The 57,671-nt window shown below is 29.0% G+C and carries 54 protein-coding genes and 1 pseudogene (1 of these 55 running past the window's edge); 22 read left to right on the forward strand and 33 right to left on the reverse strand.

Features of this window, described 5'->3' with window-relative positions; translation table 11 throughout:
* The 3 genes from AVANS14531_RS02205 to AVANS14531_RS02215 all read right to left on the reverse strand — a co-directional run.
* On the reverse strand, positions 1-3,237 hold a 3,237-nt coding region (locus tag AVANS14531_RS02205; RefSeq protein ID WP_336611163.1), incomplete at its 3' end, for an Ig-like domain-containing protein.
* A gap of 119 nt (positions 3,238-3,356) precedes the next feature.
* On the reverse strand, positions 3,357-4,304 hold the full coding sequence (locus tag AVANS14531_RS02210; protein ID WP_336611164.1) for a tetratricopeptide repeat protein: 948 nt from the start codon (positions 4,302-4,304) through the stop codon (positions 3,357-3,359).
* A gap of 224 nt (positions 4,305-4,528) precedes the next feature.
* Positions 4,529-6,046 (reverse strand): phosphoethanolamine transferase, encoded by a 1,518-nt coding sequence (locus tag AVANS14531_RS02215; protein ID WP_336611165.1) that lies wholly within the window; start codon positions 6,044-6,046, stop codon positions 4,529-4,531.
* A 57-nt stretch (positions 6,047-6,103) separates the two neighbouring features.
* Between AVANS14531_RS02215 and AVANS14531_RS02220 the strand changes: the two genes are divergently transcribed.
* The 4 genes from AVANS14531_RS02220 to nhaA all read left to right on the forward strand — a co-directional run bounded on the left by AVANS14531_RS02220 (position 6,104) and on the right by nhaA (position 9,578).
* Entirely contained in the window at positions 6,104-6,862 is a 759-nt protein-coding gene (locus AVANS14531_RS02220; protein WP_239818162.1) for an exodeoxyribonuclease III, read from the forward strand.
* A complete protein-coding gene (locus AVANS14531_RS02225) occupies positions 6,852-7,232 on the forward strand; it encodes a hypothetical protein (protein ID WP_336611166.1) in 381 nt (126 codons plus the stop codon). The genes AVANS14531_RS02220 and AVANS14531_RS02225 overlap by 11 nt, the downstream gene beginning before the upstream one ends.
* Positions 7,233-7,307: 75 nt before the next feature.
* Complete coding sequence (locus tag AVANS14531_RS02230; protein WP_336611167.1) at positions 7,308-8,420, forward strand: glycerate kinase; 1,113 nt, start codon at positions 7,308-7,310, stop codon at positions 8,418-8,420.
* 24 nt (positions 8,421-8,444) lie between these two features.
* Positions 8,445-9,578 carry a Na+/H+ antiporter NhaA gene (gene nhaA, locus AVANS14531_RS02235; protein ID WP_336611168.1) on the forward strand — a complete coding sequence of 378 codons (1,134 nt, stop codon included), beginning with the start codon at positions 8,445-8,447 and terminating at the stop codon, positions 9,576-9,578.
* Positions 9,579-9,713: 135 nt separating this feature from the next.
* On the opposite strand, the gene recG is transcribed toward nhaA, so the two are convergent.
* The 7 genes from recG to rarD all read right to left on the reverse strand — a co-directional run bounded on the left by recG (position 9,714) and on the right by rarD (position 16,406).
* Complete coding sequence (recG, locus tag AVANS14531_RS02240) at positions 9,714-11,519, reverse strand: ATP-dependent DNA helicase RecG (protein ID WP_336611169.1); 1,806 nt, start codon at positions 11,517-11,519, stop codon at positions 9,714-9,716.
* Complete coding sequence (locus AVANS14531_RS02245) at positions 11,512-12,648, reverse strand: M16 family metallopeptidase (RefSeq protein WP_336611170.1); 1,137 nt, start codon at positions 12,646-12,648, stop codon at positions 11,512-11,514. The genes recG and AVANS14531_RS02245 overlap by 8 nt, the downstream gene beginning before the upstream one ends.
* Complete coding sequence (locus tag AVANS14531_RS02250) at positions 12,641-13,693, reverse strand: dehypoxanthine futalosine cyclase (RefSeq protein WP_239818527.1); 1,053 nt, start codon at positions 13,691-13,693, stop codon at positions 12,641-12,643. Before AVANS14531_RS02250 ends, AVANS14531_RS02245 begins: the two co-directional genes overlap by 8 nt.
* Before the next feature lie 109 nt (positions 13,694-13,802).
* Entirely contained in the window at positions 13,803-14,618 is an 816-nt protein-coding gene (locus tag AVANS14531_RS02255) for a fumarylacetoacetate hydrolase family protein (protein ID WP_336611171.1), read from the reverse strand.
* Between the two features lies 1 nt (position 14,619).
* Positions 14,620-15,102, reverse strand: a complete 483-nt coding sequence (locus AVANS14531_RS02260) for a hypothetical protein (protein WP_336611172.1) — start codon at positions 15,100-15,102, stop codon at positions 14,620-14,622.
* Between the two features lies 1 nt (position 15,103).
* Positions 15,104-15,547: a hypothetical protein gene (locus tag AVANS14531_RS02265; RefSeq protein WP_336611173.1), complete on the reverse strand. Its 444-nt coding sequence runs from the start codon at positions 15,545-15,547 to the stop codon at positions 15,104-15,106.
* Positions 15,540-16,406 carry an EamA family transporter RarD gene (gene rarD, locus AVANS14531_RS02270; protein ID WP_336611174.1) on the reverse strand — a complete coding sequence of 289 codons (867 nt, stop codon included), beginning with the start codon at positions 16,404-16,406 and terminating at the stop codon, positions 15,540-15,542. The genes AVANS14531_RS02265 and rarD overlap by 8 nt, the downstream gene beginning before the upstream one ends.
* 71 nt (positions 16,407-16,477) lie before the next feature.
* Between rarD and AVANS14531_RS02275 the strand changes: the two genes are divergently transcribed.
* Positions 16,478-17,812: a class II 3-deoxy-7-phosphoheptulonate synthase gene (locus AVANS14531_RS02275; RefSeq protein WP_239818152.1), complete on the forward strand. Its 1,335-nt coding sequence runs from the start codon at positions 16,478-16,480 to the stop codon at positions 17,810-17,812.
* Positions 17,809-18,405 carry a shikimate kinase gene (locus AVANS14531_RS02280; RefSeq protein WP_336611175.1) on the forward strand — a complete coding sequence of 199 codons (597 nt, stop codon included), beginning with the start codon at positions 17,809-17,811 and terminating at the stop codon, positions 18,403-18,405. Before AVANS14531_RS02275 ends, AVANS14531_RS02280 begins: the two co-directional genes overlap by 4 nt.
* Here AVANS14531_RS02280 and traF read toward each other — a convergent pair.
* The 7 genes from traF to AVANS14531_RS02315 all read right to left on the reverse strand — a co-directional run bounded on the left by traF (position 18,393) and on the right by AVANS14531_RS02315 (position 26,317).
* Complete coding sequence (traF, locus tag AVANS14531_RS02285; protein WP_336611238.1) at positions 18,393-19,817, reverse strand: conjugal transfer protein TraF; 1,425 nt, start codon at positions 19,815-19,817, stop codon at positions 18,393-18,395. The two genes, AVANS14531_RS02280 and traF, sit on opposite strands and share 13 nt — an antisense overlap.
* A gap of 9 nt (positions 19,818-19,826) precedes the next feature.
* The gene (locus AVANS14531_RS02290) at positions 19,827-20,087 is read right to left on the reverse strand and encodes a hypothetical protein (RefSeq protein ID WP_336611176.1); all 261 of its coding nucleotides are present in this window, start codon (positions 20,085-20,087) and stop codon (positions 19,827-19,829) included.
* 72 nt (positions 20,088-20,159) lie between these two features.
* Positions 20,160-21,602 (reverse strand): aldehyde dehydrogenase, encoded by a 1,443-nt coding sequence (gene aldA, locus AVANS14531_RS02295; RefSeq protein WP_336611177.1) that lies wholly within the window; start codon positions 21,600-21,602, stop codon positions 20,160-20,162.
* A 160-nt stretch (positions 21,603-21,762) separates the two neighbouring features.
* Complete coding sequence (gene pgi, locus AVANS14531_RS02300) at positions 21,763-23,403, reverse strand: glucose-6-phosphate isomerase (RefSeq protein WP_336611178.1); 1,641 nt, start codon at positions 23,401-23,403, stop codon at positions 21,763-21,765.
* A complete protein-coding gene (locus AVANS14531_RS02305; RefSeq protein WP_442862388.1) occupies positions 23,393-24,373 on the reverse strand; it encodes a glucokinase in 981 nt (326 codons plus the stop codon). Before AVANS14531_RS02305 ends, pgi begins: the two co-directional genes overlap by 11 nt.
* Positions 24,354-25,025 carry a 6-phosphogluconolactonase gene (gene pgl, locus AVANS14531_RS02310; protein WP_336611179.1) on the reverse strand — a complete coding sequence of 224 codons (672 nt, stop codon included), beginning with the start codon at positions 25,023-25,025 and terminating at the stop codon, positions 24,354-24,356. Before pgl ends, AVANS14531_RS02305 begins: the two co-directional genes overlap by 20 nt.
* Positions 25,022-26,317, reverse strand: coding sequence for a glucose-6-phosphate dehydrogenase (locus tag AVANS14531_RS02315; RefSeq protein WP_336611180.1), 1,296 nt, complete (start codon positions 26,315-26,317; stop codon positions 25,022-25,024). Before AVANS14531_RS02315 ends, pgl begins: the two co-directional genes overlap by 4 nt.
* 111 nt (positions 26,318-26,428) lie before the next feature.
* On the opposite strand from AVANS14531_RS02315, the gene edd reads away from it, so the two are divergent.
* Complete coding sequence (edd, locus tag AVANS14531_RS02320) at positions 26,429-28,225, forward strand: phosphogluconate dehydratase (protein WP_336611181.1); 1,797 nt, start codon at positions 26,429-26,431, stop codon at positions 28,223-28,225.
* Positions 28,226-28,235: 10 nt separating this feature from the next.
* The gene (locus AVANS14531_RS02325; protein ID WP_336611182.1) at positions 28,236-28,856 is read left to right on the forward strand and encodes a bifunctional 4-hydroxy-2-oxoglutarate aldolase/2-dehydro-3-deoxy-phosphogluconate aldolase; all 621 of its coding nucleotides are present in this window, start codon (positions 28,236-28,238) and stop codon (positions 28,854-28,856) included.
* A gap of 8 nt (positions 28,857-28,864) precedes the next feature.
* Here the strand turns inward: AVANS14531_RS02325 and AVANS14531_RS02330 are convergent, their stop codons facing one another.
* From AVANS14531_RS02330 to AVANS14531_RS02380, 11 genes are all read right to left on the reverse strand, one after another.
* Positions 28,865-29,551 carry a DUF3137 domain-containing protein gene (locus AVANS14531_RS02330; RefSeq protein ID WP_336611183.1) on the reverse strand — a complete coding sequence of 229 codons (687 nt, stop codon included), beginning with the start codon at positions 29,549-29,551 and terminating at the stop codon, positions 28,865-28,867.
* A gap of 2 nt (positions 29,552-29,553) precedes the next feature.
* A complete protein-coding gene (locus AVANS14531_RS02335; RefSeq protein ID WP_336611184.1) occupies positions 29,554-30,267 on the reverse strand; it encodes a DUF3137 domain-containing protein in 714 nt (237 codons plus the stop codon).
* Entirely contained in the window at positions 30,260-30,823 is a 564-nt protein-coding gene (locus AVANS14531_RS02340) for a LemA family protein (RefSeq protein ID WP_336611185.1), read from the reverse strand. The genes AVANS14531_RS02335 and AVANS14531_RS02340 overlap by 8 nt, the downstream gene beginning before the upstream one ends.
* 86 nt (positions 30,824-30,909) lie before the next feature.
* Positions 30,910-31,785, reverse strand: a complete 876-nt coding sequence (locus AVANS14531_RS02345) for a hypothetical protein (protein WP_336611186.1) — start codon at positions 31,783-31,785, stop codon at positions 30,910-30,912.
* Entirely contained in the window at positions 31,782-32,738 is a 957-nt protein-coding gene (locus AVANS14531_RS02350) for a hypothetical protein (protein WP_336611187.1), read from the reverse strand. The genes AVANS14531_RS02345 and AVANS14531_RS02350 overlap by 4 nt, the downstream gene beginning before the upstream one ends.
* Positions 32,735-33,322: a hypothetical protein gene (locus tag AVANS14531_RS02355; RefSeq protein ID WP_336611188.1), complete on the reverse strand. Its 588-nt coding sequence runs from the start codon at positions 33,320-33,322 to the stop codon at positions 32,735-32,737. The genes AVANS14531_RS02350 and AVANS14531_RS02355 overlap by 4 nt, the downstream gene beginning before the upstream one ends.
* A gap of 41 nt (positions 33,323-33,363) precedes the next feature.
* Positions 33,364-33,597 carry a hypothetical protein gene (locus AVANS14531_RS02360; protein WP_239818136.1) on the reverse strand — a complete coding sequence of 78 codons (234 nt, stop codon included), beginning with the start codon at positions 33,595-33,597 and terminating at the stop codon, positions 33,364-33,366.
* Positions 33,594-34,526, reverse strand: a complete 933-nt coding sequence (gene trxB / locus AVANS14531_RS02365) for a thioredoxin-disulfide reductase (protein ID WP_336611189.1) — start codon at positions 34,524-34,526, stop codon at positions 33,594-33,596. Before trxB ends, AVANS14531_RS02360 begins: the two co-directional genes overlap by 4 nt.
* Before the next feature lie 50 nt (positions 34,527-34,576).
* Positions 34,577-35,878: a phosphoethanolamine transferase gene (locus AVANS14531_RS02370; RefSeq protein ID WP_336611190.1), complete on the reverse strand. Its 1,302-nt coding sequence runs from the start codon at positions 35,876-35,878 to the stop codon at positions 34,577-34,579.
* 118 nt (positions 35,879-35,996) lie between these two features.
* On the reverse strand, positions 35,997-36,260 hold the full coding sequence (locus AVANS14531_RS02375) for a hypothetical protein (protein ID WP_336611191.1): 264 nt from the start codon (positions 36,258-36,260) through the stop codon (positions 35,997-35,999).
* Positions 36,250-36,969, reverse strand: a complete 720-nt coding sequence (locus tag AVANS14531_RS02380; RefSeq protein WP_239818133.1) for a TerC family protein — start codon at positions 36,967-36,969, stop codon at positions 36,250-36,252. The genes AVANS14531_RS02375 and AVANS14531_RS02380 overlap by 11 nt, the downstream gene beginning before the upstream one ends.
* A gap of 61 nt (positions 36,970-37,030) precedes the next feature.
* Between AVANS14531_RS02380 and aspA the strand changes: the two genes are divergently transcribed.
* The 14 genes and pseudogenes from aspA (at position 37,031) to AVANS14531_RS02450 (ending at position 53,393) form a co-directional block, all read left to right on the forward strand.
* On the forward strand, positions 37,031-38,431 hold the full coding sequence (gene aspA, locus AVANS14531_RS02385) for an aspartate ammonia-lyase (protein WP_239818132.1): 1,401 nt from the start codon (positions 37,031-37,033) through the stop codon (positions 38,429-38,431).
* Positions 38,432-39,529: 1,098 nt separating this feature from the next.
* Positions 39,530-41,578 (forward strand): annotated as a pseudogene (gene ccsA / locus AVANS14531_RS02390) (cytochrome c biogenesis protein CcsA); the annotation flags it as partial.
* Positions 41,575-42,006 (forward strand): hypothetical protein, encoded by a 432-nt coding sequence (locus AVANS14531_RS02395; RefSeq protein WP_336611193.1) that lies wholly within the window; start codon positions 41,575-41,577, stop codon positions 42,004-42,006. The pseudogene ccsA and the gene AVANS14531_RS02395, both read left to right, overlap by 4 nt.
* Position 42,007: 1 nt before the next feature.
* Positions 42,008-43,051, forward strand: a complete 1,044-nt coding sequence (locus tag AVANS14531_RS02400) for an LptF/LptG family permease (RefSeq protein WP_336611194.1) — start codon at positions 42,008-42,010, stop codon at positions 43,049-43,051.
* A gap of 16 nt (positions 43,052-43,067) precedes the next feature.
* Positions 43,068-44,279: a diaminopimelate decarboxylase gene (lysA, locus tag AVANS14531_RS02405; RefSeq protein WP_336611195.1), complete on the forward strand. Its 1,212-nt coding sequence runs from the start codon at positions 43,068-43,070 to the stop codon at positions 44,277-44,279.
* Complete coding sequence (pheA, locus tag AVANS14531_RS02410) at positions 44,260-45,348, forward strand: prephenate dehydratase (protein ID WP_239818127.1); 1,089 nt, start codon at positions 44,260-44,262, stop codon at positions 45,346-45,348. Before lysA ends, pheA begins: the two co-directional genes overlap by 20 nt.
* Positions 45,345-47,033, forward strand: coding sequence for a flagellar basal-body MS-ring/collar protein FliF (gene fliF / locus AVANS14531_RS02415; protein WP_239818126.1), 1,689 nt, complete (start codon positions 45,345-45,347; stop codon positions 47,031-47,033). Before pheA ends, fliF begins: the two co-directional genes overlap by 4 nt.
* Positions 47,033-48,061 carry a flagellar motor switch protein FliG gene (fliG, locus tag AVANS14531_RS02420; RefSeq protein WP_239818125.1) on the forward strand — a complete coding sequence of 343 codons (1,029 nt, stop codon included), beginning with the start codon at positions 47,033-47,035 and terminating at the stop codon, positions 48,059-48,061. Before fliF ends, fliG begins: the two co-directional genes overlap by 1 nt.
* Positions 48,061-48,834, forward strand: coding sequence for a FliH/SctL family protein (locus AVANS14531_RS02425; protein ID WP_336611196.1), 774 nt, complete (start codon positions 48,061-48,063; stop codon positions 48,832-48,834). The genes fliG and AVANS14531_RS02425 overlap by 1 nt, the downstream gene beginning before the upstream one ends.
* Positions 48,824-50,629, forward strand: coding sequence for a 1-deoxy-D-xylulose-5-phosphate synthase (gene dxs, locus AVANS14531_RS02430; RefSeq protein ID WP_336611197.1), 1,806 nt, complete (start codon positions 48,824-48,826; stop codon positions 50,627-50,629). Before AVANS14531_RS02425 ends, dxs begins: the two co-directional genes overlap by 11 nt.
* Entirely contained in the window at positions 50,626-51,135 is a 510-nt protein-coding gene (locus AVANS14531_RS02435; protein WP_336611198.1) for a phosphorylase family protein, read from the forward strand. The genes dxs and AVANS14531_RS02435 overlap by 4 nt, the downstream gene beginning before the upstream one ends.
* Entirely contained in the window at positions 51,132-52,196 is a 1,065-nt protein-coding gene (gene rlmN, locus AVANS14531_RS02440) for a 23S rRNA (adenine(2503)-C(2))-methyltransferase RlmN (protein ID WP_336611199.1), read from the forward strand. Before AVANS14531_RS02435 ends, rlmN begins: the two co-directional genes overlap by 4 nt.
* On the forward strand, positions 52,177-53,034 hold the full coding sequence (locus AVANS14531_RS02445; RefSeq protein ID WP_336611200.1) for a helix-turn-helix transcriptional regulator: 858 nt from the start codon (positions 52,177-52,179) through the stop codon (positions 53,032-53,034). The genes rlmN and AVANS14531_RS02445 overlap by 20 nt, the downstream gene beginning before the upstream one ends.
* Positions 53,031-53,393 (forward strand): hypothetical protein, encoded by a 363-nt coding sequence (locus AVANS14531_RS02450; protein WP_336611201.1) that lies wholly within the window; start codon positions 53,031-53,033, stop codon positions 53,391-53,393. The genes AVANS14531_RS02445 and AVANS14531_RS02450 overlap by 4 nt, the downstream gene beginning before the upstream one ends.
* 107 nt (positions 53,394-53,500) lie before the next feature.
* On the opposite strand, the gene AVANS14531_RS02455 is transcribed toward AVANS14531_RS02450, so the two are convergent.
* From AVANS14531_RS02455 to AVANS14531_RS02475, 5 genes are all read right to left on the reverse strand, one after another.
* Positions 53,501-53,974 (reverse strand): hypothetical protein, encoded by a 474-nt coding sequence (locus AVANS14531_RS02455; protein WP_336611202.1) that lies wholly within the window; start codon positions 53,972-53,974, stop codon positions 53,501-53,503.
* 17 nt (positions 53,975-53,991) lie between these two features.
* Entirely contained in the window at positions 53,992-54,243 is a 252-nt protein-coding gene (locus AVANS14531_RS02460) for a hypothetical protein (protein WP_336611203.1), read from the reverse strand.
* A gap of 376 nt (positions 54,244-54,619) precedes the next feature.
* Positions 54,620-55,246: a helix-turn-helix transcriptional regulator gene (locus AVANS14531_RS02465; protein ID WP_239818116.1), complete on the reverse strand. Its 627-nt coding sequence runs from the start codon at positions 55,244-55,246 to the stop codon at positions 54,620-54,622.
* 69 nt (positions 55,247-55,315) lie between these two features.
* Positions 55,316-56,587: a D-serine ammonia-lyase gene (locus tag AVANS14531_RS02470; RefSeq protein ID WP_336611204.1), complete on the reverse strand. Its 1,272-nt coding sequence runs from the start codon at positions 56,585-56,587 to the stop codon at positions 55,316-55,318.
* 9 nt (positions 56,588-56,596) lie between these two features.
* Positions 56,597-57,671, reverse strand: partial view of a GntT/GntP/DsdX family permease gene (locus tag AVANS14531_RS02475; RefSeq protein WP_336611205.1) — the 3' portion only. Its footprint extends 224 nt past the window's final position; 1,075 of the gene's 1,299 nt are visible here — the last part of the coding sequence; its start codon lies beyond the right edge, outside the window; its stop codon occupies positions 56,597-56,599.

Here is a 57,671-nt window from a genome sequence, read left to right on the forward strand (position 1 = left end):
AGTCTCAATAATACCAGCTATTAGTTCTGAACTTGATTTATTTCCTACCTTATCCACTGCTTCAATTGTGATTTTATCTTTATTAGCTACATTATCAAGGCTTAAATTAAACTCTCCATTTGCATCTGAAGTTATTTCTTTGCCATTAATAATAACAGTTGTATTTGGCTCTGTTTTACCACTTACAACATAGCTTCCATCCTCTTGTGGTGTTCCTGTGATTTCTTCTAAAACAGGTGCTTTTGTATCAATATTAAATTCTATAGTTGTGCTGCTGCCATAATCTTTGTTAAATGCAGAAATAACAAATTTACCCTCAATACCTTGCTCAGGTGTGAAAGGTAATTCAAACTTACCATTAACTACTTCTACAGTTCCTATACCTGCACCATCATAAGGACTATCGCTTATTGAAATAATAAGTTGTGTTCCATCTGGAATACCACTTACTTCACCCTTAACTATAATAGTATCTTTAATAGTATCATTTGCATTTACTAAACTACCATCTTTATAAGTAAGTTCTACATTTATCTCAGCTGGCTCTTCTGGTTTAGTCGCAACACTTTCAACTCTTACGGTATCAGTTTTGCCATCAAACTCAACTCTAATAGCACCTTGATCGTTTGTAGTTACATTTGTATCTAGTGTAAATGTGAAGTTTCCATTCTCATCAACTTTAGCTATAACTTTAGTGCTATTTGAATCACTTCCTATGATATTGCTTGCAATATTAAACTCATAATCACCTGCTTTACCTGTGAAGTTTTCAAGCTTACCATTAATTACTAATTTATCGCTATCAACTTTAGCTAAGTCATCGCTTACAGTTTCATCTCCGTTGATTTCTGTAATGATTAGATTGTCAAATGTAGGATTTACTGGCTCTTCTGGAGTTTCTGTATTTGGAATTGAAGCTACTACATCTACACTATTGCTTACATTACCTGCTTCATCTCTTGCAACTAAGTCAAACTTATCGCCATCTTTTACATTGTCAAGTTCGAATTTGAAATCACCATTAGCATCAGCTTTAACTTCTTCTTTACTTCCATCAGGTTTAGTGATTGTTACTACTGCATCTGGTTCTGTATTTCCTTCTATTACAAATTTACCATCTTCAGTTGGAGTTGCTGTTACACCACTAATTACAGGAGCTTCTGTATCAGCTGGAGTTTCTGGTTTAGTTTCTGTTGCTGAGTATTCTATTCTAACAACATCGTGATTGCCATTAAATTCAACCGCAATTAAGCCTTGTAAATTTTTTGTAACATTTGTGTCTAATGTAAATGTGAAATTTCCATTCTCATCAACTTGAGCTATAACTTTTGTTAAGAAATTATCAGTATTGATAATATTACTATTAATATCAAACTCGTATTCACCTGCTTTACCTATGAAGTTTTCAAGCTTACCATTAATTACTAATTTATCGCTATCAACTTTAGCTAAGTCATCGCTTACAGTTTCATCTCCATTTACTTCTGTAATTACTAATTTATCAAATAATGGAGTTTCTGGTTTTTCTTCTGGTTTAGTTTCAGTCGCAACACTTTCAACTCTTACTGTATCAGTTTTGCCATCAAACTCAACTCTAATAGCACCTTGATCGTTTGTAGTTACATTTGTATCTAGTGTAAATGTGAAGTTTCCATTCTCATCAACTTTAGCTATAACTTTAGTGCTATTTGAATCACTTCCTATAATATTGCTTGTAATATTAAACTCATAATCACCTGCTTTACCTGTGAAGTTTTCAAGCTTACCATTAATTACTAATTTATCACTATCAACTTTAGCTAAATCATCGCTTACAGTTTCATCTCCGTTGATTTCTGTAATGATTAAGTTATCAAATAATGGAGCTTCTGGTTTAACTTCAGGTTGAATTACATCTATTGTAGTTGTATTTTCATTAGTATTACCAACTTTATCAGTTACACTAATTTCTACTTTATTATCGCCGTTATTTGGAATAGTAATTTCAAAATTACCATCTTTATCCGCTACTACTTTATCTCCATTTGGAGCAGTAATTGTTGCTTCAGGCTCTGTTTTACCTGATATTACTATGTTATCATCTACAACTTCTGCTTTAGAATCTGTAATCTCAGGAGCGATATTATCTACCATAAATGAGCTATTAACACTATTTTCTCCATTTTCTACTTGGTATTGATATAATAAATCACTATTTGATAAATCAAAACTGCAACTAAAATTACCATTTTCATCTGCTATAACTTTTACAGGGAAGAAAATTTGACCTGGATTACCATCTGGTTTAATACCTGCTAGACTAATTATAACTTCAGAATTAGGTGTTGCACCGCTACCTTTAATAATGAATTCTGTTCCATTTGTTAATTTATTATCTACTATATTTGAATTACTATCATATACATTAGCGGTTAGATTGTTTGGTTTTTCTTCCGGAGTGTTATTTCCATTGCCTTCTTCAGGATTATTATTTCCATTGTCAGGATTTGTTATATCTTCGCCATTGCCTTCTTCAGGCTTTTCTTCTGGTTTAGTTTCTGGTTGATTATTATCACCATTACCTTCTTCAGGTTGATTGTTTCCATTTCCTTCTTCTGGCTTTTCTTCTGGTTTTTCTTCTGGAGTGTTATTTCCATTACCTTCTTCAGGATTATTATTGCCATTGTCAGGATTTGTTATATCTTCACCATTGCCTTCTTCTGGTTTTTCTTCAGGTTTAGTTTCTGGTATAACAACGTTAGCTACTTCTTCAGCAACCTGCTCTAAATTTACACCATTTATTGTATTGTTTGTAGTAATAATTGCTCCATCAACTTCTCTTGATAAAACATCTGCATAAACTTCACTCTCGCTACCTGATTGTGCAAATACTACATCATTTAAAGTTCCTGTTGCAGTAGTCGCACCTGCATCACCTGCAGCAGTTGCATCAAGCTCAATTTCGCCATTATTATTTACTATATTATTTATTAAGCTATTAATTTTATCATCAATTGCAGCTTCATTTTCAAAGCTATCATTTGATAAAATACTCTTATCTAATTTAGCAACATTATCGCCTGCTATGTGTAAAACTCTGCCACTGCTAAGTTCTATATCAACACTAGCATTTTCTCCGATTGTTTTAATAGTATCGTTTAATAATACTATATCTCCTAAATTTAGTGACTTTTCACTAAGTTCATTAACAGCTTTAACATCGCCTGTTAATTTAATAATTTTTCCAGCTTCTGCCATATTTTCTCCTTGTTAATTGTAAAACGAAGAAAATTTAACGAAGTTGTATTAATTTTATTGTTTCCCCAAGGTGCAATTTTGAATAAATTTTTTAAAAAAGGGCTTATTTGCCCTTTTTTTTATTCACAAACTCTAGTATTTCCTAACTCACAAGCTTGTTTAAAATATTTTTTAGATTTTGAAGCGTTTTCTTTTATGTATGTTTTATCATTATCTTTTAAGCCTTCTTTATACATAAATCCAAGTCTAGCACATGAATAAGAATCTTTTAAATCACAAGCTTTTTCATAATTCTTAATTCCTAATTCAAATTCTTTGCTTTGTTCTTGAATAACTGCTAAGCTAGAGCAAGAATTGCTATCATCTAATTTACAAGCTAAATCATAATATTCTTTAGCTTTTTCTATATTGTTTAAATTTCTATAAACATTAGCAATTGAATTGCAAGCTTTGTAGTTATTATTTTTGCATTCTTTATCGCTTAAATCCGAAAAATTAGCTATTTTATTATTTACTGCTTGAGAAGTAATATACCAATTAGCAGCCATTTGACAAGCTAAATCATCTCCTAAACCACAAGCTCTTAAATATAAATCTATTCCTTGAACAGGACTTATTTTATCAGCAATTTCAACACAAGAACTTGCTATTCCACCATTACAAGCTTTTAATAACTCGTCTTGTTTAAATACTTTATATTCTGTTTTTTGCAAATAAGCATAAGAATCACAAGCACTATAAACATCATTTTTACAAGCATTTTCTAATAATTCATTTGCTTTTTTGATATTTTTTTCAACCCCTAAGCCTAAATAATACATTTTTCCAAGCTCTCCACAAGCTTCTTTATTATTTAAGTCACAAGATTTTTTATAATATTTATAAGCATAAGAATAAGAAATCCCAGTTCCTAAGCCAAACTCATTCATTTTTCCTAATTTGTAGCAAGAATTAGCGTTGTCTTTATTACATTCTTTTTTTAATATAGGATAAGCTTTTGCATAATCTTTTGTATCATACAAATCAGCATAAGCTAAAACACATAAAAATAACAATAATTTCTTCATAAATCTCCTTTAAAAAGTTAATATTTGGAAATAATAAGAAAAAATCGTAAATGTTAAAAAGAATAAAAAAAGGGCTGCATTTAGGAGTATAGTTGAAAAATGATTAACGATTATTTTTAGCAACCCTTTTTAAAAACAAGGAATGCATAATTATATACAACAAATTATTAAAATAATATTAAAGTAAATAAAAATTTTATAAAATTTTATAATTTTTATATTTTCTATAAATTATTTTCTAAATTATCATTAAATAAATCATAATTATTTTTATAATCTTTTGTAGAAATATTAAAAAATCCTAACAAAGTGCTAAATAAATTATCTTGAGATAAATCAAAAGCTAACTTATTTTTATTTACATATTCATAATTCATCCACAAAATTGCTGGAATTTGAATTTGCTCTTTCGGTGCTAAATAATACGGCATTCCGTGTAAATAAAACCCATTTTCACCTAAACTCTCTCCATGATCACTTAAATAAAATAAAGCTTTTTTATCTGCATTATCTTTTTCTAAAAGCTTAATTAATTTAGAAATTAAATAATCAGTATAAAGCAAGGTATTATCATAAGTATTATATAAAGCTTCTTCACTACATTCTTGAAGTTTATTTGTATTACAAATAGGCTTAAATTTTTCAAATTCTTTTGGATATCTTAAATAATAGCTTGGCCCATGAGAACCTTGTAAATGCACTATTATTAAAGTATTTTTATCTTTTTTATTTGCTAATAATTCACTAGCACTATCAACTAACCAACCATCATAATCCTTTGCTTTTATAATTGACTTTATTTCGTTACAAACGCCTTTGCACCCGCCTGTATTATTATCAAGCCAATGAACATCTATGAAGCGATTTAAAACACTTAAAACATTTTCATAATTTTCAGTTTTAGAAAAATCTACTCTATTATGAATTGAAAACATACAAGGCAAAGACTGAGCCGTAGCAGTCCCGCAAGATGAAAAATTAGAAAAATAATGAACTCCTAAATCCTTAGTATAAAAATTAGTATCGTTTTTAGCATATCCGCCTAAAGAATAATTCTTAGCCCTTGCAGTCTCACCAACTACTAAAATAAAAGTTTTACTCATATTATCATCATTCATTTTCGCATCAAGGCTTATTTTTTGTAACTCTTTTTTAGGAGTAAAATACATTTTTGCTAATTTATAGCTTGAATAAAATTGATAAAAAGGAACATTGTAGTACCTAATAATATCGTTTGCTCTTAAAAAAGGTATAAAAGTTTTTGAACTAGCAAACAATATCCCTACTAAAGCAATGATATTTATTAAAATCATAAGCAATTGAGATTTTTTACAATTTGCTTTAATTCTTAAAAACTTTAATAATATCAATGGTAAAACTACGCTTAAAAATATAAATACAAAAAAATGCCAAGATAAAAAATCATTGGCTTCTTTAATATCAGTAGCAAATAAGCTATGAATCATAATAGTATCAATTACTACACCATAAGTGCTTACAAAATACATAGCAAATCCCGTGCTAATTACCAATAAAACATAAAAGAAATATGCAAAAAATCTAAAAAAACATAAAATATTAACAGCTAAAAATATAAGCAAAAAGAAAATTGCATAAGAAATTAACAAAAATACATAATCATTTATCTTGCTTGATAAAAAATTAAGCATAGAAAAATAATTCATAAAAAATATATATAAACTTAAAATAAAATTAAATAATATGGGATTTAGCCTTAGCATTTACTACCTTTTTGTATAGTTTTTAGCATTATAAATAAGTAAATTTAAGGAATAGTTTTGAGATTAATTTCGTGGAATGTTAATGGTTTAAGAGCAATTTATGATAAAGATGGTTTTTCGTTTTTAGAAAAATACCCAACGGATTTTTTAGGTATTCAAGAAATAAAAGCAAGTCCTGATAAATTTCCAAAAGATTTAGATAAATTAGGTTTTAAAGATATTAAATCAAACTCAGCTAAAAGAGCTGGATATTCTGGTGTTATGAGTTTTTTAAACTTTGATTGTGAGACTAATCTAGCTCAGTTTTTCCCTGATGATGAAGGAAGAGTTTTAGAACATAGGTTTAAAGATATTGTATTATTTAATATCTATTTTCCTAACGGACAAAGCGGTGATGAAAGACTTGAATACAAGATGAAATTTTATGATGATTTTTTAGAATATTTAAAAAAATTATTATTAGATGGCAAAAAAATCATAATCTGTGGAGATGTAAATACAGCACATCGCCCAATAGATTTAACTCATCCAAAAGCAAATGAAAAAACAAGTGGATTTTTACCAATTGAGCGTGAGTGGATTGATAGATTGCTTGATGCTGGATTTGTTGATACTTTTAGACATATAAATGGAGATATTCCTGAAAAGTATTCGTGGTGGAGCTATCGTGCAGCTGCTAGAAGTAGGAATGTTGGTTGGAGAATTGATTATTTTTTCATATCAAATAATTTAGTTCCTTATTTAAAAGATGCCTTTATTTTAAGCGATGTGATGGGATCTGATCATTGCCCTGTTGGAATTGATATTGAAATATAAAATTAATGAATTTTTAAAGAGCAATAATGTTTGCATAATATCAACAAATGAGCCTTATAGTGCTAGTGTTTTTTATGTTTATGATGAAAACAATGAAGCCTTGCTTTTCATCTCATCTCCTAAATCAAGGCATATAAAATTAAACGAGATTAGCTCGGTTGCGGTTTATTCGACTAATCCTATAAAAGGTGTTTCTATTCAAGGAGTTTTGTTAAAAGCAAGTGAAACTCAAAAATCGCTTTATCTAAGCGTATATAAACAAGCAAGATTTGCTATAAAACATGAAATCTATGCTTTAAAATTAAAATATCTAAAATATACCGATAATACACTTATGCTACCTAAAAAAACAGAGCTTTATTATGAATGAGTTTTTGCTAGATATTGCTGCTACATTGTTTTTTAGCTTTTTGCTTATATTTTTTATTTTAAAAAGGATTAAAAAATGAATGCTTTAATAATCTGCGATAGTTTTAAAGGCTCTCTTAGCTCAAACGAAGCTAACGAAGCTATATCTAATGCTTGTAAAAAGCTAAACATTGCTTATAAATCTTATGCTATTTCTGATGGTGGAGAAGGCTTTTTAGAAAGCATTAATTCTAATTTAAATGCTGATAAAATTTATTTAAAGCTAAAAAATGCCTATGGCAAAAGAGATTATAATGGTTATTATCTTTTAAAAGATAAAAGAGCATTTTTTGAAATGGCTGAGTTTGCAGGACTTGCACAACTTAGCGAAGATGAAAAAAATCCTTGCAAAACTAGCACGAAATCACTTGGCATTGCTATAAAAGATGCGATTAAAAAAGGTGCAAAAGAATTTGTAATAGGAATTGGCGGCTCAGCAACTACTGATGCTGGAATAGGAATGCTAAGTGCTTTAGGATATAAGTTTTTAGATGGGTTTAATAATGAGCTTTTACCTATCGGAGAAAATCTAATAAAAATAAAAAGCATAAATGATGAAAATGTCTTAAAAGAATTAAAAAATTGTAGCTTTAAAATAGCTTGTGATGTGGTAAATCCGCTTTATGGAAGCAATGGTGCAGCATTTGTCTATGCAAGACAAAAAGGCGCAAATGATGAAGAGATAAAATTACTAGATTTAGGCTTAAGAAATTTTGCCCTTATTTGTGAAAAATATTTTAAAAATGATTTTGCTTTTTTAGAAGGAATGGGTGCTGCTGGAGGGCTTGGCTTTGGCTTTAAAGCCTTTTTAAATGCGGAATTTGAAAGCGGATTTTCATATATTAAAAATCTTTTAAATTTAGAAGAAAATATCAAAAACTCAAGCCTTGTAATAACAGGCGAAGGAGCATTTGATGAGCAAAGCATTATGGGAAAGGTAATCGGCTCTATAAATAATTTATGCGAAATTTATAAAAAAGATTTAATAATTTTTTGTGGAATTAACAAAAGCGATTTTAAAAATTGTTTTTCCTTAACAAATGAATATCCAAATAAAACAAAAAATGAATTAATGGACAATAATACAGCATATAAATGCTTAAATGAGCTTTCGTTAAGAGTTTTGCAAACTTTTCTTGATAAAAAATAATTTTATCAAGAAAAAGGAGATTATATGTTGAAAAAAATTGTAACTCATGAGCTTTTTGCTCCTATGCTCTTAATTTTCATGACAATACTTGCACTAATTCTTAAAAACTCTAGCTTGAATGGATTTTACGAGCTTATAACAAATTATAAAGCTGGGGTAATTTTTGGTGATTTAAATCTCATAAAACCACTTACTTTATGGGTAAATGATGGACTTATGGCTATATTTTTCTTCTGGGTAGGACTTGAGGTTAAAAAAGAGATTTTAATAGGTGAATTAAGCAATTTTAAAGCAGCAAGCTTACCTTTAATAGCAGCTTTAGGCGGAGTAATTGTGCCTGCTTTAATTTATAGCTTTTTAAATATCAATGATAGCTTTGCACTGCAAGGATTTGCGATACCAACTGCTACTGATATTGCCTTTGCTTTAGGAGTGTTACTGCTTTTAGGAAATCGCATTCCAAAATCTTTAACTATATTTTTATTAAGCCTTGCGATATTTGATGATGTTGCAGCAATTATCATAATCGCCTTATTTTATACGAATGATTTAAGCGTTTTAAGCCTTAGCTTAGCAACTTGTGGTTTAGCAGTTTTATTAGTGCTAAATTACTTACATATTTGCATAAAAAGTCTTTATGTAATTGTTGGTATTTTTATTTGGGTTTGTGTTCTAAAAAGTGGCGTTCATGCAACACTAGCTGGAATGGCATGTGCATTTTTTATCCCACTAAAAACTAAAGATAATAAAGAATTTTTAGAGCATATAATGCATGATTTAACCCCTTATGTAAATTATCTTATCTTACCATTATTTGCATTATTTAATGCAGGAGTTTTAGTAAGTGGCTTAAGCTTAAATGATTTTAATGCTGTATTTTTTGGAGTATTTTTAGGACTTTTTATAGGTAAGCAATTAGGAGTTTTTAGCTTTGTATTAATTGCTTCTAAATTTGGCTTTAAATTACCATCAAATAAATTGCAATTATATGGCGTTTGTATACTTACAGGCATCGGCTTTACTATGAGCTTTTTTATAAATACACTTGTATTTGAAAACACACCTGAATTATTTAATAGTGCAAAACTAGCCATATTAAGCGCTTCTTTTATCTCAGCCGTGCTTGGCTATATCTGGCTAAGATTTATTAGCAAATAAACCTAATTCCTAATTCAAATTCTTGAATTAGGAACTTAATTTTATATTACTTATAATTTATTTAATCATTGCTAAAGCAAATTCCTATTTCAAATTCCAGAAATTTTAAAGAATTTGAAATAGGAATTTGAAGTTTTATTTATCTTGTAATTTATGAATATATTCTTTTGCTTTTTGTAAAATTATATTATCGCTTGTTTCATCAAAGTATTTAAAGCTAGCTCCGTGCTGATAATCTCCATCAATCAAATCGCCACTTTTACGATTTGCCAAATCAATTTCAGCTATTTTAAATCCATCAAGAGTTTTGCTAAACTCTATTAGTCTATCACTAAATTCATTCTTGCTAAGCAAATAACAATAACTCTTAACCCCATTTCTTCCAACCCTTCCACGAAGCTGATGAAGAGTTGATAAACCATATCGCTCAGGTGCAACAATTACGATAATGCTAAGGCGAGGCAAAGAAATTCCAACTTCAATAATCGTAGTGCTTAGCAATACATCGCCTTTTAAAGCAAATTCACTTAAAACATTATCCTTTTCTTTATCCTTGCCATGCGTATAATAAACATTTTTAAAATGTTTTTCATAATAAGGTATAACGCTTTCAAGTGGCTTGTAAGTATTGGTTTTACCCTCTTCTATTAAAGGATATACAATTATTGCTTGATGGTTTTTTTCGTTTTCAATTCTTATATGATTAAATAATTCCTTGCTTTGCTCTATCGTAATTAGCTTTGTTTCAATTTCTTTTTTAAAAGGTAGCTCTTTTATGAATGAATAACTATAAATATCACTATTAATTAACGCTGTAGTTCGTGGAATCGGCGTAGCACTAAACTCTATATAATGTGGATTTACATCATTCGTAGTTGCAAGTTCTTTTAATCTCATTCTTTGTTTTGCACCAAATCTTTGTTGCTCATCAATCATAACCAAACTTGCATCGCTAATATCAGCCCAAAGCAAAGCATGAGTTCCTATTACAAAATTTGCGTCTTGTAATTCATCTTGCATAAATTTTGTTTTAGCCCCACTAAAATGCAAGATTTTTACAAATCCTGGCATAAGTCTTTTGGCTTCTTCGTAAAGTTGTTGGGCTAAAACACTCGTTGGAGCCATTAAAATAGCTTTATTTGGATAAGTCATTAAAGCTGCTGCAAAAATCACTAAGCTTTTTCCACAGCCTACATCTCCCATTGTAATTCTAATTTTATGCTTTGCGTTTTCTAAATCACTTTTAATATCTAATATAGCTTTTAATTGATCGTTTGTAGGACTAAATGGCAAGCTTTTTAGCCATTTATTTATATCATGAGTTTTAAGTTTTTTATATAAAGTATCATTTTTATAAGTTTCATTTAGTCTTCTAATATGATGAAAAATCTCAACGAATTTTAAGCATTCATTTAATTCATCGCTATTTAGCAAAAGCATTGCATCTGATGAGTTTTCGCTCATTGTTAAAAGCAATTTTATATGCTCATCTAATAAATCATAAGCTTTTAGACTCTCGTAATTTAAATATTTCTTTTTAATTTCGCTAATACTCTTATCGCTTACGCCTTTTATCATATAATTTGCAGTGATTTCTCCGCTATTTTTGATTATTTTTGGATTAACAAATTGCAAAAGCCCTGCAAAATCATTTAATTTCCCATAAATAAGCAGCTCTTTATTAATAGCAAATAAAGCATTATGAAAAGGTCTTGCATTAAATATGGTAATAGTGCATTCGCATTCCCAATTATATGAATACGCAATGCAAGTAAGCCTTTTGCCAGCTAATTGTTTTTTAGATTTTATAACTACTTTTGTGCAATTTAATTCATTTAAAATAGGTGCATCATTTAGCCTTAAATCATCAAATTTTTTAGGCATTAAAAGCGCTAAATCTATTAAATCCTTACAAGCTAATTTCTCTAAATCTTTATTCATTGCCACTAATTACATAAAAACTTAAATTATTTATTAAAGTTTGTGATTTTAATAATTCATTACATTCACATAATTTTAAATCTTTTATAATTTGAGTAATTTGTTTTAACTCACCTTGCGCTAAATCATTAAAACACTCACTACAAGCTATTAAATGTCTATTTTGAGTGGTTGCGTATTTTAAAATCTCACTACCTACTAAAAATTCTTTAGCCTTTTTAAACTCATCTTCACTAATTCCATCACTAATTAATCTAGCAAACTCAGCTTTTACTATCTTAATCGCTTCATCTTTGCTTTTATTTTTAGTTTGTAAATAGCCTTGAATTAAGAAATTTTTCTTAAATGCAGTAAAAAATGCAAAAGCCGAATACGCTAAGCCCCTTTTAACCCTTATTTCTTCGGTAATTCTTGAGCCAAAGCCTCCACCTAAAACATAGCTAGCAAGCCCAATTATAGCTCTTTGTTTAAGCGAATTAATCTCAACGCTTGAGATAAATCTAACAAATGCTTGAGAAATGTTTTTGCTCTCTTCTTTATAAAAACTCTCATTTGTTTTTAAGCTTTCATAAGTTGAGTTACCTGCATTTAAAAGCTCTTTAATTTCTTTTAATTCTGCTTCATCTAAATTTGCACTTATTACGATTTTATTAGTTTGATTTTGAAAATTTTTTATGTATTCTTTAAAATCCTTTTTATTTAGATTTTCGTAATCTCCAAATTTATCATTTTTAAAATCTGCTTGAAAATAATTTTCGTATAATCTCATCTTTGCTAGATTATCGTATTCTTGAAGATGAATTAAAAAATAATTTTTTATCTTATCTTTAATCAAATCATAATTTTTAAAATCATCATAATTTAACATAGTTTTAAAAGCTTTTAAACAAGTTTTTAGCTCTTTTTTAAGGCATACTAAATCAAATGTAAAATCAAAAAAATTAGCACTAGCAGTAATTTCTATGGCTCTTTGCTCAAGTTTTATATAAAACTCATCATCTAAACTCTCGTTATAAAAAAACTCAGCAGCCATTGCGTTTGCATTGTTTTTAATTCTTCCGTAATTTGGATAGTTTATGCTTAAATAAACTAAATCATCATTAGTTTTTAAATGTATAAAATTATTCATTGTAATATTCCAAAATATTATATGCTGTATCTCTTTTCGCTGGAATTTCATCTATATCACGGATTAATTCTATCATTTGCTCTTCATTCATTCTATATTTTGCACCTGCAGCTGCAACAACATTTTCTTCCATCATAGTTGAGCCTAAATCATTTGCTCCAAATTTTAATGCGAGTTGCCCTATCATTGAGCCTTGAGTAACCCAAGAGCTTTGAATATTTGCAAAATTATCAAGATAAATTCTTGATATTGCCAATAATCTTAAATAGCGATTTGAACTTGCGTGCATTAGGTTTGGATTTTCAGCCTTTAATCTCGTATTTTTTCCTTGAAAGCTCCATAAAATAAAGGCTCTAAAACCACCGGTAATATCTTGAAGATTTCTTAAATAATCTAAATGTTCAATTATTTCTTCATCACTTTCAATATGCCCAAACATCATCGTAGCACTACTAAGCAAGCCTAATTCATGAGCTTCTTTGTGAATTCTAAGCCAAGTAGCGGTGTCGCACTTACTAGGTGCAACGATATCTCTTACTCTATCGCTTAAAATCTCAGCTCCGGCTCCAGGAATTGAAAATAACCCCGCATCACTCATTCTAGCTAAAACTTCTTTTGTGCTAATCTTGCTAATTTTTGCAATATATTCAATCTCAACTGCACTAAAACCATGAATTGTAATGCTAGGATAATTTGTGCTTATATATTTTAATAATTCTTCATACCAAGTAATATCAAGCTTTGGATGAACTCCACCTTGAAACAATATCTGAGTGCCACCGATTGCAAGTAATTCTTCAATTTTTTTGCCTATTTCTTCATAACTTAAAATATAACTATCGCTATCCTTTGCATGACGATAAAAAGCACAAAATTTACAATCAACCAAACAAATATTTGTGTAATTAATATTCCTATCAACTACAAAGGTTGTAAGTTTATTTGGATGAAGTTTTCTTTTTACACCAAAAGCAATTTGCCCTAAAGTAGCTAAATCACAATTTTGCAATAAATTAAGCGCTTCGGCTTTGCTAATTCTAGGCACTACGCCCTTTGGAGCATAAGGATTTTCCCAATCCTTATGGATTTCGTAAGCTGTTGTTTTATAGTTTGTATTTATTTTTTTACTTAGTAATGCTGCGTTCATATTATCCTTACTTTATATAATTTATTAATGAGCCAAGACGCTCAATTTTACATTCAATTTTATCCCCACTCTTTAAAAACTTAGGAGGATTAAAGCCCATTCCTACTCCACTAGGCGTTCCTGTGCTAATAATACTTCCTGCTTTTAGCTTTGTATAATTTGATAATTCTTTTAAAATATAAGGAATATCAAAAATCAAAAGATTTGTATTAGAACTTTGTCTTAATTCATCATTTACAAAGCATTCTATTTTTAAATTACTAGCTTCTTTTATACTTAAATCGGTATTTATAAAGCTACCAAATGGACAAGAATTAGCTAAACTTTTTCCCATATACCATTGCTTGTGTTTGTTTTGAATTGCTCTTTCACTAACATCGTTTAAAATAGTATAACCTAGAATATAATCATCAAAATTAGAATTATCATCTAATTTATAAGCATCTTTTTTAAGTATAAATGCAAGTTCACATTCATAATCTAATTTTTCGCCTTTTATATCAAGTGTGTCAAATGGATTTGAAAACTCATTTACTCTTTTTGCAAAATAAACTGCTTCTTCTCTTTTGCCATCAAACTCAACACCTTTAAAAGCATAGCTTTCTTTTGCATGTTCAAGATAATTAATTCCTAAGCAAATAATATCTTGATAAGGCGCTTTAATAGGTGCAAGTAATTTAACTTCACTTAACATAAAAGCATCTTCAATTAAGTCTAATTTATCAAAATAAGAAGTATAATTTTTAAAATATCCAACCTTACCATTATCTCCTAAATGCCCATGATAAACAACATTATCTTTAATAAATCTAATTAATTTCATCTTAACCCCTTTTTACTAGATTTTCTAAAATATATTGCTCTAATTTTGTTTTTGGAATGTTTTGTTCTTTTGCTTTTGTATAAATTTCTACTAAAACTAAATTATATTTATCGTATTCAAAGTGTGGTAAGTGAAGTTGCCAAGCTGCTTTTATTTGTTTTAGGCTTGCTATTTTTCTAGTATAAATTTTAAAAATATCAAAGCATATAAAAATAGCTGAAGTTACAAAAACAGCACTTAAAATACTAAAGTGAAAATCAATTTTTTCAAATAAAAAATGAGTTGCTAATGTAAGCGGAGCAAGAACAATAAAACAAAAAATAAAATATATAAAATAAGTATTAAAATGATTAAACTTAAAATGAAGCTTAGCAGGGTCAATTAGCATTCCCTCATTATAAAGTAAATTAGCTTCTACTAAATCTAAAAACTTAACAGGTTCATTTGAAAATTTAAAAAGCTTATTTATTAATAATTCTTTCATTTTAATCCTTAAAAATTTCATTATATTTTGCAGCTGAGAGTTCAAAAAATTCTTTAGCTTTTTCTTCGCCTAAAGATTTTTTAACACATTCTTCAAATTCTGGTAAAAGATTTAATAATTTATCTTTTAATTCATCGCTAGCTAAGGTTTTAATATTATTTAAGACTGAAATTAAAGCTAAGGCTTTTTGCTTATCACTTTCAGGCATTAAATTTGCGTATTTATTAAAGATTTCTTCTAAACTTTCGCAAAGCAAGGCACATTTTTCATTTTCGTTATTAATTAAACTAAGCACTTCTTCTTTTGTAAAATTAGGAGTTTTTACTTCTTCCTTTCTTACAAAATCTCCATGTTTATCAAGCTCGGCTAAAACTTTTTTTAAAATTGCTGCAAAAATAGCAACCACTATAATAGTGCCTATTATATAAAGTCCATATTCATCCATTTTTCAACCCTTTTTTAAAAACATTATCATAAATGCTTAAAGCAACTGCAATAAAAATTATAATAAATGATATTAATTTATCTTGATTTATTGGCTCATTGTATAAAAAAATAGCAACTAAAAAAGAAATTATCGGGCAAATATATTGCATATATGAAAGCAAGGTTAGGCTTAGTTTTTGCGTTGCATAATTAAATCCTAACATAGGTAGTAAAGTTACAAGCCCACTAAGAGCTAATAATAATCCTAAATAATCAATATCAAAATGAGCTAAAGTTCTTGGAATATAAAATAAATATATTAAAGCAAAAGGAGCTATTAATAAAGTTTCAAGAAAAAAGCCATAAATACTACTAACATATACTTTTTTACGAATTATGGTATAAAAATTAACAAGCAAAGCTAAAGTAATTGAAAGTATTGGCAAACTTCCTAAAGTAAATACTTCATGCAAACAAGAATACAAAACCAAAACAATACTAATTACTCCTAATTTACTCATTTTTTCTTTTAAAAATACTCTAGCAAATAATATCCCAAACAAAGGGCTAATAAAATAACCCAAAGAAGTTTCCAAAATCAAATTCTTTTGAATCATATAAATATAAAGACCCCAATCTCCACTAATTAAAGCACCGCAAAGAAATAGATTAAAAGCCATTTTTAAAGATTTTAATTCACTTAAAGCTTTTTTAAATTGCCCTATAATTATTAAAAATACAGCTAGAAAAATAACAGACCAAATAATCCTATGTGACATTACAACAAAAGCATCAAGAGTATCAAGTTGTTTATAAAAAATAGGAACTAATCCCCAAAAAGTAAAAACAATAAAAGCTACAAAAAATCCATAATTCATTAAAATTGTTCCTTAAAATGTAAAACTTATCTCATATAATCATAGTTTATCAAAATAAAAAAGGAGAAACAATGACTTGGTCGCTAGATTCATACAAAAATTATAAAGCACTTCAGCAACCTGTTTATGAAAATAAAGAAGAATTAGAAAATGTGGTAAATGAATTAAAATCATATCCACCTTTAATTTTTGCAATGGAAGCAAATGAGCTAAAAAACGAATTAGCAGCAGTTTGCAGGGGGGAAGCATTTTTACTTCAAGGTGGAGATTGTGCTGAGAGTTTTAGCGATTTTAGTGCAAACAATATTAGAGATTTGTTTAAACTTTTTTTACAAATGGCTTTGGTTTTACAATTTGGTGGGTCAAAAAAGGTAGTAAAAATCGCTCGTATGGCAGGACAATTTGCAAAGCCTAGAAGCTCTGATTTTGAGAATAAAGACGGAATAAGTTTGCCTAGCTATCGTGGAGATATTATAAACGATTGTGCATTTTGTGAAAGTGCAAGAAAACCAAAAGCAAAAAAAATGCTAAAAGCATATATGCAAAGTTCTGCAACACTTAACCTACTTCGTGCATTTAGCGTAGGTGGACTTGCTGATTTAGCTCAAGTTCATAAGTGGAATTTAGGCTTCGTAAGACGTGCTGATATTGATGATAAATACGCTGAACTTACGCAAAGACTAACTCAAGCGCTTGATTTTTTTAAAGCTTGTGGAATTACTAGCTTAAATGATTCAAGATTACATGAAACAAAGATTTATACAAGCCATGAAGCATTGCTTTTACCTTATGAAGAAGCACTTACAAGGATTGATAGCTTAAGCGGTGCTTATTATGATTGTTCGGCTCATATGCTTTGGATTGGCGAAAGAACTCGTGGGCTTGATGATGCTCATGTTCATTTTTTAAGTGGAGTAAAAAATCCAATAGGCGTAAAAATAGGACCAAATGCAAGTGCTAGCGATATACTTGCACTTGCTGATAAGCTAAATCCGCAAGATGAAGCAGGAAGACTAAATATAATTATTAGAATGGGTGCAAGTAAGATTAAAAACCTTGAAAATATCTTTAAAGAACTTAGTAAAGAGCAAAGAAATATAGTTTATAGTATAGACCCAATGCACGGAAATACTCAAAGTATAAATGGCTATAAGACTAGAAAATTTGATGATATTTTAGATGAAGTAAAGGCGTTTTGGCATATTGCAAGAGCAAATAATATAAATCCTGGTGGCGTTCATTTTGAAATGACAGGGCAAAATGTTACCGAATGCTTAGGCGGTAGCGTTGGAGTTAGCGAAAGTGATTTAGCAAGACGCTATGAAACTCAGTGCGATCCTAGATTAAACGCTGATCAAGCGCTTGAACTTGCATTTTTAATAGCTGAATTAATGAAGCAAAAATGAAAAACATTGTTCTAATAGGTTTTATGGGCTGTGGCAAAAGCACAACAGCAAGAAGATTAAGTAAAATTATTAAAAAAGAAGTAGTTGATACTGATTATGTAATAAAACAAAGAACAGGGCTTGAGATTAAAGAAATCTTTGCTAAATATGGCGAAGAATATTTTAGGAATTTAGAACAGGAATTAAGAGATGAATTAGCCACTAAAAGTGATTTAATCATCTCTTGCGGTGGGGGTTTTGCTAATTTAGAGGATTTAAGAAAAATGGGTTTTGTAGTGTTTTTAGACCTTAGTTTTTATAAAATCGCAAATAGGCTAAAAAACGATACAAAACGCCCATTATTTGATGAAAAGGCAAAATTACTTTACGATAAAAGAATGCCACTTTATAACAACGCTTGTGATATAAAGGTAAATATTTTAAATCTAAAAGCAAGAGAACTTGCTAAGATTTTAGAGATTTTTTTAGGCACAAATATCACAAACGATGTTAGAAAGGCTTTCATAAAGCCAAATGCAAATCGTAAAGCAAAGCCTATTAAAAAAGATAAATTTAAACTAAATCCTAAAATTAAAATAAATTACCAACTATAACTAAAAGCTAGTCTTAAATCAAAATAATTAGGAATTTGGCTAGATACTTTACATACGTCTTTATCGCACTTGCTTGATTTTAAGCCACTTGCAAGTGCTAAATCAAATACATTAAATAAATTAAATCTTATCATTAAACCTTCATCTTGTTTAAGATCATAAGCAAATCCACCCCTTAAATTAAAACTATCATTAAAATTATATTTGATACCGCCGCCTAAAAGTTGAGATTTTGGCTTTCTAGTTGATAAAGTATTATTAGAAGTTAAATCACTATCAAAAGCAAAAGTATATTTATCATACATATAAGCAAAGCCTAATCTTATCTGATGATTTAATCTTATATATTCATTATTATGAAATTTTATCTTAGGTGTATTTATATTTTTAATCACTAAACCTGTGCTAAAATCTTCATAACTATATAAAATACCAAAATCAAGCCCTATTGTATTTATAGCGTTGTTTAAATCTTTTCTTATTTCACTTGAGTTTATTCCATTAATATCAAGTTCTATGCCTTTATTTATAGAATAAGCTTTAATATTCATATATTTAAAACTAGCCCCAACACTTAATTCTCCAAAAGGCAATGCAAAACTATTAGCATAAGCAATAGGCACTTCTGTTATCATTAAAGTTGTTGCTTTTAAAGGATTTTTCACCCCTTTTTGCAAGGCTGAATTATTTAAATACTCACTCTCACTAACGCTACTAGCATATAATTTATCACCTATTTTAAATAGCTTTAAATAAACAAACTGATCTTTATCTTTTACTTTAATAATCAAACTGCTCTTATTAGAATTAAGACCTGCATAAGTATTAATATGAATACCATTAAACACGCCTAAAGATAAAGCACTATTAGAGCTTAAACTTTGATTATAAGTAATTGCACTCATAATATTTGCATTTATTTCATGATCATAAACAGCGTTATAGATTAAATCTAAATCATTTGTTGTATTGTTATCTAAAAATGTTTTTAAATCTATATTTCCTATACTTAATAATAATTCATCTAAACTAGCATTACCATCTTTTGATGCTTTAATAACTTCTAAAACATTAGAAGTATCATAATCATTTATAATATTTTCTAATAAAGTTTTATCAACGCCTAAATTATTTAATTCATTACTAGTATTATTTGTAGAAATTAATAATTCTTGTCTTATTAAATCATTTAGACCTTTATCTTGTAATAATTTATCTTGAATGCTTGTTATTGTATCATCAAAAGAATTTGAATTATGATTTTTCTCATCATTAAAGGCATTTGCTAAAAGGTTTAAATCTTCGTTATTGCTATTTAAATTTCTTGCTATAAAATCATCAATAACGCAATCAATATTTCCAAATTTATCATTGCTAGCTCTAGTAGTAGAGATTGTAAAAATATTCTTAATTTTACTAACTCAATTTTTTATATTTTTATTTGTATCTTTGCTTATATTTGATAATTCTAATAAATTCTTTTGATAAAAATTAGCACCAAAAGTAAAATTTATACCATTTTTCGTATAAATAATACTAGATGGATTATAATATAAAGCATAATCATTGTTTTTTAATGCAACCCCTGTATAACCCATACTAATAGAATCATTACCAAGGCCTATAAATTCCAAAGCCAAAGCATTAGCGCAAATTAAACTAAATAAAGTGATTTTTTTCATAATGATCCTTGTTTTTATACATAAAAAACAAATCATATTTATAATTTTTTAGGGGCATTAAGCCCCTTTATATTAGCCGTTAAACTTAGTGTTATAGTCAAGATAAACAACATGAGTTGCAAGGTATTCATAAAGTCCGTGCTTACCATCAGCACCACCTATACCACTCTTTCTAAATCCTGCGTGAAATCCTTGCATAGCTTCAAAGTTTTCACGATTAATATAAGTTTCACCAAACTTAATCTCGCGGCAAGCTCTCATCGCCGTGTTTAGATTTTCTGTATAAATACTACTTGTAAGACCGTATTCACAATCATTTGCCATATCAATCGCTTCATCTAAAGTATCAAAACTTGTTACTGGTAAAATCGGAGCAAAGATTTCTTTTTGCATGATATCACTTTTGTGGTCTGCATTACTTAAAAGTGTTGCAGGATAGAAGTATCCACTTGTATCAGTTATCTTGCCACCAACTTCAAGTTTAGCACCTTGCTCTAATGCACGTTTTAGCATTGCATCAGCATTTTTAACCCCTGCTTCATTAACAAGTGGTCCCATATCAAAATTACCTTTTGCAGTATTTCCAAATGTAATTTTGCTAAATTCTTCTGCCATTTTGTTAATAAACTCATCATATCTTGATTTATGCACATATACGCGTTCTGCACAATTGCAAACTTGTCCGTTATTGCAAATTCTACTTGCTTTAATTGCAGGAATTACTAAGTCCATATTTGCATCTTTACATACGATTGCAGGTGCTTTTCCACCAAGCTCAAGATTTACTTTTATAACATTTTTTGCAGCTGCTTGCATAACTCTAACTCCTGCTTCAACGCTACCTGTTACGCTTACCATTCCTATAAGTGGGTTTGAGCTAAGCTCATCGCCTACTTCACTACCTTTTCCGCTAACAAGTGAGAAAACTCCTTTAGGAACACCTGCTTCATGAGCAAGTTTTGCAAACTCAAATGCGTTATTTGGAGTTTCGCTACTTGGCTTAATTACTATTGTATTTCCTGTAACAAACGCAGGTGCAAGCTTTCTAACAATTAAGAAAAATGGGAAGTTCCAAGGTAAAATCCCTGTTGTAACACCGATTGCAGTTCTAAATAAGAAAATATTTTCGTTCGCTCTATCGCTTTGAATGATTTCGCCTTCATAAGTTCTAGCAAATCCTGCCATATAGTCTAAATAATCAGCTGCAAAATCAATCTCAACCTCAGCTAAACCTCTAACTTTTCCTTGTTCTTCTTGTAAAATATCAGCTAGTTTTACCCTATCACGGCGAATTAGCTGAGCTATTTTTTTAAGATATCCTGCACGCTCTATAGCTGGAAGTGCCTCCCATTCTTTACCTGCTCTTTTTGCAGCTTCTAGCGCTCTTTTAGCATCTTCTCTTGTGCCTAGTGGATATTCGCTAACTTGCTCTTTTGTAGCAGGGTTATATACAGGTGCCATTTCTCTTTTTTCACTAATAAACTCACCATCAATATACATTTGATAACTTTTCATCATGTCTCCTTTAAAAAATAATTTTGAAACATCTTATCAAGGTTTATTAATGATTTTTGTATATTCAAAAAATTTTATAGATTTTTTACGAGAATGTGAAAAATTGTAACAAATGCAAAAGAATTTGAAATAGGAATTTCAAAATGAAATTCCTAAAACCTTAAGCTTTTTGATTGAAATCTTTGTATAATTTAATTAAATTTGTAGTTGAGCTATCGTGTTCGTGACTTATATCACTTCTTAATTCTTCTAAAATTGTCTTAGCTAAAGTCTTGCCTAATTCAACGCCAAATTGATCAAAGCTATTTATCCCCCAAACCACACCTTGAACGAAGATTTTATGCTCATAAAGTGCAATTAAACTTCCTAAATTTCTAGGGCTAATTCTTTCTAATAAAATCGTATTGCTAGGGCGATTTCCTGAAAACTCTTTATGTGGGATAAGCTTTTCTATCTCGCTATCACTTAGATTGCTTTGTTTTAATTCAGCTCTTACTTCTTCTTTAGTTTTACCTTTCATAAAGGCTTCAGCTTGAGCGAATACATTACTAATTAATATTTCATGATGTTCTGGCATATCATGTGGCTTTTCTAAACTTACAATTAAATCAATAGGACTTATGTGAGTTCCTTGATGAAGAAGTTGAAAGAATGCGTGCTGAGCGTTTATTCCTGTTTCGCCCCAAATAATAGGAGATGTTTCATAATTAATTAATTCTCCATCTTTACTAACTTGCTTTCCGTTACTTTCCATATCAAGCTGTTGAATAAATCTTGGAAAATGCTTTAAATACTCATCATAAGGAGCGATTATATGTGAGCCACCACCATAAAAATTAATATACCAAATACCTATTAAGGCCAAAATCACAGGCAAGTTTTTAGAATACTCAGCCGAGCTAAAGTGTGAATCCATTAAATATGCACCTTCTAGCATTTGCCAAAAATGCTCTTTACCTAGATAAATCATAATAGGAAGACCAATTGCTGACCATAAACTATAACGCCCACCTACCCAGTTCCAAAACTCAAACATATTATTACTATCTATGCCGAATTCTTCAACTGCCTTTTTATTAGTTGAAACTGCTACGAAATGCTTAGCTACAAAGCGTTTATTAACCGCATGATTTAAAAACCACTCTCTTGCTGTTAAAGCATTTGTTAAAGTTTCTTGAGTTACAAATGTTTTTGACGCTATTATAAAAAGCGTAGTTTCAGGATGAACGCTATCTAATACATTTTGTAATTTTGAGCCATCTACGTTTGAAACGAAGTGCATTTTTAGTCTTGGATGTGCGTATTTTTTCAAAGCATCACAAGCCATTAATGGTCCTAAATCAGAACCACCAATTCCAATATTTACAATATCGGTTATTACTTGATTTGTATAGCCTAACCACTCACCTGACCTTACTGCATGTGAAAATTTTTCCATTTTATTTAGCACTGCATTTACATCATCCATTATGTTTTCGTTATCTACATAAATAGGAGTGTTTATACGATTTCTAAGAGCAATATGTAAAGCTGCTCTATTTTCTGTGGTATTAATCTTTTTACCACTAAACATATCTTTGATATTTTGCTCTAAATTAGCTTCTTTTGCTAAGTCAATTAAAGTATTTAAAATCTCATCATCTATTCTATTTTTAGAATAATCAACCTTAATTCCACCAACTTCTAAAAAGTATTTATTAGCCCTATTGCTATCTTTTGCAAATAGTTCTTTCATGTGAGTATCTTTTGAATTATTATATAAACTCCATAATTTCTCAAAACTTTTTAATTTACTTAACATTTTTATCCTTTAAATGATTTTCTAAAGCCACACTCGCTCCATTTATCCCAGGGTAATTTGATAAAACTACAAAAACAGGAATAGCTGCTAAATAGCTATCAAATCTACCTTTATTCTCAAATCTTGCTCTAAATGATGAATGTTTAAAATATTCTAAAATCTTTGGAATTATTCCACCACAAATATAAACACCACCCCTAGCACCTAAGGTTAATGCTAGATTTGATGCAATTGTTCCTAACATTGCACAAAATATATCAAGGCTTAATCTACATAAAGCTGATTTTTCACTCAATGCAAGTTCGCTAATCTTACTTGCACTTAGAGTTTCGTTTATGCCTTCTTTGTGTGCTAGAGCTTCATAGATTAATTCAAGTCCCATTCCACTAAGCAATCTTTCAGCTGAAACATGACCGAATTTATTTTTTGCATAATGCCAAATCATTGATTCTATCTCATCAAAAGGAGCAAAGCTAACATGCCCACCTTCGCCTGAAAGTGCAATATAGCCATTTTTACTAGGTATTAATCCACTAACACCCAAACCTGTGCCTGGTCCTAAAACTGCTTTAGGAGAATTTTCTTCTATAAAAGAGCCACCAACTTGCACTAATTCATCATCTTTTAATTTTGTAATAGCAAGTGCTTGAGCTGTAAAGTCGTTTAATACTAATAAAGTTTCAAGTTTAAGCGCTAATCTTGTAGTGCTAATTGAAAAAGCCCAATGATTGTTTGTCATTTGAATATAATCACTCGTAACTGGATTTGCCATAGCAAATGCAGCGTGTTTAATTTCAAGATTTTTATCCTTTAAATAAGCTTTTACTGCATCTACAATTGTCTCATAATCTTTGCATTGTAAAACTTCAATATTTTTTATAATTCCTAATTCAAATTCTATGGCAAATCTAGCGTTTGTCCCACCAATATCAGCTAATAATCTTGGATATTCATTTTGCATAATAGACATCTAAATTTCCTTTTGAATTAATTACAAAACTTATAGGGTATTTTTTGTTTTGCTCTTTACAAGCATTTAAAAATACTTGATATTTTTCATCGCCACTTATGTTTAAAAATATTCTTTTTGCTTTTAAAATACTTTCTAAACTAAGGCTAATTCTATCATAATTTGAAGTTTTTACTATGTGATAAGCTGTATTTGTATCGCTTAATAATTCATCTAAATTAGTTGCTGTTGGAAATATTGAAGCAGTATGAGCGTCAGTTCCCATTCCTAAAATCAAAATATCAGGAGTTTTATAAATACTATTTGCATAGCTTTTTAAGGCATCAAAATCATTTATTAATTCATCTTTTATACAAGTAATAAAATTTGCCTTACTTGCATCATTTTGTAATAAATATTCTTTAACTAGATTTGTATTACTATCATTATGATTTGTAGGAACTATCCTTTCATCTACTAAAAATATATTTACCTTACTCCATTCTAATTTTTCACGACTAAGCTTAGCAAATAAATCCTTTGGGCTCTTGCCACCTGATACATACAAATTAACTTCGCCTTTATTATTAATACATTCATTTAGCGAAAAAACTAATTCTTTATATAAAGCAACTTCGCTTATGTTTTTGTCATTAAAAGTAAATAATCTCATAATTTAAACTCACAATCTTTAAAATTTATACCATTTGTATATGCAGGGTATTCTTGCATATTAAAGTCTTTATCATCAATTACGCTTTGAACCCATTTCCAAGCACTCTCAAGCTCTTCTTTTTCATTAAATGAACTTAAATCCTTATTGATTACATTTAGTATTAATCTCTCATAAGGTGGCATTTTTTCAATATCGCTAAATCCTATTTCAAATTCCTTGTAATTATCATTAATATTAAGCAATAATTTCATTTTAGGATTTGGTTGGATTTCTATATATAAATAGCCGTTATTTTTAAAATTAATCGTAAAATACACCCTATTTTCAGCCATTCTCTTACCAGTTCTAAGATAAATCGGCACACCTTTATAATTTTCTTGATTTGAGCTTGTTTTAATAGCTACGAAAGTTTCAGTCAAGCTATCTTTTGCTACATTTAATTCATCTTTATAGCTTAGGCTATCTTCGTTTTTAATATATTGAGCTTTTATAACATCTCTTTTATTTATTTTTTCTAAAGAGTTAAAAAAATCTAGCTTTGCCTTTCTAATATTTGTAGAATTAACATCTATCATAAATAAAGCCAACATTTGTAGCATATGGTTTTGCAACATATCTCTTAAAGCACCACAGCTATCATAAAATTCTCCACGACTTTCAACCCCAAGTCTTTCTAATACGCTAAGCTCAATACTTTTTACATAATCTTTATTTAAAAAGGCATTAATATGTGGATTATTTTTTCTAAATTCTAATAATTCTTTAACCATATTTTTACCAAGATAATGATCAATTCTATAAATCTGCTCTTCTTTATAGTATTTTGCTACGCTTTCATTAATTGCTCTACATTCATCAAGGCTCATTCCTAAAGGCTTTTCAAGAACTATTCTAACATTTGCTTCATTCATATTAAGCTCGCTTAGATTTTTACAACAAGTGATAAAAAACTCAGGCGAAATAGAAAAATATATAACATTATCAACGCCATTTCTTAGGCACATTTTAAGCTTTTTAAAATCATCAATGCTATTAATATCAACGCTTTCATAAGTGATTTTTTCTAAAAAGCTGTTCCATTTAGTAACATCTTTTAAGTGTATTTTTGATTTATCATTTAATTTTTGCTTAAATTCATCTAAGCTTAATTTACTTCTGCCTGTTGCAATGATTTTAAAATCTTCGTGAAGTAAGTCGTTTAAAAACGCATCATAAAGTGAAGGAAAAATCTTCCTTAAAGCTAAATCCCCAGTAGCTCCAAACAATAAAAAATCAAAATTAATCTTCATAAAGTTTCCTAAAAATTAAATTATTTTTGTAAATATACAAAAAAGGATTTAACATTAATAATGTTTATTTATCTATAATAAATCAAATATTTTAAATAGAAAAGAGTTTTTATGGCAAATGCAAAATTATTAGAAATTACCGAAAAAATAATAAAAAGAAGCGAAAAATCAAGAAAAGATTATTTAGACTTAATAGAAAATGCAAATTCTAAAATAAATCGCAGCAAACTTGGCTGTGCAAACCTAGCTCACGCTTATGCTGCAATACCTGAGAGTGTAAGAGAGAAATTAAACAACGCAAATAGCACTCATTTAGCGATAATTTCAAGTTATAACGATGTTTTATCAGCTCATGAACCTTATAAAGATTATCCTTTAAGTATAAAACAAGCTTGTATTAAAGAAGGCGTTAGCGTTCAAGTTGCAAGCTGTACTCCTTCAATGTGTGATGGTATCACTCAAGGTTATGACGGAATGCAACTTAGCTTATTTTCTCGTGATGTAATCGCAATGAGCACAGCAATTGGACTATCTCATAATATTTTTGATGGTGCATTTTACTTAGGAGTTTGTGATAAGATTGTTCCTGGACTTTTAATGGGAGCGCTTAGATTTGGACAATTACCTGCTATGTTTATTCCAAGTGGTCCTATGCCAACAGGAATTAGCAATGCTGATAAAAGTATTGCTAGAGAAAAATACGCTCAAGGTTTAATTAGCAAAGAAGAATTATTAAATACTGAGATGAAAATGTATCATAGCTCAGGCACTTGCACATTTTATGGAACGGCTAATTCAAATCAAGTTATGATTGAATTACTTGGACTTCATATGCCAAACTCAGCCTTTATAAATCCTAATACAAAACTAAGAGAAAAATTATTAACTTATAGTGCAAAGCATTTTGCAAAAGGTGTAAAAGATAAAAGCATTTTACCAATAGGAAAAATGATAGATGAAAAAAGTATAGTAAATGCTATCGTTGGACTTATGGCAACAGGAGGTTCAACTAATCATACCTTACATTTAATAGCTATTGCAAAAGCTGCAGGAATTATAATTAACTGGGATGATTTTAATGATATTTCAAATATTACTCCACTTTTAGCTAAAGTTTATCCAAACGGCAAGGCTGATATAAATGACTTTTATGAAGCAGGTGGCTTATCATTTGTAATAAATGAATTATTAAATAATGGCTTATTACACGATGATGTAAATACAGTAGCTGGATTTGGGCTTAGCAATTACACAAAAGATCCTATCTTAAAAAATGATGAAATTACTTATGAAAAATGTCTTGAAAAAAGCAGAAATGCTGAGATAATTACAACTTATGATAAGCCATTTAGTGCTACTGGTGGGCTAAAAGTTTTAAGTGGAAATATAGGTCGCTCGGTAATTAAAGTAAGTGCAGTAAGCGATGATAATTTATATATAAAAGAAAGAGCGATTGTATTTAATGACCAACTTGAATTAATGACGGCTTACGAAAAAGGTGAGTTAAATAAAAACTTCATAGCAGTTGTAAAATATCAAGGCCCTAAGGCAAATGGTATGCCAGAACTTCATAAACTAATACCACCTTTAGGAGTATTAATGTCTAAAGGATACAAGGTTGCATTAATTACTGATGGAAGAATGAGTGGAGCAAGTGGAAAAGTACCTGCTGCAATTCATACAAGTCCTGAAGCATTGCTTGATGGAAATATTGCTAAGATTAAAGATGGGGATTTAATAGAATTTGATGCAATCAATGGCACTTTAAATGTATTAGAAGATGATTTTTTAACTAGAAATATAAATCATATTGATTTAAGTGCAAATGAATTAGGTAGTGGTAGAGAGCTTTTTAAAGCTTTAAGAAATAATTGTTTAAGCGCCGAAGAAGGCGGAGTAAGTTTTTAAGGAGAAAAAGATGAATGCAAGAGAAATTTTAAAAGTAAATCCAGTAATTCCTGTAATTGCTATTGATGATATAAATGATGCTTTGCCTTTAGCAAATGCTTTAGTTTCAGGCGGTGTAAGAGTGCTTGAGATAACTCTAAGAACTAATGCAGGACTTAAGGCAATTGAGCTAATTAGCAAAGAAATTCCTGAAGCAATTGTTGGGGCTGGAACGGTGATTAATGCTAAGCAATATAAAGATGTTGTAAATGCTGGTGCAAAGTTTGCAATAAGTCCAGGAATAAATGAAAAATTACTAAGAGAAATTGATTATAAAATACCTTTAATAGCAGGTATTGCAAGTCCTGGAGAGCTAATGCTTGGGCTTGAATATGGTCTTGATACATTTAAGCTTTTTCCTGCTAGTGTTGTTGGTGGTGTGCCTATGCTAAAGGCTATTTATGGACCATTTAGCGATGTTAGATTTTGCCCTACTGGTGGAATTAGCGAAAGCAATGCTAAAGAATATTTATCACAGCCAAATGTGTTTTGTGTTGGGGGTTCTTGGCTTGCACCAAAAGAGCTTATAAAAGCTAAAAAATGGGATGAAATTAGCCAAATAGCAAGAAATTCATTAGAGCTTAGAGCTTGAGAATTTAGCTAATTGCTAAATTCTTGAATAAGTCTAATTCCTAATTCAAATTCCTTGCTGATTTCTTTGCTAAATCTAAAATCGTGCAAGTATAAAAAGAGTGAATTGTCTTCATAAATTAGGCTTATTTTTTTGTTTAACTCTTTTGCGATTTGGCTTATCTTTTCAAGTTTTTTAGGTGTAAAATACTCATATATTTTAATTTTATCTTCACAATACACTTGAAAATATTTATTAAAATCCGTGTTGTCTAGTTTGCATAAGCCGTAATTTTTATCTAATTTTTTAAAAATATTGCTTGAGTGTATAGTAAAAGGCTTTTTATTAACATTATCTTTTTTAAATAAAACGCCGTTAAAAAGCTTTATTTTATTCTTTTCTTCTTTTTTGCTAATACTAAGCTTTGTAATACTTAAATCATCTTTAAAATAGACATAATCAACTCTTAAATCATCATAATTTATATGCTTTATTTTTATATTTTTGCTTAATTTATCAAAGCTATTTGAGATAAAAAATGGCTCAATAATATTTTTATGATTAATATAAGATATTAAAAACGATGTAATAATTATAGTTAGTATCCCAACAAACAAAATAGCAACATTTTCATAATTTTTAAAAATGTAAAAACCTGCATATAAAACAACTAAAATAACCCCGATTATTCTTAAAATATTTAAAATACTTATCATTTTTACTCGCTAAATTCTTGTATTATTTTTAATAAACTAACATATTCTTTTTTAATATTTGATGTAAAGAAAAAATTATGGATATAAATCTCAAAATAATCTTTACTATAAATTATGCTAAATTTTTTATTAATATTACTTGCAGCTTTTACAATATTTGCTAATTTTTTAGGGGTAAAAAACTTAAAATCGTTTATCAAATCATTTGAATATACGCTAAATTTCTTATTAAATTCTATATTATCACTAGCAAATGATTTTTCAAAAAATACCCACTCATCTTGATATAAAGACATAAGCCTTTTGCTTGCAAATATTCTAAAATTATGCTTTATTTTTCTATTAACTCTTACATAAACACCAAAAAACAAAACATCAAGATAAGAAAAATTATAAAAAGGTTCTAAATCTTTAAACTCATAAAAGCAAAGCCCTAAAATATCAATATCATTATTTTGATAAGAATAAAAAATCTTAGCTTTTGAAGGATTAATTAAGGAATTTTTATATGAATCTTTATTATGAATTATTTTAAAATTTTTATAAAAAAATGGTATTACATAAGCATAAAAATTAAAGCCTAAAACAAATAAAATTACTAAAAACCACGCTATAAACAAATATATTAAAATGCTAATTTCATTAAAATCATTTAAAAACTTATAAAATTCATAGCCTATTAAAGCTATGAAAAATAAGCTAATGATTTTAATCATTAAACAAATCTTTTACATTTGGATTAATTTTAGCTTGTTCGCTTGCTTCGTAAAACTCAGCCTTTTTAAAATTAAACATATTTGCAATTATTATCGTTGGAAAACTCTCACAAGCACTATTATAAGCATTCACAGAAGAATTATAAGCTCTTCTAGCTGCACTAATTTGCTCTTCACATTCTCTTAAAGCATTTTGAAGATTTAAAAAATTCTCACTAGCTTTAAGCTCAGGATAATTTTCTACTTTAACATTAAGACTTTTTAAAGCTTGGCTTAATTCATTGTTTATATTAAATTTTAAAGCTTTATCATTTATATTTAATGCGTTTTCTCTAAGTCTTGTGATATTTTCTAAGGTTTGGCTTTCGTGTTTTAAATATTCTTTTAAAGACGCTACTAAATTAGGGATTAAATCATATCTTTGATTTAGCAAAACCTCAACACTTGAATAAATGCTTCTTACATCATTTCTTTTAGAAATTAATGAATTGTATGTGCTAATTCCTAAAACTAAAATCAAAACAACTAAAGCTAAAACTACATAAATTACTTCCATAAAAACTCCTTTTTTTAGCTAATTATACAAAGATAAGCCCTAATAAAGAATTTAAAATAGGAATTTGAATTTCCTATTTTAAATTCCTAAAACTCAATTCTAATTGTCTTTACCTTGCCGTTAAATTTATAATCATCTTTATTTAAAGAATTAACTCTATTAAGCTCTTCACAAGCTTGATCTAAGCCATTTTTACAAGCGATTTTATAATAATCTTTCATATCTTCTAAACTACCATCAAAATCAAAGTGCAAAAACTGCTCTACCATTTTAGCCTTTTGCATACAAATATCACTATCAATCTCACAAGCTTTTAGGTTATAAATTTTATATTTTCCATTGTATTTATCAGCGTTTAAATCTGCATATTTTAAACACGCATTTGCGTTCTTTTCATCACAAAGTTTAGTTAAAACCTGCTCATTTTCACTGCCTTTTTCTAATGCTTTTTGGCAATTATTTGTCTTTAGGCATTCTTCTTCAGCTGCTTTTAACTCACCTGCTTTAAGCTTTTTATATTCATACTCTACGCAAGATTCATAATCACCCGCATCGCAAGCTTTTTTAATATACTTTAAATTATCCCTAAAATTATTTGCCACAAAAATACAAGCCTTTATAAAATCAAGCTCGCAGGCTTTTTCGAGATTTTTTTTCATAGTTCCTCTTGCAATATTTCTATAATTCATCACATATTCAAAGCAAACATTAGGATAATCATCACATAATTTATCTTTTAGTTTTTCAACTTTATTATCATCTTCATTTTTAGTAATCATTGTAAAATTATTTGCACAAGCTTTTTTGTAATTATAATCATTTGTATTTAAACAAAATTCTATCTTGCTAGGTGCTTTTGAAATCTCATCTAAACACGATATTAAATCACCACTTTTACACTCATAATCGCTATTTGCATAGACAAAAACTAGCAAGAATACAATCAATAAAAGCTTTTTCATAACAACTCCTTTTCATAAATTGGCATTAAATAAGTTTTTGATAATTCCTTGCATAAATTCTCATCATGTTTGCAAGTAAAATCAATTAGCTTTTTTACTTTTACGTAATTATTGCTTTTATATTCAAGCATACAAGCGTCTTTGCAAAAATTTATATTATCATTAAAACACAGATTTTCATAAACTGGCGAATATTTAAGATAAAATTCCTTACTAATATCATTAGCCAACATATAATCCTTACAAGCTTTTAGATTATTTATAGAGCATTCTTCATCTTGTGGTTTATCATAATCTTTAGCTAGTTTTTCGTATTTTTTCATGGCTTTATAATCTTTTTTATCACTGCTAAGCTTTGCTAAATATTTACAAGCAAGGCTAATTTTGTTCATACAAGCAAAATCTAAATATTTATATTTTTTAGCTTCGTTTTTCTCTTTTAGGGCTAATTCTAAGCATAAGCTAGGATTTTTCTCACACATCAAATCATCATCTAATCTATATTTATACTGCACGAAAACATAGCAAAAATCATCGTTTTTATGATATTCATTTTTGCATTTTTGCTCTAAAAAATTATAAAAATATTTTTTATCTTTATCGCTTTCGTTTTTCATAGCGTGCAAAATATCAAAGCAGCCATATCTATCTAAGCAATCTAGCTCTAATGTCTTGTAATAAAGGCTTTTATCTTTTAACTGAGAGTTTTCATAAAGCGTTTTTATATACTTGCAATACTTATGTTTTTTCTCCTTGCAAGCATTTAAATACAATTCATTTAGCTTATCAGCCTCATCTTCACTAAGTGATAAATATATCTCATTTACTCCGGCACATACATCACTAAAATTAGCTAAAAAATCATATTCTTTAAGGTATTTTGAGTAAAGCTCTTGACATATTTCATTAGCATTTAAGCTAAAAAACACTAAAAATATTAATAATTTTTTCATTTTTCAACCTTTTTAAATATACAAAAATTCTCTTCTAGCAAACACGCCTTTTTATATAAATCATCTGCAAAAATCTTTAAATCATCTATATTTAAAGCCAGTGTAAAACAAGCCTTAGAATTATCATCTAAACAAAGATTATAAAGCTTTTCATATTTTTCATTTGTTTTTACAAAATATTTTAGATTTTTGTGCTTTATGCTTTGCTTTTTAAGATAATCGCAGGTGTATTTTTTAGCGTCTTTACAATATCTTGCAAGTCTTTCGTAATCTATCGCTTCATCATCAAATGAAGCCACGCAATCAAAATCATTGCCGTATTCACACGATAATTTATTATAAAACCTACTTTTGTTTATATCTAAAATATAAATATCAGCAAGCTTATTACAAGCCTTTGCATAGGCTAATTCGCACGATTTTTCTAAATACATTTTACCATCAAAATACTTTAATCCTAGTTCATAACAAGCTTTTACATCGTTGTTTTTGCAAGCAATTTTAAGATTTTGTAATTCTTGATTTTTTGCCAAAATATCATCAGCTAAGAGAAATTTATTTATAAAAAATATAATATATCTCATAAAAATCCTCAGTGGAATTTGAAATAGGAATTTAAAAATTCCTATTGTATGTAATGTAAAGAGTTTTTAAGCTTTTTTAATCTTTCTAAGTCTTTGTGCTTTAATATAAGCAAAGCTTCAATTACTTGAACATATAAGGCTCTTAATTCTACTAATTCATCTTGATTTAGGGTATTTAGCCAGCCGCTTGAAATCTTTTCTTCAAGCTCACTAGCTAAATTGCTAAATTCATCAAAATCATTATTTACTAATGCTAATTTAATTTTAGTAATCAATGTTTGCTCTCTAAATATGAAATTACGCTTAATGCAGCGTTTGCTCCATCAGCTGCAGCACACACAACTTGTCTTGGTGCATCAACTCTTAAATCACCAGCAGCAAAAAGCCCTTCAACACTTGTTCTCATTCTTAAATCAACCTTTACAGCATCTCCTACCATTTCACATAAATATGAGCCATCAGTTTGCTTTAGTACTTCATTTCTTACATCAAGTCCAACGAATGTAAATATTCCAGGAACTGCTAAATCTTTTTTACTTCCATCATTAAATACGATTTTTACTCCTGTAACACCAGCATTATCGCCTACAACTTCTTCTACTTTAGCATTTAAAATAAACTCAATTTTTTCATTTTTCTTAGCTCTTTCAACGGTTGATGGAGCTGCACGAAAGCCTTCTCTTCTATGGATTAAATATACTTTAGAGCATAGGTTTGCTAAATAAAGTGCTTCTTCAAGTGCTGTATCGCCACCACCTAAAACTGCTACTTCTTTTTTTCTATAAAACGCACCATCGCAAGTTGCACATGTGCTTACTCCACGACCAAAAAATTCATTTTCACCTTTAAATCCTGCTTTTTTAGGAGCTGCACCTGTGCAAACTATAACAGCTTTTGCATCTTCGCTTGAATTATCGCTAAAAATAATTTTAAAATTTTCGCCATTTTTTTCAACTCTAATTACTTCTTTTTGCTCAATTTTAAGACCAAATCTAGTGCTTTGCTCAGTCCAAGGCATCATAAAGCTAATTCCATCCATTACGGTAGCAACCCCTGGATAATTCTCCATTTCACTTGAGCTTGTAATTTGTCCACCTGGCATAAATTTTTCATACATTACTACATTTTTAAGCCCACCACGAGTAGCATAAAGCCCTGCACTAAGACCTGCTGGACCTCCACCTATAATTGCTAAATCTAACATAAAATTCTCCTAATTAATAATTTTTATTATTTAATATTATCTAGCTTAAGTTAATCAAGTTTTAAAAAATTATCATAATTTATTTCGTTAGCAAATAACCTAATTCTAAATTTATTATATTTTTTATTTATAGGACTTCTACTTTCTTCAAACTCAGCTATTTTTATACCTGCAATATCGCATAATAAGTGTATTAAATCATCACTCATAAATGCTAAATCTTTAGATAATATTAATTTATCTAAAAGTTCTTTATGATTTGTTTTAAAAGAATTTGAATAAAGAATTATAAAAGGAATATCAGCAATTATTTTATCACTTACTCCATGTCCTAATAATGATTTTGTCTTATCATCATATAAACTTTCTGCATGATCACTTAAATAAATTATCAAAGTATCATCATCTTTAAATCTTTCATAAATTGAATAAATAATATAATCAGTATAAAGTATAGAATTATAATATTCGGATATGCTTTTTTTATCTTTTGTATTTTCTTTTATATCACTTTCGCTAAATTTTGCAAATGTTTTAGGATAGCGTTTTTTATAATTTCCATGATTTCCTAAAAGATGAATGCTAATAAAATTATTATCGCTTAATTTTAAATCATTTAAAATAGGAAGTAAAACTTCATCATATTTTGCATAAGCTAAAGTTTCGCTTGAGCTTATATATTGATTAGAAAAATACGCAAAATCACTCATTATTCCGATACTTGCAGCGTTATTACCCCATTCGCTTACATAATCTTGATTTGAAATCCAAAAAGTTTTGTAATTTGCTAATTTAAAAAGATTTACAATATCTAAATTTTCATAAAATTTTCTTTCACTTAAATTATCTAAATTAGCAAAATTAAGCATTACACTCATAACTGGATTTGTAGATGAATAAGGAGCTATTACATCAGAATAAATTATTTTATTTTCAATACTTAATAAATTAGGTGTTGTGTTTAACAATTGTCCATAATCTTGATAAGCACTTCTTCTTGAGCTTTCGCCTATTATTAAAACTATATTTTTTATATTTTCTAAAGCTTTTGTTTTTGAATGCGAATTTGCTATTTGCATATAAGAATTTCTCATTTTTAATGACTCAACTAAGATTTCATTATTTGCAAAAACTTCTTTATGAAATTTAATAAAAGGAATATTAAAATACCTTTCAAAATCATATTTTAAAGCTCTTCTTAAATCGTTTCCAAAGTTAATAAATAAAATCAATACAATAAAAAATAAATTAAATTTATTACCAACTTTTTTAATAATTTTAATTTTTAAAATAAAGAAAGAAAATACTAATACAAAAATTAAAGCAAAAATAGTTTTTGAATTAAAATACATTATCAAAAATTCTATGCTTTCGTTTAAATTAGTGTTAAATAAACTTTCTAAAAAACTTGGATTAATAAAAGTGTGAAAATTGATTACTAAAAAAGTTTGAATAAAAATAATTAAAAGATTATAAATTATTAAAAGCTTTAAAATACCCCCCCCCAAGCTTATTTAAGGCAAATTTCTTACTTATTAAAAATATTATTAAAAATGCTAATAAAGTTAAAAATATTGCACTAATACTGCTAGGCTTTGCATACTTAATACTTAAAATAAAGTCTTGATTAATATTTATTTTAGAAAACAAAGCTAAGCAAAAAATATTGCTTAGCGTAAAATATAAAAATACTCCAAAATGCCTTAAAACAAATTCCGTAAAATTATTTTTCATTATTTCCCTTTTTTTGCAAGATATTTAGCGTAGTATTTACTATACTAAATGCTAAAGCTGTATAAATATATGCTTTTTCTACATGAATATTTAGACCTTCTACAATTAAAACCCCGCCAACTAAAACTAAAAAAGTTAAAGCAAGAGTTTTTAATTCTTGAAATTTCTCAACCAAATCGCCTATCCACTTACTAGCAAACATCATAAACATAACAGCAATAATAACAGCTAAAATCATAATGCTTAATTCATTAGCAATTCCAACCGCAGTAATCACGCTATCAAGCGAAAATACAATATCAATTAAAGCAATTTCAAAAATAACTACGAAAAAATTTGCACTAGCTTTGAAATTATCATGATTGCTAGTTTCGTGTTTATGCATTGAAATTAATTCTTTGATTGATTTTACAATTAAAAACAATCCACCTCCGATTAATACAATATCTCTACCACTAAAATCTTGACCTAAGATACTAAATAAAGGCTTTGTAAGTTTAATAATCCAAAATATACTAAATAAAAGCGCAATACGAGTTAGCATAGCAAAAGCAAGCCCTAAAATACGCCCACGATTTTGCAAATGTTTTGGCAATTTGCTTACTAAAATTGTAAGAAATATAATATTATCTATACCTAAAACTATCTCAAGTAATACTAAAGTTACAAAAGATAATATACCCTCAGTTGTAAAAATCCATTCAAACATAATTGTCCTTTTTATTGATTAAAAAATGCTATCCTAACCGAAATTTTTTAAAGGAGATTAAATGAGATTAGAACACGATTTTTTAGGCGAATTAGAAATCGCTGATGACATTTATTATGGAGTGCAGACTTTAAGAGCTGTTCAAAACTTTGATATTTCAGGAAAGCGTCTAAAGGATTTTCCTAGACTTATCGTATCTTTTGCAAAAGTAAAAAAAGCAGCGGCTTTAGCAAACCACGAATTAGGCTTAATTAATGAAGATGTAAAAAACGCTATTTGTTTTGCTTGTGATGAATTAATTGCAGGAAAATATCAAGACCAATTTATAGTTGATATGATTCAAGGTGGTGCAGGAACTTCAACAAATATGAACGCAAACGAAGTTATAGCAAATATAGCTTTAGAAAAGCTAGGACATAAAAAAGGCGAATATAAATATTGCCATCCAAATGATCATGTGAATTTATCTCAAAGCACAAATGATGCTTATCCAACATCTTTAAGAGTTGCTTTATATGATTATTTAAGCGATTTAATGAAAGCTATGAGCTATTTAAAAGCAGCTTATGAAAGAAAAGCAATTGAGTTTAAAGATATTATTAAAATGGGAAGAACCCAACTTCAAGATGCTGTTCCTATGACTTTAGGAAGAGAATTTAAAACCTTTGCTGTAATGCTTGGTGAAGATATACAAAGAGTAAGCGAAGCAAGAAGCCTTATTTTAGAAATCAACTTAGGTGCAACAGCTATTGGAACAGGAATTAACTCTCACCCTGATTATCCACCAATAGTTGCAAAACACCTTCAATACATAACAGGTGCAAATTTCGTAATAGCAGATGATTTAATAGAAGCCACACAAGATACAGGAGCTTTCGTTCAAATTAGTGGAGTTTTAAAAAGAGTTGCTACAAAACTTAGTAAAGTTTGTAATGACTTAAGATTACTTTCAAGTGGTCCAAAATGCGGCTTAAATGAAATTAACTTACCAAAAATGCAACCAGGCTCATCAATTATGCCAGGTAAGGTAAATCCAGTTATTCCTGAAGTGGTAAATCAAGTTTGCTATTATGTAATAGGAGCTGATGTAAGCGTTACTTTAGCTTGCGAAGGCGGACAATTGCAATTAAATGTATTTGAACCACTTGCTGCTTATAGTTTATTAAATAGTATTTGTATGCTTGAGCGTGCTATGAAAACTTTAGCTGATAAATGTATAGATGGTATAACAGCAAATAAACAAATATGCGAAGATTTTGTGATGAATAGCATAGGAATTGTAACTGCTCTTAATCCTTATATAGGTTATGAAAATAGCGCAAGTATTGCAAAAGAAGCATTACAAACTGGTGCAAGAGTTTATGATTTAGTTTTAGAGCGTAAATTAATGGATAAAGCTAAATTAGATAAAATTTTAAGCCCTGAATTTATGCTAAAGCCTCATATGGGAGAGATAAAATAAAAAAAGAATTTGAAATAGGAAATTGAAAATCCTATTTCAAATTCCAAAATAATAAACAATAATTTAAGCTAAACAATAAAAATTATTATTTATTATTTTTGTTTAAATTTAGCTAATTTTTTTTAGTTAAACTCTAATTTTAATAATCACAAGGAATAATCTATGTATAAAATGATATCAAGTATGAAACTAAGTGTGGTGTTGTTTTTGTTATTTGCCTGTGCTAGCGGTTTAGCAACTTTTATAGAGAGCAAATACGGAACTCCTACGGCGTGGGCTTTAATATATGCTAGTCCTTGGTTTGCAGCTATTCAGGTGCTACTTGGAATTAACTTATTTTTCGCACTTTTTAGATATAAAATGTATGAGAAATTACCACTTTTTATATTCCATATTAGCTTTTTATTCATGCTACTTGGCTCAGCACTTACTAGATATTATGGTTTTGAAGGATATATTCATATTAGAGAAAATGAAACTTCAAATATCGTAAGCTCAAGAGAAGCATTCTTTAGTATAGCAGCTACAAAAGATGGCAAATATTATTCTAATGATGAGTTTAAATATATTAGCGTTTTAGGAAACAATGATATAGATATTAATCTTGATTTAGATGGCAAAATAGCTAATTTAAAATTAGAAAAAGTTATTTTACACGCAAAGCCAAATTATAAAGAAGAGCTTGGCGGAATACCTTTTGTTTTATTAAATGTTTCAGGCGAACAAGGTTCAAGCGCTTTAGCTTTAGAAGAAGGAAGGTTTGTAGTTTTAGGACAAACCGTAATTTCAAATAAGAAAAATATTTCTATGAATGCAAGGCTTTTAGAGTTTAATGAAAACAAAATTAAGGCTAATTTTGACTTAGATATATTTGATGTAAAAACCAAAAAAAGCATTAAATTATTAGCAGAAAATGAATTTAGTTTAGAAGATGGAATGGTTATTTCATTTGATAATTACAAAATAGGCTTTGATAAGTTTTATAAGCATGGAGTAAAATACTATGAAGATAGTAAAGAAAAAGAATATCCTAATGCTTATTTAGTAAAAGTAACCTATGATAATGAAAGCAAATACGCTTATTTATTTGAAGGCGAAGGACAAAAGATAACTTTAGCAAATCAAACTTTTAGCATTTCATATACTGCAAAATTATTAGAACTTCCTTTTAGCTTTACACTAAATAAGTTTGAATTAGAGCGTTATATGGCTTCAAATTCGCCAAAATCATACGCAAGTTATATTAGAATAAACGATGAAGATAACAGCAAGGATTATAAGATTTATATGAATAATGTATTAGATCATAAAGGTTATAGATTTTATCAAAGTTCTTATGATAAAGATGAGTTAGGAACGATTTTAAGTGTAAATCAAGACCCAGGCAAAATCCCAACCTATATAGGATATTTTTTATTAGGTTTAGGGCTATTCTTTAATTTAATTTCAAAAAATTCTCGTTTTATGATACTTACAAAAAGATTAGCAAAAATTAGCTCACTTGCAATATTATTTGCTATCTGTGTGCCTAATTTACGCTCAGATGAGCTTGATGAAGCTATCAATAATGCTAACAAAAACCTACAAGCAATTAGCTTAGAACAACATGTGCAAGATTTAAGTATTTTACCTATACAAAAAGACAATGGAAGAATTGCTCCATTTGGCTCATTAGCACTTGATTTGGTTAATAAAATTCATAAATCAAGCACATATTTAGGCAAAGATGCTACCGAAGTGCTAATTTGGATTATGAGTGATTTTAAAGACTTTTCAAAAGAAAAATTCATATATTTAAGCAATCAAGAAATAAGAGATTTTTTAAATCTTGGCAAAGGCAAATATGCTAGTTTTTATGATTTTTTCCCAAACAATGTTTATGCTTTAAAAGATGAAGTTGAAAAAGCTTTAAGAATGAATCCAAACAAGCGTGGAACTTATGAAAAAGAATTATTAAAAGTTGATGAGCGTTTAAATATTTTATATTACGCATCACTTGGTGGCTATGTAAGAGCTAGTTTTGAAGATGGAAAAGCTTTAAATGTTCTTGAAAGCAGCAAGCCTGATTTAAAAGCTTATTTTTTATCTTTAATAAATGCTTATAAAGACAAAAATTATGCATTAAGTTCAAAAATCTTAAATGAAATAAAAGCAGATCAAGGAACTAATGTTGATAATGCTAAGTTTAAACTTGAAGTAGTTTTTGATAAAGTAGGAGTATTTACAAAACTAAGCCCTGTTTATTTAATAAGTGGTTTAATTTTATTAATCTTAGTATTTGTTAGAATGATTAGTGGAAAAACAAGCTTAAAATTAGCGTTTAAAATAGTGTATTACTTAAATATTTTAGTATTTATTGTGCATACTATCGCACTTGCTATTAGAGGGTATTTAAGTGGCCATGCACCTTGGTCAAATTCATACGAGAGTTTATTATATATTGCGTGGGCTTTAGGGCTTAGTGGTATTGTGTTTTCTAAAAAAAGCCCTATTTCATTATCGCTTACATCAATTCTTGCAGCAATTGTTTTAATGGTAGCACACCTTAGCTCAATTGATCCTCAAATTGGAAACCTTGCACCAGTATTACAAAGCTATTGGCTAACAATTCATGTTAGCGTTATAACTGCTAGTTATGGATTCTTTGGACTTTGTTCTTTACTTGGAATTTTTGTATTAATTTTATTTGCAATGCTAGGTAAAAACAAAAAATTAAATGAAAGAATAAAAGCAAACATAAAAGAAGCAACAATGATAAACGAAATGGCTATGATTTTAGGCTTATCATTACTTACTTTAGGAAACTTTTTAGGTGGAGTTTGGGCGAATGAATCATGGGGAAGATATTGGGGCTGGGATAGCAAAGAAACTTGGGCTTTAGTATCTATTTTAGTATATGCAGCAGTGCTTCACATTAGATTAATTAAAGGAATAAATAATCAATTTTATTTTGCAGTTTGCTCTATGTTTGCGTATTTGAGTATAGTTATGACTTATTTTGGAGTAAATTATTTTTTAAGCGGAATGCACTCTTATGCTGCAGGAGAAGCTGCTAGTGTGCCTGTTTATGCTTATGTTTGCGTAGGTATTATGATATTGCTTACTATAATTGCTAGTAAAAACAAGAAGGAATCAGAACTTTTATGAAAGAAAATATAATTATAGGTGCTGGTGTAGTTGCTTTTTTATTCATTATTATTTTAGTTTTTTATTTCATTATAAAAAGCTCTAAGAATAAAGGCGTTGAAAGTGTTGAAAGTAAAACTTCAAACAAACCAACGAATGCTTTAGATGATTTAATAAAAGCTGCAAAAAGTGCTAATTCATCAGCTTCATTAAATAAAGTTGTTTTAGCTTTTATTCAAACTCAAAGTCTTGAAGCTAAAACAACAGGACCTTTAAGCGAAGATGCAAAGAAAAAGCTAGGTTTTATAAGTGCAGTATGTGCAAATAAATGCGCAGAAGCTAAAATCATAGCTTTTTTAAATCATGAACTAGGTAAAAGGTATCCAAGTTATAGAAGAGAAATTGATTTATACGAAAATTTAGGGCTTGCTAAAAGAAGGATGAAGTAAATTGAATAAACTTTATTTTAGGTATCTAGCGAGCCTTTATCTTAAAAATTGTTTAATTTTTATTATTGCTTTTGTAGGTTTTTATTTATTTATTGATTTATTAATAAATTATAAAAAACTACATATTAATACAAATATATTTTTGTTATATATTCTTTATACTATGCTTACGGCTTTTTATTATATCTTGCCAATTGCTTTAATATTGGCGTCAATTTTTACAAAAATTTCTTTAATTAAAAAAAATGAATTTATAGCTTTTTATTCTTTAGGACTTAGCAAAAACGCTAGTGTAATTCCAACATTATTTATATCTTTAATTATTACTTTTTTTGCAATTTCGCTAAATTACACAAACATAGCTTATGCAGAAAACTATAAAAGCAATATTTTAAAATACGGATATTTAAGCAAAGAGCAGATGGATTTGTTTTTTAAATATCAAGATGATTATATTTATATAAAAAGCTATGACAAAGCTAAAATGCACGATATTAAAATAATGAAAACTCAAAATAATGAAATAAGCAAAATAATCACAGCAAAAACTGCTTCTTTTATCAATAATAACTGGGTTTTAGAAGATGCAAATATCACGGAATTTAAATTAGGAAATAGCTTTGATGATACTTATATAATAAATCAAAAACTTGAACAAGAAATCATCTTAAAAGACTTTAAGCCTGAGATTTTAGATAATTTAGGAACTGATGATAGCTCATTAAAAGATGCCTTTTTTTACCTTAATAATTTTGAAAGCAACAAAAACATAGCAAGAGCTAGTATTTATAAGCAAAGCATATTTTTATTATACGCTCCATTTTTTGCTCTTATTATTTTTTATAATATCCCTATTATGCCAAGATACAATGATTTAAACATAATTGCTTTAAGCTATATATGCTTATCTTTATTAGTTTATGGAGTTTTATTTTTATTATTAAGATTTGCAAGTAATGGTGCTATAAATCCAGAAATTGCTATTCTTTTACCAATAAGCATAATTATTGTATATTCATTAATGAAGTTTAATAAAAATAAGTGATTATTAAGGAGAAAAAATGGACTTTTTAAAACTTGCAAATGGTATTAATACGCCTTTTTATTTATACGATTTTAATGAGATAGAAAATAGATTTAATAGTATCAAAAAAGCCTTTAGTGGGGCAAAAAATAATATTTTTTATGCCGTAAAAGCAAACTCAAATTTATCATTACTTAAATTATTAGTAAATCTTGATAGTGGATTTGACTGCGTTAGTGCAAATGAAATAAGAAGAGCTTTAAAGGTTGGTGCAAAACCTTATAAGATTATCTTTAGCGGTGTAGGTAAGAAAAAAGAAGAATTAGAGTTTGCAATAGAGCAAAAAATTTTATATATAAATATAGAAAGTAATGCTGAATTAGAACTTTTAGAAAGTATTGCAAAAGAAAAAAATGTAATTGCTAACATAAGCATTCGTGTAAATCCAAATATCGATGCAAAAACTCATCCATATATCTCAACAGGACTTAAAGAAAATAAATTTGGCGTAAGCATTGAAGATGCAAGAGCAATGTTTTTAAAAGCACACAAGTCTGAGTTTTTAAACCCTATCGGAGTTCATTTTCACATAGGCTCAAACATTTTAGAGCTTGATAGCATTATTCAAGCAGCTATTTTGGTTGAAAAATTCATCAAAGAATTAAACACAGCAGGACTTAATATAAAATTCTTTGATATAGGTGGCGGTGTTGGAATTAAATACAAAAATGATGAAATAGAACCAAACTTAGATGAATTTGCAAATATTATTAAAAATATAGCAAGAGCACAGGATTTAACAATATGCTGTGAGCCAGGTCGCTATATCGTTGGTAATGCAGGATATTTAGTAAGCAAAGTTTTGTATGAAAAAACAAACGAAGGCAAAAGATTTGTAATATGTGATGCTTCTATGTGTGAATTAATTCGCCCAAGCTTATACGAAGCTTATCATGAAATTTTAAGTTTTCCTGGTGAAAATAAGCTAAATGAAAGTTCTTTAGCTGATTTAGTAGGTGGAGTTTGTGAAAGTGGAGATTTTTTAGCAAAAGATGTAGTTTTACCACCACTTAAGCCAAATGATTTAATAGTTATTAAAAGTTCAGGAGCTTACGGATTTGTAATGAGCTCAAATTATAATTCAAGAACAAAAGTCGCTGAATATGCTTTATATAACAATGAATTAAAATTAATAAATAAAGCTCAGAGTTTTGATGAATTAATTGCTAATGAATTATGTTGTTTGTGAGTTTGTTATGAATTTAGAAGATATTAGAAAAAATATTAATAAAATCGATGATGAAATTATCAAATTGTTAAACCAAAGAATGGAATTTGTAAAGCAAGTTGGGATTTTAAAACACCAAGAAGGAAGTCCTATTTATCGCCCTGTAAGAGAAAACGAAATTATAAATAGACTTAGTGAAAATTCTAATGGTTTATTAGGTAAAGACGCTATTAAAGCAATCTATCAAGAGATTTTTGCAATTTCAAGAAATCTTGAACTCCCTCAAAGAGTAGCCTTTTTAGGGCCAATCGGAACTTATACTCATCAAGCTGCAAGGCTGTGGTTTGGAGCACTTAGTGAGTATATTGAGCTTGCAACTATTGAAGATGTATTTACAAGCCTTGAAAATGATGAAGTATCTTATGCTGTTGTTCCTATTGAAAACAATACAGAAGGTGGAGTTGGAGCTACTCTTGATGCTTTAGCAAAATACGATGATATTTTAATATTTGCCGAAAATTATTTAGATATTCATCACTCATTTGCAAGCACGGTTGATGATATTAAAGATATTAAAGTTATTTTTTCACACCCACAAGGCTATAATCAATGTAAAAAATTCTTAGAAGCTCATAATATTTTAAGCGTTGAATTTGTCCCTGCAAAAAGCACAGCTGCTGCTGCAAAATTAGCTAAAGAAACTCCAAACTCTGCAGCAATTTGCTCAAAAATAGCAGCAAAATTAAGCGATTTACCTTTAATGTTTGAATGTATTGAAGATAATAAGGCTAATAAAACTAGATTTTTAGTTTTAAGCAAGCATTGTGCTGAAAAGGGAGCTAATTCAAAAACATCAATTCTAGCAAATACAGCCCATAAAGCTGGTGCTTTAGTTGATTTACTTAATGAATTTAAAGAAGCTAATATAAACCTTACAAAAATTGAATCAAGACCATTAAAGAAAAAGGAATTTGAATACGGATTTTACATAGATTTTGAAGGTCATTACAATGATGAAAATGTTCAAAAAATCTTAAAAGGTAAAGAAAATATCAAATGGCTTGGCTCATACTTAAAGAATGATAAATGATTAAGCAGTTTTTACAAGGTATAGGCAAGTTTTATTCAGGACTTGAGAAAAAGCAAAAAATTACTATTATTGCAGCTATTGTTGCAACCGTTGCTTTTATAGTATTTTTGCTTGTATATAACTCAGGAAATAATAAAAGTTATGCAGGTTATGCAGTATTATTTGATGAATTAGATACTAAAAATTCAGCTGCAGTAGTATCAATATTAGAAAAAAATCAAGTAAATTACATTTTAAAAGATGAAAGCACTATTTTAGTTCCAAGTGCTGATGTTTATAAACAGCGTTTAGAAGTCGCTAGTGCAGGAATTTTAAAAGATAATAAAGTTGGTTTTGAAATCTTTGATAAACAAGAATTCGGAGCTACTGATGAAGAGCAAAAAATCAAGTTTAAGAGAGCTTTAGAAGGCGAATTAGCAAGAACAATTGAAAGCTTAAATCCTATTCATAAAGCAGTAGTTCATATAGCATTTGGAAAAGATTCTTTATTTGTAAAAGAAAAAGAGCCACCAACAGCATCAGTTGTTTTGAATATTAAAATGGGAATGAAATTAAGCCAAAAGCAAGTTTTAGGAATTAAAAATCTTGTTGCTTCATCGGTTGCAAGCTTAACTCTTGAAAATGTAAAAATAATAGATCAAAATGGCGTTAATTTAGGTGCTGATGATGTTTCATTAGATGTAGATGAATTAAGCGCACAAATTAATTATAAAAAAGATTACGAAAACGCATTAGAGCAAAAAATCATAAATGTATTAGCTCCTGTTCTTGGTGGCTGGGATAGAGTTGTGGCTAGAGTTAATGCTGATTTTAATTTTGATAAAGCAAATAGTCAAAGCGAAGTATTTGATCCAAACTCAGTAGCAAGAAGTGAACAAAGCTTAGAAGAAAAAAAAGAAGGTAAAAAAGGCAAAGAAGTAGGCGGAGTTCCTGGAGCAATCTCAAATATAGGTCCTGTTCAAGGCATAGAAGATGGTGAAAATAAAGAAACTTATAGCAAAAACCAAAGCACAATAAACTATGAAATATCTAAGAAAATTACAACCGTAAAAGGTCAATTTGCTAATTTAAACAGAATTAGTGCAGCCGTAGTTGTAGATGGAAAATACGAAATTGATGAAAATGGCGAGATAAAATATGTAGCAATTAGCGAAGATGAGCTTAAAAAATTAAATATTTTAGTAAAAAATGCAATAGGATTTAATGAAAGTAGAGGCGATAGTGTAAGTGTTGATAATATTAGATTTAACAATATTAAAGCACCTGTTCCACCATCAATTAAAATTACTAATTTCTTAGAAAGCTATATAATGCCATTCATTCCACCTGCAAAATATATTTTTGCAATGGTTTTAATGTTTGTATTTTATAAAAAGGTTATTTCTCCGTTTGTTAAGAAAATGCTTGAAGATAAAGTATTTACGCCTGAAGAATTAGAAGAAATTAAGCGTGAAGAAAATTACGAAGATGAAGAAGATGCAATTGAGAAATACCAGCAAGCTAAAAGAAGAGTGGAAGAACAACTTGGAATTGATGCTGGATTTAGTGAAGATGAATTACAATATGATATCTTGCTTGAAAAATTAAAAACAATTAGCACAGAAAAAAGTGATGAAGTTGCAATGCTATTTAAGAGCTTGCTTAAAAACGATGCTGAGTTTAATCAATCTCAAAAGGATATGTAATGGCAAACCTTACAAACGAACAAAAAGCTTTATATAATGATTTAAGTATCTTAGAAAAAATTGCTATATTTTTAATCCAAATGGGAGAAGAGCCTAGCACATTGATTTTTTCTAACCTAGATACTGAAATGGTTATAGAAATTACTAAGCACATTGCAAACGCAAGAAGCGTTGACAGAGCTGTTGCAACTGCTGTATTAGAAGAATTTCATACCTTACTTAAAACAAATCAATATATTAAAAATGGAAGCTTAGAGTTTGCAAAAGAGATTTTATACAATACTTATGGTATTGAAGAAGCTGAAAAAATCTTATCAAAACTAGCTAAGACTTTAGATGGAAATCAAGCCTTTTCATATCTTAGTAATATTAAACCACAGCAATTAGCAGACTTTATCGTAAATGAATATCCACAAACAATAGCTTTAATTATTGCACATATGGAGCCAACTAGAGCTGCTGAGACTTTGGAATTTTTTGAAGATGATTTAAGAAGTGAAGTAATTCATAGAATTGCAACTTTAGGTGATATTAGCCCAAGCATTATTAAAAGAGTTTCAACCGTGCTTGAGAGTAAATTGCAATCTCTTACTTCTTATAAAGTTGAAGTTGGTGGAACTAGAGCTGTTGCTGAAGTACTTAATCGCTTAGGTCAAAAGTCAAGCAAATCAACTATTGCTTACTTAGAGCAAACCGATGAAAAACTTGCAACTACTATTAAAGATATGATGTTTACTTTTGATGATATTACCAAGCTTGGAACTACTGCAATTCGTGAAATTTTAAAAGTTGCAGATAAGAAGGATTTAATGGTTGCTTTAAAGGGTAGCACAGAAGATTTAAAAGGAATGTTCTTATCTAATATGAGCCAAAGAGCTGCAGAAAGCTTTAATGAAGAAATGGGCTTTTTAGGAGCTGTTAGGGTAAAAGATGTTGAAGAAGCACAAAGAAAAATCGTTGAAGTTGTTCAAAAACTTAATGAAAGTGGCGTGATACAACTAGGCGAAAGTGATGAGATGATAGAATAATGAAGACTATTATTACTAATAAAGCAAAAGAACATCATGTTCAAAACTATAAGTTTAAAATATTAAGCTCATTTGATAATGAAGAAACAAAGGAAGCACCAAGCATTGAAATTGAGCAAATAAAAGAAGAGCCGACACCACCGCCTCCACCTCCTCCACCACCGCCTCCTCCGCCAAATCCAATAAACGAGGAAATGCTACAAAAAATGGAAGAGTTAAGCTCAAATGTGGTAAAACTTCAAATGAAACTTGAAAAACAAGAAGAAGAATTTGAAAAAAGACTTTTAAACGAAATTGAAGTAGCCAAAAAAAATGCTTATGAAGAAGGCTTAAACGCAGGCAAATCTCAAAGCGAAGATAAAATAAACGAGCTTAGCATAAGTGTTGCAGCTAGTGTTAAAAAACTTGAGAATAAATGTCAAGAATTAAGCGATTTTTGTGAAAAAACAAAAGCCGATTTAAATGAAGCTGCATATTTGATAGCAAAAGAAGTAATTAATAAAGAACTAGAATCAAGCTCAGCAAAAATCGCTCTTGCATATGCAAATACAATAATGCAAGGAATTGATAAGAGTATTAAAATAAAAATAAGTGTAAATCCTAAAGATTTTGATTATTTACACCAAGAATTATCATCAAATAGGATTGAAATAATCGCAGATGATGCTATTAATAAAGGCTGTTTGATTGTTAATTCAGATACTTTAAATACTCAAATTAATTTAAAAGAAAGATTAGCACAAGCAAGGAGTATGATATTAGATGAAGAATAAAATAGATAGTATCAAAACCCTTAATGAAGATGAATTAAAAGAATTATGTAGCGAAATAAGAGCTGAAATTATCAAGCAAGTTAGTATAAATGGCGGACATTTATCATCTAATTTAGGTGTTGTTGAACTTAGCGTTGCTCTTCATCATTTATTTGATGTGAAAAAAAATCCACTAATTTTTGATGTATCTCATCAATGCTACGCTCATAAGATTTTAACAGGAAGAAAACTTGATAATCTTAGGCAATTTAACGGAATTAGTGGCTACACAGAGCCAAACGAAAGTGAATATGACTTTTTTATAGCAGGGCATTCATCTACTTCAATTTCACTAGCAACTGGGGTTGCAAAGGCATTTAAACTTAATAAAAGCAATGCAATTCCCATTGCAATTATTGGTGATGGTGCTATGGGAAGTGGCTTAGCATACGAAGCTTTAAATGAATTAGGGGATAGAAAATATCCTAGCATAATAATTTTGAATGATAATAAAATGAGTATTAGTAAGCCAATAGGTGCAGTTTCAAGATTTTTATCACAAAGCCTATCAAGTCCTATTTATCAAAAATTTAAAAAAGGCGTTGAAGCTGTGCTTGAATACTTGCCTGAAGGTGCGAAATATACTGCTAAAAGATTTGAAGATGGCTTTAAATTAATAACTCCTGCAGGAATGTTCTTTGAAGAATTAGGGCTTGAATACATTGGACCAATTGACGGGCATAATATTGCTGATTTAATCACTGCTTTAAATCTTGCAAAAAGTCTTAAAAAGCCTGTATTATTGCATGTTCAAACAATCAAAGGCTATGGCTATGAGTATTCAGTAAATGATGAAGGCGATTGGCATGGGGTTGGTGCTTTTGATATAAAAACAGGAAAGAGCTTAAATAGCTCTAATAAAGCTAGTGCAACAGCAATTTTTAGCGATATTTTAGACGAACTTGCAAGTAAAAATGAAAAAATCGTAGGGCTAAGTGCAGCTATGCCAAGTGGCACAGGAATGGATAAATTAATTGCTAAATACCCAGAAAGATTTTATGATGTAGGCATTGCTGAAGCTCATGCAGTTACTTCAATGGCAGCTATGAGTAAATGTGGTTTTGTGCCTGTTGTAGCGATTTATTCAACCTTTTTGCAACGCGCATATGATAGCTTAATTCATGATAGCGCTATACTTAATCTTGATATGGTTTTTGCGCTTGATCGTGCAGGAATTGTAGGAAATGATGGTAAAACTCATCAAGGAGTTTTTGATATTTCTTATCTTTCTTGCATACCAAATTTTAAAATTTGTGCTCCAACTAATACAAAAAGCTTTAAACTATTGCTTGAATACGCTACAAGTAAAGTTGGTCCCATAGCTATTCGTTATCCAAGGGGTGCATTTACTTTAGATGAAAGCTATGAAGCAAGCTTAAAAGCTCATTATATTAAAAACACTAATTCAAATATTAGCTTTTTAGGTTTTGGAGAAGGCGTTGCAAAGGCTTTAGAAGTTAACAAAGAAATTAATGCAAATGTTATTGATTTGGTATTTGCAAAGCCACTTGATGAAGACTTTTTATTAAATCTATCAAAAAACTCAAATGAATGGCATATATTTAGCGATAGTGTAAAAATAGGCGGTCTTCAGTCTATAATCTCAAGCTTTATACTTACACATAATCTTGATATAAAATTAATATCTTATGAATATGAAGATGAATTTATTACTCATGGAAACACAAAAGAAGTTTTACAAAGTCTTAAGCTTGATGCAAATGGTATTATTAATAAAATTAAAGGCGATAAATGATAGTAAGTGCAGGTTTAAATGAGACTTTTGAATGGGCTAGTCCTATTGGAATAGGAAGTAATTGCTCTATAAAACTTAGCGAAATAATACTTAAGCAAAATCCAAAAAGACTAATTTTCGTTGGCTCGATGGGGCTTTATGATAAAAGCAAAGAATTATTTAGTATTTATGAATTTAATAAGGCCTGTAATATTGAACTTAGTGCGTTAGATGATTTAGCATATACGCCACTTAAATTTGATGAAATTCCTAATCTAAATTCTTCTAATTTTATTTGCAAAAATTATGAATATGCAAAAAAAATGCACGAAAAATACGGCTTAATTGGTGAAAACATGGAATGCTTTAGTTTTTTTAGCACAGCAAGATATTTTAATATTAAAGCTAGTGCAATTTTAATCGCTACTAATTATTGCGATGAGTTCGCACACGATGAGTATTTAAAAAATACAAAAAAAGCAAATGAATTATTAGAAAATTACTTAGAAGATAAAGGGCTTTTATGAAAGAATTACTAGATTTTTTACCAGAAGAATATGGACTATCTCCAAAATATCTAAATAACGAATTAGCTAAATTTGTTTATCAAAAATATATAGATGATTTTAGCGATGCTACAAGCTTATCAAAAGCCCTAAGAGAGCAATTAAAAAGCGAATTTAATATAATGCCACTAAGCTTAAAAATCGCTCAAACAAGCATTGATGGTAGTATAAAATTCTTATTTTCTTTACATGATAATCACACAATAGAAAGCGTTTTGCTTCCTATGAAAAAAGAGCGTATAGAAAACGGAATTAAAAAAAGTGCAAAATATACAATTTGTATAAGCAGTCAAGTTGGGTGCAAAAGTGGTTGTTCGTTTTGTTTGACTGGTAAAAGTGGGCTTATTAGAAATCTTAGCACTGCTGAAATTGTTGCTCAGGTTTTATTTATTAAAAAATATGCAAAAATCCCTTATGAGCAAGGAATAAATATTGTTTTTATGGGAATGGGAGAGCCACTTGATAACTTAAAAGCAGTTAGTAAAGCAGTTAAGATTTTCTCACATAATGATACTTTAGCGATATCACCACGCCGTCAAACAATCTCTACAAGTGGTCTTGCAAAACAAATTGAAGAATTAGGCAAAATGAACTTAGGAGTATTGCTTGCAATCTCACTTCATGCTGTAAATGATACTTTAAGAGATGAATTAATGCCTATTAATAAGGCTTATAATATTGAAAGCGTTTTAAATGCGGTAAGAAATTTCCCTATTGATGCTAGAAAAAGAGTGCTATTTGAATATTTATGCTTAGGCGGAATTAATGATGATTTAAGCCATGCAAAAGCTTTAGTAAAATTATTACACGGAATTAAGGCTAAAATTAATCTAATATATTTTAACCCACACGAAGGAAGTATTTATAAACGCCCAAGTGAAGAAAAAGTAATTGCTTTTAGAGATTATTTACAAGCACACGGACAAAACGCTACCATTAGACAAAGTAAAGGACTTGATATTAGTGCAGCGTGTGGACAATTAAGAAATAACGAGGATGAAAATGCAAAAACCAGCCTTTAGAATAGCTCAAATTTTAGTAAGACTTTATAATGAAGAAGTTGTAAATAAACACGAATTAGCAGCAGAATTTGGAGTAAATGCTAAGACAATTCAGCGTGATATTAATGAAAGACTATCAAGACTACCGATAATTGCTAGAAGAAATGGAGATTATACTTTAGATAAATCATATATCAAAAGCAATCACGAAGAAATTAAAAAATTAATAAAAATATTTGATATTACTATGCTTCCTACTAGAATTAGTGATGAGTTTTTGGATACTTTATGCAAGCAAAAAGAACTTCCTATCAAAAGCATTAAGCATAATGAAATTGATGATATTAGCTTAATTTATGAAGAATTAACTAAGGCTATTTTAAATAATTTAAAAGTTAAAACCAACTACAACGCAAAAGAAAGAATATTAATGCCTTATAAATTAGTAAATCATCAAGATATTTGGTATTTACTAGCTTGTGAAGGAGCAGAGCTTAAAAGCTTTACTTTATATAAAATGAAAAGCCTATCAGTAAGTAATGAAGAATTCACACCAAATGAAAGCACAAAAGAACTGATTGAAAACAATTCAAGCAGTTTTATATCAAGCAATGTTACTGAAGTTATTTTAGAGCTTGATTATGTAGCAAAGGAATATTTTTTAAAAAGAGCAATATTAAAAAATCAAAGAATAATCTCAAGCCATTTAGACAAAATTATAATCCAAACCGAAACTTGCTACGAAGATGAGTTAATAAGATTAGTATTTCAATGGATTCCGCATATTAAAATACTTGAGCCAAAAAGTCTTGCAAACGAATGCAAAGCAAGAATAAAAGAATATTTAAAACAAATATGACAAAACAAGATATTTTTAAAATTATTTGCGAAGAATTAAAATCTTTAGAACTTAGCAATTTAAATTATGAAAATATAAACATATTTAAAGAAAGTATTTTAAAAGATGGTGAAATTATTAGCGAAGAAGAATTAAGATATATTGATTATGCTAATTTGCTTTTAGCAATTAATTCTAAAAAATCTTTAATTCATGCAGTAAATATCATAAGTAAGCTTAAAAATTATGATATGAACGAGTATAAAATAGCTTTAGAAAAATGTCTTAAAACCATTGAAAACACACAGCATTTTAAGGAATTAGAAAGAAGCCTACTATTATTATCATTAGCTGAAGCCATAAACAATACTAAAAATTAAAAGAATTACGAAATAGGAATTAGACTTAATTTAAGGTGTTGAAAGTTTTATAATATTTTTAAGTTTTTAATTAAAAGAGCTCTAGTTGTGAGCTCTTTTGTAGTGGTTTAATACATTTCTTTCATTTTTATTTCTTTAAGTTTTTTTTCGGCAGATTTTATACCATTTTTAACATATCTTATTCTATTGTTTATTTTTTCTGCTAAGCTCTTATACATATAATAAACTTCTTCGTTATCTTTATATTTTTCAACACGTTCATTTATTTCTTTTTGTAATGGTATCATATCATTAATAAGCTCATTAGAGAGTCTATAAATTAGGTCATAATCTCCGTCTGTTTTTAAATGATATAATTTTAAAATTTGTATTTTACTGTGACGGTTATCGTCATCTCTTGTAAATTTAGAACATTCTTCTTCTAATTGCTTATAGTTCATTTTTGAATAATCAATTACTTTTTTGCTTACTTTGGTTGTAGTGTTTGTTTTTACACTATCAGTAGTTGCTGCCGTTGCAGTAAGTGTTGTAGCTGTTAAAAGCACCATTGTTAATGTTTTAAAGTTTAATAATTTTTTCATTTTTTCTCCTTTTTTAATTAATTTTTACGCTTTTTTATAATATTTATTATTACAGATGTTATTGCAAATGTTATTGCAAAGGCGATTATGTAAGATATATAATATTCACTTGTATCTCCATAAAGTTCAGCCATATCATACGCATCTAGATAATCTCTTACTATATTGCCTCCTGTCCAACTTAAAAATATAACAGGTGCAATAAAGAAACTTCCTATAATGCTTGCTACAATACTAATAATAAAAGTTTTAATCGTGTATTTTTTCATTTTTTTCCTTTATAAATTGTTTTTTAATTTTTTAGATTTTTGTTTTTAAGTAAATTAGTTTGATTTCATTGTGATTTTTTATCCATAGCAACTCCTTTGATTTAATAGAAGGTTATTGTAATACCCCCCCCCATTAATGAAAAGTTAATAAAGCTAAATAAATAATTTTAAGGATAAGAATAATTTGGATTTGAAATTTCATTTTTTTTACAAACTACTGCTTTAACTAAGCAAAAGCTAAAAGTAATATGAGTTAATTTAATATAGATTTATATATTTTGTTTTTATATTTGATGAAAAAGTTTGAAATTGTTTTTTAATTTCCTATTTCAAATTCTTTAAAAATTTTGTGGAATTTGAAATAGGAATTTAAATGCTAAAATTTTTGCTTTGATTTGTTAATACAGCGATAAATGCTTGATTCTGAAAGGTTTAAAAGATTAGCGATTTCTGTAATTGAGCCTTTTATATTAAATATACCTTTTTCATAGATTTTATCTACTATCTCTTGTCTTTGTTTTGGCTTTAAATTAGTATTTTTTAATTCATTTACACTAAGTCCTGTAAGCTCTAATATAAGCTCGTTTAAATCAAGGCTTAATACTTCTTCATAAGCTGCTTCTTCAATAGGTGCGTCATTACCTAAAATCTGTGCTGCTATGTTTTCTATCCTAGTTTTATCATAGTTTATACATAGCATTCCACTTAATTTATTGCCTTCTTTGATAAAAAAAGTGCTACCTTTTATGTTTTTGCCACCTGCACTTGCTTTATAATTGCTTAAAAAATCTCTTTCTTCATAAATCTTTTTATTTACAAGTTCAAGTGCAAATCCTGTTATAGGAGAATTGATACTTCTTCCACTTATATGGTTGTTTGCAATTTCTGCGATACTCATACCATCATCATTTATATCATGCAAAACCACTTCATAATCTTTGCCCAAAGCATGAGCTAAAAAATGCACTAATTTTATATATTCACTTCTTGTTTGTTGATTCATAAAGCCCTCGGTAAATGTTTTGTAAATTATACTTATTAAAAGTAATAATAAGCCCTATTTCTAGGGCTTTTATAATAGCTCATCACCTGTTTTAATAAATTCAGCCATTTCAGCGTCTGGCACCATACTTCCGCCTGTTGCCCATATTAAATGGATTGCGTTTTTGTGTTCTGTATGTAGCTCATTTGCGATTAATAAGCCTTTAACACCTGCTAAAGCTGAAGGCTCAAGCTTAATGTCTTCACTTCTTGCAAGTAAGCTTAAATATCTATACATATTCTCATCACTTACCGTAAAGCTTCCATCAATCACACGCTCTAAAACTTTTCCAACAAGCCCACTAGCACGACCAACAGCAAGTCCATCAGCAGCAGTAATATTATCAAGTCCAATATCTGCAACGCTTATATCATTATGTTTTCCAGTAGCAAGTCCAAGTATCATGCAAGGGCTATGTGTAGGCTCTGCAAAAAAGCATTTTACATTCTCGCCAAACTCAGCCTTAAGACCATAAGCAACCCCACCAGGGCCACCACCAACACCGCAAGGAAGATAAACATAAAGTGGTCTATCTTTACTAATAGTAATGTCTAGTGCTTGTAATTGTCCTTTTAATCTTTTTGCAGCAACGCTATAACCTAAAAATAAATTATGTGAATTTTCATCATCTATAAAATAGCAATACGGATCACTCTCAGCACTCTTTCTTCCTTGCTCAACTGCAACGCCGTAATCGCTCTCATAAGTAATTACATTGCAACCATGCTCTCTTAGCATTTTTTTCTTCCATTCTTTAGCACAATCACTCATATGAACTTCTACTTTAAAGCCTAGTTTTGCACTCATAATTCCTATTGAAAGACCAAGGTTACCTGTTGAGCCTACTGCGATTTTATATTTACTTAAAAACTCTTTATATTTTGGATCAGCTAGTTTTGAATAATCATCATCAATACTAAGCATATTATTTTCTATTAATAAATCTTCTGCATGTTTTAATACTTCATATATTCCACCACGAGCTTTGATTGAGCCTGAAATAGGTAAATGTGAATCAAGTTTTACATATACATCACCATTAATACTAGCACCACTTAATTTCTCAAGCTCTTTTTTATAATTATTTATGCAAGCTAATGGACTTTCTATAATTCCATTTGTTTTGCTTGTAGCTGGGAAAATTATCTTAAGTAAAGGTGCAAAGCGATTAAGTCTTGCTCTTGCATCTTCAACTCTATCAAGTTTAATTGCACCTTTATTTAATTCGCCTAGAACATCATTACTAAGATTAGGATTAACCCAACTTGTTTCTTTCATTGCTTTTAGATTTTCAATTAACATTTTAACTCCTTATAAAATTATTGATAAAACATAGCTTAAAACTAAGCCACAAATACTTGCTACTAAAGTTGCACTTGTAAAGTATTTAAACATAGCTTTTACGCTCATTCCTAAGCTTTCTTTTACTAGCCAAAATAAGCTATCTGTTACAATAGTACAACCTATCGCACCACTTCCTATTGCAAGGCATAAAACTTCTTTGCTAACATTACTATCCATTTGTAGAACAATTCCTGCTGCACTAATCATAGCAACCGTTGCACTTCCAACACTAGCATGTAAAATAATAGCAATTAACCATGCTAAAAATACAGGATTTAAGCTTAAACTTCCTAAAACTTGTTTTAATGCTTCGCCAATTCCTGATGCGATTAATATCTCATTAAACGCCCCGCCTGCACCGATGATTAATAAAATTGAAGCAATTTGAGTAAATGAATCTCCACTAAAATCCATTAGATTTTGCATAGAATAACCTTGTTTTAAACCTAAAGTATAATAAGCTACAAATACGCTTATTAATAATGCAACAATAGGATTTCCGATGAATGCAAATACTGCATTATCCTTAAATACTAAAGTCTTAAGTAACATTAAAACTAAAGGTAAAAGAATAGTAAAATATGTAATTGCTGTGCTTGGCATAGATTTTGGAGTTATTACTTCTTCATTAAGTGCTACGCTCTCATCATCTTTTGAAAAATCAAAAAACTTTAAGAAAATTACGCCACCAATGAAAGCGCAAATCATACCAACAACAATACTCATCCAAATAACTTGACCTATATCAGCACCTAAAGTAGCAACAATGCTAGTAGCTGCTGGGTGTGGTGGAACCATACAATGAACTGCCATAAGTGAAGTTGCTAATGCTATACCTATTTTTATTCTACTAACACCTATTTCTTTAGCAACAACTAAAACTAAAGGAACTAATAAAACAAATCCAACTTCAACAAACACAGGAATACCTGCAATAAATCCAACCAACATCATAACAACATCGGCTCTTTTTTTGCCAAGTAGATTTAGTAATGATAAAGCTATTTTTTGAGCTCCACCACTAACTTCTAGCATTTTTCCT

It is taken from the genome of Campylobacter sp. Cr9 (genome assembly GCF_020138295.1).
Classification (GTDB): domain Bacteria; phylum Campylobacterota; class Campylobacteria; order Campylobacterales; family Campylobacteraceae; genus Campylobacter_E.

What these genes read in the sequence shown, in the direction of transcription:
- AVANS14531_RS02210 (WP_336611164.1), bottom strand. Translation starts at nt 4,304, where the DNA reads ATGAAGAAATTATTGTTATTTTTATGTGTTTTAGCTTATGCTGATTTG.
- AVANS14531_RS02215 (WP_336611165.1), bottom strand. Translation starts at nt 6,046, where the DNA reads ATGCTAAGGCTAAATCCCATATTATTTAATTTTATTTTAAGTTTATAT.
- AVANS14531_RS02230 (WP_336611167.1), top strand. Translation starts at nt 7,308, where the DNA reads ATGAATGCTTTAATAATCTGCGATAGTTTTAAAGGCTCTCTTAGCTCA.
- nhaA (WP_336611168.1), top strand. Translation starts at nt 8,445, where the DNA reads ATGTTGAAAAAAATTGTAACTCATGAGCTTTTTGCTCCTATGCTCTTA.
- recG (WP_336611169.1), bottom strand. Translation starts at nt 11,519, where the DNA reads ATGAATAAAGATTTAGAGAAATTAGCTTGTAAGGATTTAATAGATTTA.
- AVANS14531_RS02245 (WP_336611170.1), bottom strand. Translation starts at nt 12,648, where the DNA reads ATGAATAATTTTATACATTTAAAAACTAATGATGATTTAGTTTATTTA.
- AVANS14531_RS02255 (WP_336611171.1), bottom strand. Translation starts at nt 14,618, where the DNA reads ATGAAATTAATTAGATTTATTAAAGATAATGTTGTTTATCATGGGCAT.
- AVANS14531_RS02260 (WP_336611172.1), bottom strand. Translation starts at nt 15,102, where the DNA reads ATGAAAGAATTATTAATAAATAAGCTTTTTAAATTTTCAAATGAACCT.
- AVANS14531_RS02265 (WP_336611173.1), bottom strand. Translation starts at nt 15,547, where the DNA reads ATGGATGAATATGGACTTTATATAATAGGCACTATTATAGTGGTTGCT.
- rarD (WP_336611174.1), bottom strand. Translation starts at nt 16,406, where the DNA reads ATGAATTATGGATTTTTTGTAGCTTTTATTGTTTTTACTTTTTGGGGA.
- AVANS14531_RS02275 (WP_239818152.1), top strand. Translation starts at nt 16,478, where the DNA reads ATGACTTGGTCGCTAGATTCATACAAAAATTATAAAGCACTTCAGCAA.
- AVANS14531_RS02280 (WP_336611175.1), top strand. Translation starts at nt 17,809, where the DNA reads ATGAAAAACATTGTTCTAATAGGTTTTATGGGCTGTGGCAAAAGCACA.
- AVANS14531_RS02290 (WP_336611176.1), bottom strand. Translation starts at nt 20,087, where the DNA reads ATGAAAAAAATCACTTTATTTAGTTTAATTTGCGCTAATGCTTTGGCT.
- aldA (WP_336611177.1), bottom strand. Translation starts at nt 21,602, where the DNA reads ATGAAAAGTTATCAAATGTATATTGATGGTGAGTTTATTAGTGAAAAA.
- pgi (WP_336611178.1), bottom strand. Translation starts at nt 23,403, where the DNA reads ATGTTAAGTAAATTAAAAAGTTTTGAGAAATTATGGAGTTTATATAAT.
- AVANS14531_RS02305 (WP_442862388.1), bottom strand. Translation starts at nt 24,373, where the DNA reads ATGTCTATTATGCAAAATGAATATCCAAGATTATTAGCTGATATTGGT.
- pgl (WP_336611179.1), bottom strand. Translation starts at nt 25,025, where the DNA reads ATGAGATTATTTACTTTTAATGACAAAAACATAAGCGAAGTTGCTTTA.
- AVANS14531_RS02315 (WP_336611180.1), bottom strand. Translation starts at nt 26,317, where the DNA reads ATGAAGATTAATTTTGATTTTTTATTGTTTGGAGCTACTGGGGATTTA.
- edd (WP_336611181.1), top strand. Translation starts at nt 26,429, where the DNA reads ATGGCAAATGCAAAATTATTAGAAATTACCGAAAAAATAATAAAAAGA.
- AVANS14531_RS02325 (WP_336611182.1), top strand. Translation starts at nt 28,236, where the DNA reads ATGAATGCAAGAGAAATTTTAAAAGTAAATCCAGTAATTCCTGTAATT.
- AVANS14531_RS02330 (WP_336611183.1), bottom strand. Translation starts at nt 29,551, where the DNA reads ATGATAAGTATTTTAAATATTTTAAGAATAATCGGGGTTATTTTAGTT.
- AVANS14531_RS02335 (WP_336611184.1), bottom strand. Translation starts at nt 30,267, where the DNA reads ATGATTAAAATCATTAGCTTATTTTTCATAGCTTTAATAGGCTATGAA.
- AVANS14531_RS02340 (WP_336611185.1), bottom strand. Translation starts at nt 30,823, where the DNA reads ATGGAAGTAATTTATGTAGTTTTAGCTTTAGTTGTTTTGATTTTAGTT.
- AVANS14531_RS02345 (WP_336611186.1), bottom strand. Translation starts at nt 31,785, where the DNA reads ATGAAAAAGCTTTTATTGATTGTATTCTTGCTAGTTTTTGTCTATGCA.
- AVANS14531_RS02350 (WP_336611187.1), bottom strand. Translation starts at nt 32,738, where the DNA reads ATGAAAAAATTATTAATATTTTTAGTGTTTTTTAGCTTAAATGCTAAT.
- AVANS14531_RS02355 (WP_336611188.1), bottom strand. Translation starts at nt 33,322, where the DNA reads ATGAGATATATTATATTTTTTATAAATAAATTTCTCTTAGCTGATGAT.
- trxB (WP_336611189.1), bottom strand. Translation starts at nt 34,526, where the DNA reads ATGTTAGATTTAGCAATTATAGGTGGAGGTCCAGCAGGTCTTAGTGCA.
- AVANS14531_RS02370 (WP_336611190.1), bottom strand. Translation starts at nt 35,878, where the DNA reads ATGTATTTTAATTCAAAAACTATTTTTGCTTTAATTTTTGTATTAGTA.
- AVANS14531_RS02375 (WP_336611191.1), bottom strand. Translation starts at nt 36,260, where the DNA reads ATGAAAAATAATTTTACGGAATTTGTTTTAAGGCATTTTGGAGTATTT.
- AVANS14531_RS02380 (WP_239818133.1), bottom strand. Translation starts at nt 36,969, where the DNA reads ATGTTTGAATGGATTTTTACAACTGAGGGTATATTATCTTTTGTAACT.
- aspA (WP_239818132.1), top strand. Translation starts at nt 37,031, where the DNA reads ATGAGATTAGAACACGATTTTTTAGGCGAATTAGAAATCGCTGATGAC.
- AVANS14531_RS02395 (WP_336611193.1), top strand. Translation starts at nt 41,575, where the DNA reads ATGAAAGAAAATATAATTATAGGTGCTGGTGTAGTTGCTTTTTTATTC.
- lysA (WP_336611195.1), top strand. Translation starts at nt 43,068, where the DNA reads ATGGACTTTTTAAAACTTGCAAATGGTATTAATACGCCTTTTTATTTA.
- pheA (WP_239818127.1), top strand. Translation starts at nt 44,260, where the DNA reads ATGAATTATGTTGTTTGTGAGTTTGTTATGAATTTAGAAGATATTAGA.
- fliF (WP_239818126.1), top strand. Translation starts at nt 45,345, where the DNA reads ATGATTAAGCAGTTTTTACAAGGTATAGGCAAGTTTTATTCAGGACTT.
- fliG (WP_239818125.1), top strand. Translation starts at nt 47,033, where the DNA reads ATGGCAAACCTTACAAACGAACAAAAAGCTTTATATAATGATTTAAGT.
- AVANS14531_RS02425 (WP_336611196.1), top strand. Translation starts at nt 48,061, where the DNA reads ATGAAGACTATTATTACTAATAAAGCAAAAGAACATCATGTTCAAAAC.
- dxs (WP_336611197.1), top strand. Translation starts at nt 48,824, where the DNA reads ATGAAGAATAAAATAGATAGTATCAAAACCCTTAATGAAGATGAATTA.
- AVANS14531_RS02435 (WP_336611198.1), top strand. Translation starts at nt 50,626, where the DNA reads ATGATAGTAAGTGCAGGTTTAAATGAGACTTTTGAATGGGCTAGTCCT.
- rlmN (WP_336611199.1), top strand. Translation starts at nt 51,132, where the DNA reads ATGAAAGAATTACTAGATTTTTTACCAGAAGAATATGGACTATCTCCA.
- AVANS14531_RS02445 (WP_336611200.1), top strand. Translation starts at nt 52,177, where the DNA reads ATGCAAAAACCAGCCTTTAGAATAGCTCAAATTTTAGTAAGACTTTAT.
- AVANS14531_RS02450 (WP_336611201.1), top strand. Translation starts at nt 53,031, where the DNA reads ATGACAAAACAAGATATTTTTAAAATTATTTGCGAAGAATTAAAATCT.
- AVANS14531_RS02455 (WP_336611202.1), bottom strand. Translation starts at nt 53,974, where the DNA reads ATGAAAAAATTATTAAACTTTAAAACATTAACAATGGTGCTTTTAACA.
- AVANS14531_RS02460 (WP_336611203.1), bottom strand. Translation starts at nt 54,243, where the DNA reads ATGAAAAAATACACGATTAAAACTTTTATTATTAGTATTGTAGCAAGC.
- AVANS14531_RS02465 (WP_239818116.1), bottom strand. Translation starts at nt 55,246, where the DNA reads ATGAATCAACAAACAAGAAGTGAATATATAAAATTAGTGCATTTTTTA.
- AVANS14531_RS02470 (WP_336611204.1), bottom strand. Translation starts at nt 56,587, where the DNA reads ATGTTAATTGAAAATCTAAAAGCAATGAAAGAAACAAGTTGGGTTAAT.